General features: G+C 64.9%; 51 protein-coding genes (2 of these 51 only partly in view). 30 read left to right on the top strand and 21 right to left on the bottom strand.

Annotation, left to right across the window (positions count from 1 at the left end):
• The 5 genes from EG850_RS04585 to EG850_RS04565 form a co-directional block, all read left to right on the top strand.
• Nucleotides 1-274 carry the 3' end of a GNAT family N-acetyltransferase gene (locus tag EG850_RS04585; protein WP_124970646.1) on the top strand. 1,895 nt of this gene lie to the left of the window's left edge, so 274 of the gene's 2,169 nt are visible here — the last part of the coding sequence; the start codon falls outside the window, past its left edge; the stop codon is at nt 272-274.
• A complete protein-coding gene (locus EG850_RS04580; protein WP_124970643.1) occupies nt 271-1,551 on the top strand; it encodes a DUF6365 family protein in 1,281 nt (426 codons plus the stop codon). The genes EG850_RS04585 and EG850_RS04580 overlap by 4 nt, the downstream gene beginning before the upstream one ends.
• Nucleotides 1,538-2,605 carry an aminomethyltransferase family protein gene (locus tag EG850_RS04575; RefSeq protein WP_124970641.1) on the top strand — a complete coding sequence of 356 codons (1,068 nt, stop codon included), beginning with the start codon at nt 1,538-1,540 and terminating at the stop codon, nt 2,603-2,605. The genes EG850_RS04580 and EG850_RS04575 overlap by 14 nt, the downstream gene beginning before the upstream one ends.
• Nucleotides 2,605-4,980 carry a beta-ketoacyl-[acyl-carrier-protein] synthase family protein gene (locus tag EG850_RS04570; protein ID WP_124970638.1) on the top strand — a complete coding sequence of 792 codons (2,376 nt, stop codon included), beginning with the start codon at nt 2,605-2,607 and terminating at the stop codon, nt 4,978-4,980. Before EG850_RS04575 ends, EG850_RS04570 begins: the two co-directional genes overlap by 1 nt.
• Nucleotides 4,981-5,231: 251 nt before the next feature.
• The gene (locus EG850_RS04565) at nt 5,232-5,540 is read left to right on the top strand and encodes a hypothetical protein (protein WP_124970635.1); all 309 of its coding nucleotides are present in this window, start codon (nt 5,232-5,234) and stop codon (nt 5,538-5,540) included.
• Nucleotides 5,541-5,549: 9 nt separating this feature from the next.
• On the opposite strand, the gene EG850_RS04560 is transcribed toward EG850_RS04565, so the two are convergent.
• Nucleotides 5,550-6,764, bottom strand: a complete 1,215-nt coding sequence (locus tag EG850_RS04560) for a class I SAM-dependent methyltransferase (RefSeq protein WP_124970632.1) — start codon at nt 6,762-6,764, stop codon at nt 5,550-5,552.
• Nucleotides 6,765-6,904: 140 nt separating this feature from the next.
• Here EG850_RS04560 and groES point away from each other — a divergent pair, with 140 nt between their 5' ends.
• From groES to guaB, 3 genes are all read left to right on the top strand, one after another.
• Nucleotides 6,905-7,198: a co-chaperone GroES gene (gene groES / locus EG850_RS04555; RefSeq protein ID WP_124970629.1), complete on the top strand. Its 294-nt coding sequence runs from the start codon at nt 6,905-6,907 to the stop codon at nt 7,196-7,198.
• Between the two features lie 90 nt (nt 7,199-7,288).
• On the top strand, nt 7,289-8,191 hold the full coding sequence (gene rarD, locus EG850_RS04550) for an EamA family transporter RarD (RefSeq protein ID WP_124970626.1): 903 nt from the start codon (nt 7,289-7,291) through the stop codon (nt 8,189-8,191).
• A gap of 200 nt (nt 8,192-8,391) precedes the next feature.
• Entirely contained in the window at nt 8,392-9,897 is a 1,506-nt protein-coding gene (guaB, locus tag EG850_RS04545; RefSeq protein ID WP_124970623.1) for an IMP dehydrogenase, read from the top strand.
• 166 nt (nt 9,898-10,063) lie between these two features.
• Here guaB and EG850_RS04540 read toward each other — a convergent pair whose 3' ends face one another.
• Nucleotides 10,064-10,942, bottom strand: coding sequence for a type IV toxin-antitoxin system AbiEi family antitoxin domain-containing protein (locus tag EG850_RS04540; protein ID WP_124970620.1), 879 nt, complete (start codon nt 10,940-10,942; stop codon nt 10,064-10,066).
• A gap of 250 nt (nt 10,943-11,192) precedes the next feature.
• Between EG850_RS04540 and EG850_RS04535 the strand changes: the two genes are divergently transcribed.
• Entirely contained in the window at nt 11,193-11,534 is a 342-nt protein-coding gene (locus EG850_RS04535; protein WP_124970617.1) for a VOC family protein, read from the top strand.
• Between the two features lie 100 nt (nt 11,535-11,634).
• Here EG850_RS04535 and EG850_RS04530 read toward each other — a convergent pair whose 3' ends face one another.
• The 6 genes from EG850_RS04530 to glpK form a co-directional block, all read right to left on the bottom strand.
• Nucleotides 11,635-13,824: an NADP-dependent isocitrate dehydrogenase gene (locus tag EG850_RS04530; protein ID WP_124970614.1), complete on the bottom strand. Its 2,190-nt coding sequence runs from the start codon at nt 13,822-13,824 to the stop codon at nt 11,635-11,637.
• A gap of 215 nt (nt 13,825-14,039) precedes the next feature.
• Nucleotides 14,040-14,597, bottom strand: coding sequence for a hypothetical protein (locus EG850_RS04525; RefSeq protein WP_124970611.1), 558 nt, complete (start codon nt 14,595-14,597; stop codon nt 14,040-14,042).
• 147 nt (nt 14,598-14,744) lie between these two features.
• Nucleotides 14,745-15,311 carry a hypothetical protein gene (locus tag EG850_RS04520; RefSeq protein ID WP_124970608.1) on the bottom strand — a complete coding sequence of 189 codons (567 nt, stop codon included), beginning with the start codon at nt 15,309-15,311 and terminating at the stop codon, nt 14,745-14,747.
• 156 nt (nt 15,312-15,467) lie between these two features.
• Entirely contained in the window at nt 15,468-16,703 is a 1,236-nt protein-coding gene (locus EG850_RS04515) for an exonuclease domain-containing protein (RefSeq protein ID WP_124970605.1), read from the bottom strand.
• Nucleotides 16,704-16,852: 149 nt separating this feature from the next.
• A complete protein-coding gene (locus EG850_RS04510; protein ID WP_124970602.1) occupies nt 16,853-17,443 on the bottom strand; it encodes a hypothetical protein in 591 nt (196 codons plus the stop codon).
• Between the two features lie 114 nt (nt 17,444-17,557).
• Nucleotides 17,558-19,054, bottom strand: coding sequence for a glycerol kinase GlpK (glpK, locus tag EG850_RS04505; RefSeq protein ID WP_124970599.1), 1,497 nt, complete (start codon nt 19,052-19,054; stop codon nt 17,558-17,560).
• A gap of 69 nt (nt 19,055-19,123) precedes the next feature.
• Here glpK and EG850_RS04500 point away from each other — a divergent pair, with 69 nt between their 5' ends.
• From EG850_RS04500 to EG850_RS04490, 3 genes are read left to right on the top strand one after another with little or no spacing between them, the layout of a single operon-like run.
• Entirely contained in the window at nt 19,124-20,236 is a 1,113-nt protein-coding gene (locus tag EG850_RS04500) for a GuaB3 family IMP dehydrogenase-related protein (protein WP_124970596.1), read from the top strand.
• 29 nt (nt 20,237-20,265) lie between these two features.
• The gene (locus EG850_RS04495) at nt 20,266-21,240 is read left to right on the top strand and encodes an SURF1 family cytochrome oxidase biogenesis protein (RefSeq protein WP_185714941.1); all 975 of its coding nucleotides are present in this window, start codon (nt 20,266-20,268) and stop codon (nt 21,238-21,240) included.
• Entirely contained in the window at nt 21,237-21,788 is a 552-nt protein-coding gene (locus EG850_RS04490; RefSeq protein WP_124970590.1) for a DUF3817 domain-containing protein, read from the top strand. The genes EG850_RS04495 and EG850_RS04490 overlap by 4 nt, the downstream gene beginning before the upstream one ends.
• A gap of 56 nt (nt 21,789-21,844) precedes the next feature.
• Here the strand turns inward: EG850_RS04490 and EG850_RS04485 are convergent, their stop codons facing one another.
• Nucleotides 21,845-22,564, bottom strand: coding sequence for an SDR family NAD(P)-dependent oxidoreductase (locus tag EG850_RS04485; RefSeq protein WP_124970587.1), 720 nt, complete (start codon nt 22,562-22,564; stop codon nt 21,845-21,847).
• A gap of 156 nt (nt 22,565-22,720) precedes the next feature.
• Here EG850_RS04485 and guaA point away from each other — a divergent pair, with 156 nt between their 5' ends.
• Nucleotides 22,721-24,316, top strand: coding sequence for a glutamine-hydrolyzing GMP synthase (gene guaA, locus EG850_RS04480; protein ID WP_124970584.1), 1,596 nt, complete (start codon nt 22,721-22,723; stop codon nt 24,314-24,316).
• A gap of 51 nt (nt 24,317-24,367) precedes the next feature.
• On the opposite strand, the gene EG850_RS04475 is transcribed toward guaA, so the two are convergent.
• Nucleotides 24,368-25,090 (bottom strand): SIR2 family NAD-dependent protein deacylase, encoded by a 723-nt coding sequence (locus EG850_RS04475; protein WP_124970581.1) that lies wholly within the window; start codon nt 25,088-25,090, stop codon nt 24,368-24,370.
• 107 nt (nt 25,091-25,197) lie between these two features.
• Here EG850_RS04475 and EG850_RS04470 point away from each other — a divergent pair, with 107 nt between their 5' ends.
• From EG850_RS04470 to EG850_RS04460, 3 genes are all read left to right on the top strand, one after another.
• Nucleotides 25,198-25,590 carry a DUF3054 domain-containing protein gene (locus EG850_RS04470; protein ID WP_124970578.1) on the top strand — a complete coding sequence of 131 codons (393 nt, stop codon included), beginning with the start codon at nt 25,198-25,200 and terminating at the stop codon, nt 25,588-25,590.
• Nucleotides 25,591-25,728: 138 nt separating this feature from the next.
• Nucleotides 25,729-26,700, top strand: a complete 972-nt coding sequence (locus tag EG850_RS04465; RefSeq protein WP_124970575.1) for a Bax inhibitor-1/YccA family protein — start codon at nt 25,729-25,731, stop codon at nt 26,698-26,700.
• Between the two features lie 120 nt (nt 26,701-26,820).
• Entirely contained in the window at nt 26,821-27,732 is a 912-nt protein-coding gene (locus tag EG850_RS04460; protein ID WP_185714940.1) for a glycerophosphodiester phosphodiesterase family protein, read from the top strand.
• 180 nt (nt 27,733-27,912) lie between these two features.
• Here EG850_RS04460 and EG850_RS04455 read toward each other — a convergent pair whose 3' ends face one another.
• From EG850_RS04455 to EG850_RS04440, 4 genes are read right to left on the bottom strand one after another with little or no spacing between them, the layout of a single operon-like run.
• Nucleotides 27,913-29,064, bottom strand: a complete 1,152-nt coding sequence (locus tag EG850_RS04455; RefSeq protein WP_235829211.1) for a Wadjet anti-phage system protein JetD domain-containing protein — start codon at nt 29,062-29,064, stop codon at nt 27,913-27,915.
• Nucleotides 29,064-32,381, bottom strand: a complete 3,318-nt coding sequence (locus EG850_RS04450; protein WP_124970566.1) for an ATP-binding protein — start codon at nt 32,379-32,381, stop codon at nt 29,064-29,066. The genes EG850_RS04455 and EG850_RS04450 overlap by 1 nt, the downstream gene beginning before the upstream one ends.
• Complete coding sequence (locus EG850_RS04445; RefSeq protein ID WP_124970563.1) at nt 32,378-33,004, bottom strand: DUF4194 domain-containing protein; 627 nt, start codon at nt 33,002-33,004, stop codon at nt 32,378-32,380. The genes EG850_RS04450 and EG850_RS04445 overlap by 4 nt, the downstream gene beginning before the upstream one ends.
• Nucleotides 33,001-34,458: a DUF3375 domain-containing protein gene (locus EG850_RS04440; protein WP_124970560.1), complete on the bottom strand. Its 1,458-nt coding sequence runs from the start codon at nt 34,456-34,458 to the stop codon at nt 33,001-33,003. Before EG850_RS04440 ends, EG850_RS04445 begins: the two co-directional genes overlap by 4 nt.
• Before the next feature lie 173 nt (nt 34,459-34,631).
• On the opposite strand from EG850_RS04440, the gene EG850_RS04435 reads away from it, so the two are divergent.
• The 4 genes from EG850_RS04435 to EG850_RS04420 all read left to right on the top strand — a co-directional run bounded on the left by EG850_RS04435 (nt 34,632) and on the right by EG850_RS04420 (nt 39,697).
• Nucleotides 34,632-37,019 (top strand): ATP-dependent helicase, encoded by a 2,388-nt coding sequence (locus EG850_RS04435; protein ID WP_124970557.1) that lies wholly within the window; start codon nt 34,632-34,634, stop codon nt 37,017-37,019.
• Nucleotides 37,020-37,132: 113 nt separating this feature from the next.
• Nucleotides 37,133-38,224, top strand: a complete 1,092-nt coding sequence (locus EG850_RS04430; RefSeq protein ID WP_124970554.1) for a DMT family transporter — start codon at nt 37,133-37,135, stop codon at nt 38,222-38,224.
• 325 nt (nt 38,225-38,549) lie between these two features.
• Nucleotides 38,550-39,116, top strand: a complete 567-nt coding sequence (locus tag EG850_RS04425; RefSeq protein ID WP_124970551.1) for a hypothetical protein — start codon at nt 38,550-38,552, stop codon at nt 39,114-39,116.
• Nucleotides 39,113-39,697, top strand: a complete 585-nt coding sequence (locus EG850_RS04420) for a hypothetical protein (protein ID WP_124970548.1) — start codon at nt 39,113-39,115, stop codon at nt 39,695-39,697. The genes EG850_RS04425 and EG850_RS04420 overlap by 4 nt, the downstream gene beginning before the upstream one ends.
• 185 nt (nt 39,698-39,882) lie before the next feature.
• Here the strand turns inward: EG850_RS04420 and EG850_RS04415 are convergent, their stop codons facing one another.
• The 3 genes from EG850_RS04415 to EG850_RS04405 are packed head-to-tail and all read right to left on the bottom strand — an operon-like array spanning nt 39,883 to nt 43,063.
• Nucleotides 39,883-41,121 carry an ABC transporter permease gene (locus EG850_RS04415; RefSeq protein WP_124970545.1) on the bottom strand — a complete coding sequence of 413 codons (1,239 nt, stop codon included), beginning with the start codon at nt 41,119-41,121 and terminating at the stop codon, nt 39,883-39,885.
• On the bottom strand, nt 41,118-41,915 hold the full coding sequence (locus EG850_RS04410; RefSeq protein WP_124970542.1) for an ABC transporter ATP-binding protein: 798 nt from the start codon (nt 41,913-41,915) through the stop codon (nt 41,118-41,120). The genes EG850_RS04415 and EG850_RS04410 overlap by 4 nt, the downstream gene beginning before the upstream one ends.
• A complete protein-coding gene (locus tag EG850_RS04405) occupies nt 41,912-43,063 on the bottom strand; it encodes an efflux RND transporter periplasmic adaptor subunit (RefSeq protein WP_124970539.1) in 1,152 nt (383 codons plus the stop codon). Before EG850_RS04405 ends, EG850_RS04410 begins: the two co-directional genes overlap by 4 nt.
• A gap of 288 nt (nt 43,064-43,351) precedes the next feature.
• Here EG850_RS04405 and sucC point away from each other — a divergent pair, with 288 nt between their 5' ends.
• The 8 genes from sucC (at nt 43,352) to EG850_RS04365 (ending at nt 51,974) form a co-directional block, all read left to right on the top strand.
• Nucleotides 43,352-44,521, top strand: coding sequence for an ADP-forming succinate--CoA ligase subunit beta (sucC, locus tag EG850_RS04400; protein ID WP_124970536.1), 1,170 nt, complete (start codon nt 43,352-43,354; stop codon nt 44,519-44,521).
• 30 nt (nt 44,522-44,551) lie between these two features.
• Entirely contained in the window at nt 44,552-45,436 is an 885-nt protein-coding gene (gene sucD / locus EG850_RS04395) for a succinate--CoA ligase subunit alpha (protein ID WP_124970533.1), read from the top strand.
• A 130-nt stretch (nt 45,437-45,566) separates the two neighbouring features.
• Nucleotides 45,567-47,108: a cell division protein PerM gene (locus tag EG850_RS04390; protein WP_124970530.1), complete on the top strand. Its 1,542-nt coding sequence runs from the start codon at nt 45,567-45,569 to the stop codon at nt 47,106-47,108.
• A 144-nt stretch (nt 47,109-47,252) separates the two neighbouring features.
• Entirely contained in the window at nt 47,253-47,867 is a 615-nt protein-coding gene (gene purN, locus EG850_RS04385) for a phosphoribosylglycinamide formyltransferase (protein ID WP_124970527.1), read from the top strand.
• Nucleotides 47,864-49,471, top strand: coding sequence for a bifunctional phosphoribosylaminoimidazolecarboxamide formyltransferase/IMP cyclohydrolase (purH, locus tag EG850_RS04380; protein WP_124970525.1), 1,608 nt, complete (start codon nt 47,864-47,866; stop codon nt 49,469-49,471). Before purN ends, purH begins: the two co-directional genes overlap by 4 nt.
• Nucleotides 49,472-49,516: 45 nt before the next feature.
• Nucleotides 49,517-50,755: a hypothetical protein gene (locus EG850_RS04375; protein ID WP_124970522.1), complete on the top strand. Its 1,239-nt coding sequence runs from the start codon at nt 49,517-49,519 to the stop codon at nt 50,753-50,755.
• A gap of 103 nt (nt 50,756-50,858) precedes the next feature.
• Nucleotides 50,859-51,065 (top strand): hypothetical protein, encoded by a 207-nt coding sequence (locus EG850_RS04370; protein ID WP_124970519.1) that lies wholly within the window; start codon nt 50,859-50,861, stop codon nt 51,063-51,065.
• 33 nt (nt 51,066-51,098) lie between these two features.
• Nucleotides 51,099-51,974, top strand: a complete 876-nt coding sequence (locus EG850_RS04365) for a hypothetical protein (protein ID WP_124970516.1) — start codon at nt 51,099-51,101, stop codon at nt 51,972-51,974.
• A 21-nt stretch (nt 51,975-51,995) separates the two neighbouring features.
• On the opposite strand, the gene EG850_RS04360 is transcribed toward EG850_RS04365, so the two are convergent.
• From EG850_RS04360 to EG850_RS04345, 4 genes are all read right to left on the bottom strand, one after another.
• Nucleotides 51,996-52,982, bottom strand: a complete 987-nt coding sequence (locus EG850_RS04360; protein ID WP_124970512.1) for an IS481 family transposase — start codon at nt 52,980-52,982, stop codon at nt 51,996-51,998.
• 51 nt (nt 52,983-53,033) lie between these two features.
• Nucleotides 53,034-53,801, bottom strand: coding sequence for a MerR family transcriptional regulator (locus EG850_RS04355; RefSeq protein ID WP_124970509.1), 768 nt, complete (start codon nt 53,799-53,801; stop codon nt 53,034-53,036).
• A 13-nt stretch (nt 53,802-53,814) separates the two neighbouring features.
• Nucleotides 53,815-54,720 carry a DUF2268 domain-containing protein gene (locus EG850_RS04350; RefSeq protein ID WP_214609505.1) on the bottom strand — a complete coding sequence of 302 codons (906 nt, stop codon included), beginning with the start codon at nt 54,718-54,720 and terminating at the stop codon, nt 53,815-53,817.
• Between the two features lie 73 nt (nt 54,721-54,793).
• Nucleotides 54,794-55,246 carry a GNAT family N-acetyltransferase gene (locus tag EG850_RS04345; RefSeq protein ID WP_124970503.1) on the bottom strand — a complete coding sequence of 151 codons (453 nt, stop codon included), beginning with the start codon at nt 55,244-55,246 and terminating at the stop codon, nt 54,794-54,796.
• Nucleotides 55,247-55,407: 161 nt separating this feature from the next.
• Between EG850_RS04345 and EG850_RS04340 the strand changes: the two genes are divergently transcribed.
• Entirely contained in the window at nt 55,408-57,273 is a 1,866-nt protein-coding gene (locus tag EG850_RS04340; RefSeq protein ID WP_124970500.1) for a MinD/ParA family ATP-binding protein, read from the top strand.
• 83 nt (nt 57,274-57,356) lie between these two features.
• Nucleotides 57,357-57,671 carry the beginning of an anthranilate synthase component I gene (locus EG850_RS04335; RefSeq protein WP_124970497.1) on the top strand. The gene runs 1,803 nt beyond the window's last position, so the window shows 315 of its 2,118 coding nt (coding positions 1-315); it begins with the start codon at nt 57,357-57,359; its stop codon lies off the right edge, out of view.

The raw sequence follows: 57,671 nt of genomic DNA, 5'->3' as shown, positions 1-57,671 counted from the left end.
TGTCATCAGCGTGCTTGGGCGCCGCTGGCGGGTTGACCCGGGACATCCTTGGCGAGGGGCAGTGGATGCTGCGGCAATTGTCTTGCGCGACGGCCGCGCGCTCGTTCTGGTTCCCACTGGTGCGCGCGCTGAACTCTTCCTCCGTGCGATGACGACCGGGGTGCTCGTCACCGCGCTCGCGGCTGGTCCACTCGACTTGCGGATGCACGTGGTCGAGTCGCGGGCACAAGCCGAGCGGTTCCTCGCATCCGCAGCGCGTGGAGGCGAGGCATGACCAAGCTGCTGCGCATTCTCGCCCCGAGCGCCTGGTCGATTGGGGAACTCGCCAACGCCATCGAGCTGGCGAAGCGGCTCCCGGAGGGATGGCGCGCAGAGGTGCTCGTGTCGGCAAAGCACCTCGACTACGCGCAGGCCGCGGGCGTCGCTACTCGCGTGTTGCCGCGCGGTCGCGCGGCAGCGGCGGCGGTACGAGAAGCGGTGAGTGATGCCGAGGTGAGCGGCATTTTGCTTGCCGATCACCACCTGCTCGGGCTTGAGCGCGTGGGGTTCGGCTATGACGATCTTGCTTCGCGCACGGCGCCACTGGTGGCGTTCGATTCGCTGGCGTTTGGCGTTGGCCCAACTCGGCTCAAGCTCGCGGTGAGCCGGGGGAGCGAAGATCCCATGCTCCGTCGCTGGTTTCCGCCCGAGGTCGATCTTGACCGGGTGCCTGACGGGGTGCCACTGCTGCGGCCGGTACCCGTTGCCGCGCCAATCAGCGAAACACTCGAGACGAGCCGAACGGCACGCATCCGCAGTCTTGATCTCTACGGAGAGAGCGGCCCATGGGGTGACGCGGCGGTGACTGAGCCCGAGCGCATCCGCTCGCGCTTGGGCGTCGAACCGCACCGCAAGCTCGTCGTCGTCGCGATGTCGAATTGGGCGAGCATGGCGATGACGAAGCCGGGGCTCGGTGGGCCGAATCGCGAGCGGGATGCGTACCTGCAATTGCGCTTCACCTGGTTGCACGAGCTCATGCGTCGTCTCGACGAACCGATCGCGCTCGTCGGCGTGAGCGCTGAGGGCTTCGATGCCGAAGGCGCTGATGTGCAGACGATTGCCACCGGCTTCCTGCCGCTCGCCGAGTTCACCGAACTGCTCGCCGCCGCCGATCTCTATCTCACCGACAACCTCACCTCGGGTGCGATGGCGCGCGCGGTGCTGCTCGGTACTCCCGCAGTCACGCTCACCCGCGAAGCCGAATGGCACACCGAGGATGCGTTTGTCACTGCTTGGCTCGCGCAGATGCGGGCGGGTTTCCCCGCGAGCGATTTCGACTACCTCGTGAATCCCTTCGGCTGGATCGACGAACTGCAACCGCTCCTCGCAAACAATGCGTACCTGGCGGCGCTCCCGCGCATCCACGCCCACGATCTTGACGGACAGGTACGCGCCTGCCGCACCGCACTCGACAGCACTGCACAACTAGCGCGAGCCGCACTCAACGCTGCCCGCGGCGCGTTGCCAAGTGGCAGCGAAGCGCTGCTGGCCGCGCTCGATGCGGCCAGCTGACAGTTCACCAAACCTTGTCTTTATCTCCCACCACACCACTCCCGAACCCACGCAGTACCCGAGAAATGGAAACACCATGCTTGAACTCTCCACCAGCTACGACGCGCTTCGCCAGACCGCGGGGGTCTACTGTCGCGGCACCGCCACGGTGCGCATCCACGGCACCGATCGAGTGGCCTTGGCCACGCGCCTGCTCGCGAAGTCGATCGAGTTCGCACCCATCGACAGCTGCGTCGACTCGCTGCTGCTTGACGAGCATGGTGCCCCACTCGGACTTGCGCTCGCGCTCCTGCGCGACGACGCCATCGTGCTCATTACCGAAGCCGACGACGCCTGGTTCGCATTGGCACAGCGTGAAGCGAGTGCCTTCGACGTGACCATCGAGCAAGTCGCCGAGGTGTGCGTTGCCGTCGAGGGCCCGCTTTCGTGGCAGGTCGTGGAGCCGATCGTCACCGACCGCGGGATTGCCGATGTGCTCTTGGGCGAAGTGCTTGAGGCTGAGCTCGCTGGCGAGTCAGTGCTCGTTGCCCGCACCGGTACGACCGCCGAATTCGGCTATGTCGTGGTCGGCAGCGAATCGATCGTGGCGCCGCTCATCGCTGCTGCAGCAGCGGCCGGCGGCGGCGAAATTGACCCGGCCGTGCTCGACCGCGTGCGCGTTGAAACGAACTACCCGGTGTTGCCGCAGCAGCTTGCCGACGCCACCGTGCTCGAAGCGGGACTCGGCTGGTTCGCGACGCTCGGCCGCGAAGACGAGTTCGTGAGTGCCGCCATCGCCGAGCTCGCCGCTCCCGAGCGTCGTGCCATCGCCGCTGAATTCGACGGTGACAGCCCCGCCGCAGGCACCGAGGTGCGCGACGGTGAGCGCGTCATTGGCCGCGTGCTTGTCGCCACTGAGCGCGCGGGCCGCGACACCGGCCTGGCGCTCTTGCTCGTTGACGACCCCTTCGGTGTTCCCGGCCTCGAACTCGATGTCGACGGCGCACCCGCACGCACCCTGGCTCGTCCGACCATCGCCCCGGCCTCGTGGGACGCTCAGATTGGTGTCCGCTAATGCGCATCGCAATTACCGGCTACGGCCTCACCACAGCCGCGGGTGCCGACGCTGACGCGTGCTGGGATGCATTCTGCGAAGCGCGCACCGGCATCGGTGAAAACACCATCGTGCCCCGCGAGGGCGTCATGAGTGATCGTGCCGGCCAGGTGCGCACGCTCGAAGAATCGGATGCACCGCGGCACGACCGTGCGATCCGTCTCGGTGAGCGCGCCCTCGCCGAAGCACTCGAGCGCGCCGGTCTCGAGGGAGACAAGGGCCCGGCGCCCGAACGACGTGGTTTCAGCCTCGGCACTTCGCTTGGCGGCGCTCGCGCGGGGGAGCGCTTTCACCGCGATTGGCTGCAACAGGGCTATGCGGCAACGAACCGCTTTGACCTCGTGGAGTATCCGCTGCATGCCACGGCCGACGCGCTGGCGAGCAAGTTCGGCCTGCACGGGCCCCGCACGGTGCATTCGAATGCCTGCGCCGCCGGGGCAGTGGCCGTGGCCAATGGCTACGAATATCTCGTGGACAATCACGCTGACGTCGTGATCGCCGGCGGCGTTGACCCGCTCGCTTGGCTGTCATTCGGTGGCTTCTCATCGCTCGGCGTGCTCTCGCTCATGAACTGCGCTCCTTACACCCGAAGTGAAGGCATCACCCTGGGTGAGGGTGCCGGCTTCGTGGTGCTCGAACCGCTCGAGCGCGCCATTGCCCGCAGTGCCACGGTCTACGCGGAGCTCCTCGGTTACGGGCTCACCGCCGATGCGTACCACCCGACCGCACCTGACCCGCGCGGTCGCGGCGCACTCAAGGCCATGGATCTCGCACTCGGCATGGCCGGTATCGATCGTGCCGATGTCGACTATGTCAACGGGCACGGCACGGGCACCCCGGCCAATGACACCGGTGAGCTCAAGACCGTTCGCACCCTCGGTGACGGTGGAGTGCCCATGAGCTCGACCAAGTCGATGACCGGTCACACACTTGGCGCTGCCGGCGCAGTGGAGGCGGTCGTCTCGGTGATGACGCTGGAACACCAGAAACTGCATCCGACATATGTGCCCGAGGACGCGGCCGCGCAAGAGGCACTCGCGGCCCTGAAGGCAGCCGCAGAAGTCGATATCGTCGCCGAAACAGCCCGCGACACCAACGTCGACACGGTGCTCTCGAACTCCTTCGCCTTCGGTGGCAACAACGCCTCACTCCTCTTCGGCGCTGCCGGTAAGGAACGCAATGACGATGCCGTATCGCGTCGCGCAGAAATTGGTGTCGAGGTTGTCGGCGTCGCGGGCTTGGCTGGTGCTGCGAGTGATGCATCCGAGTTGCGTGCGGCGTTCGAACGCGGCGAGTCACTCGTGCGTGATGAGGTGGAGTTCGCGCCCGGACGGCGACACCCGATCGGTCGCAGCGATGACAAGGGACTTAGTCGCGGGCTCAACCCGCGCACCCTGCGTCGCTTTGACCGGCTGAGCCTGCTTGCGGTGCAGGCGGTGCACCAGGTCATCGCTGAACAGGGCATTTCGCAGACCGAGCTGGCCGACACCGGGCTCGTGTTCGCGACGTCGACCGGACCGCTCTCAACTGTGGAATCGTTCCAACGCGGACTCATCGTCGATGGTGAGGGCGATAGCAAGCTCTTCCCGAACACCGTGATGAATGCGGCGGGTGGGCACATTGCCATGACGTTCGGCATGCGCGGGCCAACGGCGACCATCTGCGCCGGCGGCACGAGCGGCGTTTCGGCGCTCCATCTCGGTCAGCAGCTCATTCGAAATGGCAGTTGCTCGCGCGTCATTGTGGTGGCTGCCGATGAAGCGAATGAGGCGTTGCTCGCGGGCTATGGCGGGTTCCCCGGCTACCTCACCACTGACACGCTGCGCCCGAACCAGGGCAGTGGCGTCGCCTTCGCTGAGGCCGCGGTTGCGGTAATGCTGGCCGCCCGCACTGATTCGGCGCCCGAGCTTGAGATTGCCGGTATGGGGCTCACCGGTGACGGGCCGGGTGCTGGCCGAATCGGCCGTAACACTGCCGCCTGGCGCCGCTCGTTTGAACTCGCGCTCGAGCGCGCCGGTATCGGCGTCGACGACCTGGATGCAGTGGTCTCGGCCGCCTGCGGACACGAGCCGATCGACCGACAGGAACGCGCGGCGCTCGCTGAACTTGGAGTGGCGGAGGCGGTTCCGGTCGTCCCTGCAAAGGCAATCACTGGCGATTTGCAATCGGTAAGCCCCGTGCTCGGGATGCTTGTGGCGCAGTGGCTTGCCGACGGCGCTGAACTCAAGGTGGATGGTGCGGTCGTGTCACTCGAGCGCAAGGAACAGCCGCGCCACGTGCTCGTCTCGGGCTATGGCATCGGCGGTAGCTTCCAAAGCTACGTCGTGCGCCGATAGGGGTGGTGGTCGCGCAGCTTCCGGCCGTTGCCCGCATCCACATTGAAACTCGCCGCGGCCACTGGCCAAGCGATGCCGGCACTCGGGGACTGCGTCACTGGTTGGCGCAGTCCCCGTGCTGTACCGCGGCGGATCTTGCGGTGCACGCCGACGGACGGCGGGGATGTCGCACCTGTGGCGAATGGACGAGCGCGAGTCACAGTGACGGGGTACTCGCGCTCGCGCGCTCGGCGCATCCGGTGGGAATTGATGTGCAACTGCCGAGACATCGTGCCGCCGCGTTGCGGGTGCTCGCGGCGGCGAGCGGGGTGTCGTCGCCGGGCATAGGCCACTGGGCGCTCGCTGAGGCGACGCTCAAGGCACTCGGGCAGGCCGGTCACCGGCCGAGTCGGCTGCCATTGCCTTCGGAGTTGGCGGGCGAGTTGCGGTGGGAAGCGGAAAGCGGGGAGGCGCTGGCGGGGTGTGTTGTTGATCTCGCCGACCGGCTCGACGTGCCGGTGGGCACCATGCTTGCGGTGGCCTGGGTGGTCGAGCGACGCAGCGTAGCGGAGGCGTGGTGAGGCCAGCGCCTACGCCCGCTCCGCGAGGAGCGCCACCCGACGCTCACCCACGCGCGTGCAGATGAGCGTCGCCGACGCATCCCCGCGCAGCGACAGCCGCTTGCGAAACTCGGCCGGATCAATGTCGACCCCGCGCTTCTTGATTTCAAGCGTGCCAATCTCGCGACGGCGCAGTTCCTTCTTCAGCGTCGATGCATCCAGTGCGAAACGCTCGACCACCCGGAACGATTGCGCGAACGGTGTCGTCACCGCCTCGTCAGTTGTGATCCAGGCGATGCTGGGCGACACCAACCGGCCGTCGAGCCGCCGGGCGAGGTCACCGACGAAGCGCCCGCGAATGAGCGCCGCATCCGGTTCGTGCAGCCACGCACCAAGCTCACCAACTTCGGCATCGCGCGCCTCGGTAGCCGACTCTGCCGCTGCCAACTCGTGCGCGCCGCCATCGCGCAAGACGAGCGCCGAGCGGCGCACGCCTGCCCGTGCCGCGCCGCCGAGCCAAACCGAACACTCGACGAGCTCGCCGCCCACCGACACCCACTGCGCCTCGCCCTCGGGCGGTAGTAACTCGTGCTCGATCGCTGGCCCGAGCTTCACGCCGACCGCCCGGCCGTTCTCGGCTGCCCCGAACGCGAACCCGAGCGACGGTTGCCAATCATTCGGATCAGCCAGCCGCCGAGACTCACCGCGCTCAGTCGCCCCACGCCGCTGCGCGCGCCGCGCCGGATCAAGAAACACCCCGTCAAACTCCGCGAGATCAACGTCTTCGGCCCGCGCCTGATGCACGAGTGCGTTCGGGAACGGCGCGAGATTGTGGGTCGCAATCGCCGCGGTCACCTCGTCAATGTCGACCGCGACGAGTTCAAAGCCCATCGCGGCGAAGGCGAGGGCGTCCGCGCCGATTCCGCATCCCAGATCAACGAGGCGACGCACCTCGGCCGCGCGAAAACGCTGGGCGTGATGCGCGGCGACCTGCAGGCGCGAGGCCTGGGCGAGCCCGTCTTCGGTGAACAGCATCCGGTTCGCAAAGTCGCCGAGCTTGGCCCGCGCGCGGCGACGCAGTTTGAGTTGGGTGAGCACGGCTGCAGACGTGCGCGCGTCGGCACCCGCGCGACGCAGCGCCGTGACCGCCGAGAGCGCATCCTTTGTCGTATCGAGCTCGGCAAACTCGTCGAGCAGCCGCATGGCTTCGGGGGTGAGTAGCGCCTGCAGATCCTCGCGTTCCATCCCCCTACGCTATCGGCGTACAGCGTCGCGGTGGCTCAGGTGGCACGCACGGCCCGGCCGCCCTACACTCGAGTTAGCACCCACAGGGTGGGAGTGCTAACTTTTTCACACCAGCGTTCATGCCAAGAAAGAGGTCAACCGTGTCGGTGAACATTCAGCCGCTCGAAGATCGCATCGTCATCCAGCAGGTCCAGGCCGAGCAGACCACTGCTTCGGGTCTGGTCATCCCGGACACCGCGAAGGAAAAGCCCCAGGAGGGCGAGGTTGTGGCTGTGGGCCCCGGCCGTTTCGACGACGAGGGCGAGCGCATCCCCATGGATGTCGCAGTCGGTGACAAGGTCATCTACTCGAAGTACGGCGGCACCGAGGTCAAGTACGGCGGCGCGGAGTACCTCATCCTCTCGGCGCGCGACGTGCTCGCCAAGCTCGTCTAGTTTCTAGCGCGACTCTTTAGTGGGGCCCGACCAGCAATGGTCGGGCCCCACTGTCGTTCGTAGGTTCGCTGGCGGGCCTAGGATGCGGGAATGACCACCACTCGCGACCCGCATTCTGTGGGGATTGCGCAAGCGCTTCTTGCCTACCTCATCTGGGGTTTCTTCCCCGTGTATTTCTGGCTCGTGCGTCCTTCGGGAACGCTCGAAGTCATTGGTTGGCGCGTCGTGCTCTCGGTGGTGTTCAGTGTCGTGCTCATCGTGGTGATGCGGCAGTGGTCGAAGTTCATCGCTGTGTGGCGGCAACCGCGGCTCGTTGGGGTGCTCGCAGTGGCGGGCTTCTTTGTCATGGTGAACTGGACCCTTTATGTCTGGGCCGTTGAACTCGGCCGCCCGATCGAAGCGGCGCTCGGCTACTACCTCAATCCGCTCATCTCGATCCTGCTCGGCATGATGTTCCTGCGTGAGCGGCTGCGGCCGCTGCAGTGGGTGGCGGTTGGTCTCGCGCTCGCGGCCGTGCTCGTGATGATCCTCGGCTACGGCGAGGTGCCGTGGCTCGCACTCGCGCTCGCCGTCACCTTCGGTATCTACGGCCTCGTGAAAAAGCAGGTGCGCGTGGATGCGGTCGTCGGGTTCACCGTCGAAACCATCACCATGGCACCGGTTGCGGTGCTCTTCTTTGTGCTCGCGATCGCCGGGCCTGGGCTCACGATGGGGCAGATCTCGGGCTGGCACACGACCGTGCTGCTGTTTGCGGGGGTGATCACGAGTCTGCCGCTCCTCCTCTTTGCTGCATCCTCAAAGAAATTGCAGCTCGCAGAGATCGGCATTTTGCAGTACATCACCCCGACCATGCACTTCGTCGTCGGGCTACTGCTGTTCCGCGAGGCGATGCCGCTCGAGCGCTGGGCCGGGTTCGCGCTCGTGTGGCTCGCGCTCATCCTCTTCACCATTGACCTCGTGCGTCACAGCCGTCGCAGGCCCCTCGAAAAGTAAATGCACGCGCATGGATTTATTCCCGCATCCTGTTCGCGGCAAGCGACTTTCGTTGCGCGCCGAACCGCCTAAGATGGGGAACCACCCCGTCCTTCGCCGGTGAATGCGGTCGCGGACGAAGTGCCGCGCACGTGACCAGGCGAGGATGCATCCTGACTTATGCAGTCGCCCAAACTCGTCGAACTGGAGACACGTCCGCAATGACCGAGCACGACCCCTTCGCTTTCACCGGACTCACGTATGACGACGTCCTCCTTCTGCCGGAAGAGACCGACGTCATCCCCAGCGAGGTCGACACGACCACGCAGCTGACCCGCAACATCTCGGTGAAGGTGCCGCTCATCTCGGCCGCAATGGACACCGTGACCGAGTCGCGCATGGCGATCGCCATGGCGCGTCAGGGCGGCCTCGGCATCCTGCACCGCAATATGTCGATCGAAGATCAGGCCGAAATGGTCGACCGCGTGAAGCGCTCAGAATCGGGCATGATCACGAACCCCGTCACCGCGACCCCCGAAATGTCGGTGGCCGAGGTTGACGCGATCTGCGGCGAGTACCGCATCTCGGGTCTGCCCGTCGTGGAAGAAGACTCAGGCAAGCTCGTCGGCATCATCTCGAACCGCGATATGCGCTTCGTACCCGAGAGCGAAATGCACACCACCAAGGTGCACGAGGTCATGACCTCGATGCCGCTCATCACCGCGCCCGTGGGTATTTCGGGGGATGAGGCCTTCCGCCTGCTCGGTCAGCACCGCATCGAAAAGCTCCCTCTCGTCGACGAGGCAGGCGTGCTCAAGGGCCTCATGACGGTGAAGGACTTTGACAAGCGCGATAAGTACCCGGATGCGTCGAAGGACGACCAGGGTCGCCTGCGCGTCGGTGCCGCCATCGGCTTCTTCGGCGACGCGTTTGACCGCGCCGGCGCGCTGCTCGAATCGGGAGTTGACGTGCTTGTCGTGGACACGGCCAACGGCCAGTCGCGCGGCGAGATCGAGATGATCAAGCGGTTGAAGGGTGACCCCGCGTTCGCTGGCATCGATGTCATTGGTGGCAACATCGCAACCTTCGGTGGCGCCAAGGCGCTCATCGATGCTGGTGCCGATGCAGTGAAGGTGGGCGTTGGCCCCGGCTCGATCTGCACCACGCGCGTGGTGGCCGGAGTTGGTGTGCCCCAGATCACCGCGATCTACGAGGCGGCGAAGGCCGCGCGCGGCACCGGTGTGCCGATCATCGCGGATGGTGGCCTGCAGTTCTCGGGTGACATCGCGAAGGCGCTCGTCGCTGGCGCGAACTCAGTGATGCTCGGCTCGCTGCTCGCGGGCACTGATGAGGCGCCTGGCGATCTGATCTTCGTGAACGGCAAGCAGTTCAAGTCGTACCGCGGCATGGGTTCGCTTGGCGCGTTGCAGACTCGCGGCAAGAAGACCTCGTACTCGCGCGACCGTTACTTCCAGGCGGATGTGCCGGCCGACGATGACCTGATTGCTGAGGGCATTGAGGGCAAGGTGCAGTACCGCGGTACCGTGCGTCAGAACGTGTTCCAGCTCACGGGTGGCCTGCACCAGTCGATGTTCTACGTCGGCGCGCGCACCGTGCCCGAGCTGCAATCGCGCGGCCGCTTTGTGCGCATCACGCCGGCTGGCCTGAAGGAATCGCACCCGCACGATGTGCAGATGGTTGTCGAGGCGCCGAATTACAAGCGCTAATCGGCTTCTTGCTTGCGAAAGGGCCCCAGCATCGCGCTGGGGCCCTTTCCAGTGCTTGCTGCAGGTTCAGAAGTGCATGAATGTGCGAATCTGTGCCTGTGGCGGCGCTATCTCCCCTGTGAGAGGAGGTAGCTCTCTGTGAGGCACAGATTCGTACATGCCTTCGCTATGCCGCACCCGAACGCGGCCGGATGTGCCAGTCGGCTCGAATTGCGGCGACGATCTGTCTCTCGCAGTACTCCCATCGATGCATCACGTCGGTGTAGGTGAAGCGCAGCACCGTGTAACCCGCGATGGTGAGTTGACGATCCTTCCAGTGATCCTTGTCGATGCTTTCGCGCGTGCGGTGGAAGTCCAATCCGTCAAGCTCGATGACGAGCCATTCGCCAACGACTAGATCGCATTGCCAGCCCAATAGATTCACTTGCGATCGCACTCTCACTCGAAGCTTTCGTAACCGCATGCGAATCAATGACTCGATGCCGGAATCCGATTCGGAATCAACCAGGTCAAGGGCTTTGACGAGGGTGGCACTCGCGAATGGCCTGAGCTGTTCGAGCTCGGAACGTTCCATACCGAGCCGCAATGCGGAGTCAAGCGCGGCCACCAATTCATCGCGGGGCTGGCAGAGTCCCGCCGTGAGGAGCGCGCGCAGTGGAGTATCCACTGGATCGGTAACTCGATTTCGCCACGGGGAAGGCAGGAGGTGGGGGATGTCGAGTGGTGCAAGCCGACGCCGAATGGGGTCGGTCGGCCAAGTGGACGCTGTCCGACGATTGACACGGATATGCCGTGGATGTGCGCCGTGCGGTACCCACATTCCGTGAATCTCAAGCGCTGAAATGCAACTCAGCGCTCCACCAAGTGCGCGTGCCACCCCAATATCGGTTGGGTTGCCAGGACTCTTATAAAGACCTTGGCGCAAGCGCTCCAATTGACCGTTCTTCACGGCTTCGCTTAACCCTCGCTGTGTCATTCCCGCGGCGAGTAGCTCGGCAGTGTTGGCAACTCCGCCCTGCTGGCGAAGGAGTTCGAGTGGCAACATGCGCGCAGACTTACATTGCTGCCTGTCCCAGTTGTGTCGAGAAGCTTGCCCCTGTGGATCAACCAGTTTCCACAGGGGTGCCGATCAATGTATGAATCTGTGCCTGTGGCGGCGCTATCTCCTCTGTGGAAGGAGATAACGCGCTGTGAGGCACAGATTCGTACAGCACAGACGACGCACAACAAACTATCGTCGCGCGGTGCCACGATTTTTGCCTCAGCACTTGAGCGAATCGATGGAAAGGATGCTCATGGCTAGCTTCAGCGAAATCATCGTGCCAGTGACCGATCTCGCAAGGGCACGCGATTTCTATCGCGTGCTCACCGAAGTCGATCCCTTCGTTGACAGTGAGCACTATGTGGGCTTCATGGTCGGCGAGATGCAGATCGGCCTCGCCAAGGGCAACCCGGGACCGGGTGGCCCGGCAATCTATTGGAAGACCGACGACATTGAAGCCTCGCAGCGCGCGCTCGTCGCTGCCGGTGGCGCGCTCGGCACGGGTCCCAACGAAGTTGGCGGTGGACTCCAGGTGGCGACGGTCACTGACCCGGATGGCAACACGGTGGGCCTCTCGCAGCCGCCGCAGGGGTAGTGTTCGGCGACAACTGCGAGCCAAACGCACAAGTGGGAGCCCCTAGGGGCTCCCACTTGGTGTTTTCGCTCGTAGTTGTGCGAGTTGTCGAACCGACTACCTACGCGAGTTTCGCGAGAATCTCGTTGAACGCAGCCGACGGGCGCATCACAGCCGACGCCTTGTCTGCATCCGGGCGGTAGTAGCCGCCGAGCTCGACGGGCGAGCCCTGCAGCTCGATCAGCTCGGCAGCGATCGCGTCGCCCGACTCGGCGAATGCCTCCGCCACCGGCTTGAAGGCCTCGGCGAGGGCAGCATCCTCGGTCTGCGCAGCGAGCTCTTCAGCCCAGAAGCGTGCGATTGCGAGGTGCGAGCCACGGTTGTCGATCTCACCCACGCGACGCGAGGGCGAGAGGTCCTCATCGAGGAGCTTCTCGGTCGCCTTGTCGAGGGCGTCGGCGAGCACTGCCGCGCTCGGGGCGCCGCGCTCAGCCTCGTGGCGGAACGACTCGGCGAGGGCGAGGAACTCACCGAGCGAGTCCCAACGCAGGTGGTTCTCTTCGACGAGCTGCTGCACGTGCTTCGGGGCCGAACCACCGGCACCGGTCTCGAACAGACCGCCGCCGTTCATGAGCGGCACGACCGAGAGCATTTTGGCCGAGGTGCCGACCTCGAGAATCGGGAAGAGGTCGGTGAGGTAGTCGCGCAGCACGTTGCCGGTCACCGAGATGGTGTCTTCGCCGCGGCGGATGCGGTCGACCGAGAGCTGCGTGGCGTCCTCGGGCGAAAGGATGCGGATGTCGAGGCCCTCGGTGTCGTGGTCGTTCAGGTACTCGTTCACCTTGGCGATGAGGTTGCGGTCGTGCGCGCGGGTCTCATCGAGCCAGAACACTGCGGGGGTGTTCGAGGCGCGAGCGCGCGTGACGGCGAGCTTCACCCAGTCGCGGATGGGCGCATCCTTCGTCTGGCAGGCGCGCCAGATGTCACCGGCGGCGACATCGTGCGACATGAGCACCTCGCCCGCAGCGTTGACCACCTCAACGCGGCCAGCTTCGGCGATCTGGAAGGTCTTGTCGTGCGAGCCGTATTCTTCAGCCTTCTGTGCCATGAGGCCGACGTTCGGTACCGAGCCCATGGTGGTCGGGTCGTAGGCGCCGTTGGCCTTGCAGTCGTCGATGACGACCTGGTAGATGCCGGCGTACGACGAGTCGGGGAGCACCGCGATGGTGTCTGACTCTTCGCCCTGCGGGCCCCACATCTTGCCGCCGATGCGGATCATTGCGGGCATCGAGGCGTCGACGATGACGTCGGAAGGCACGTGGAGGTTCGTGATGCCCTTGTCGCTGTTCACCATCGCGAGGCGCGGTCCGTCAGCGTAGCCCTGCTCGATCGCGGCGAGGATGCCGTCGCGCTCGGGGAGGTCCTGCACGCCGTTGATGATGCCGGCGAGGCCGTTGTTCGGTGAGAGACCGGCAGCGGCGAGCACCTCGCCGTACTGCTCGAACAGTGCGGGGAAGAAGGCGCGCACGACGTGGCCGAACAGGATGGGGTCGGAGACCTTCATCATGGTCGCCTTGAGGTGCGTCGAGAAGAGCACGCACTCATCCTTCGCGCGAGCGATCTGCTCGGCGAGGAACTTGTCGAGTTCGGCGACGCGCATGACGGTCGAGTCGACGACCTCGCCCTCAAGCACCTTCAGGCCTTCCTTGAGAGCGGTGGTGCCGTTCTCGGTGACGAGCTGGATGGTGAGGCTGTCGTCGGCGGGGAGCACGACCGACTGCTCGTTGTGACGGAAGTCGTTGTCGCTCATGGTGGCGACGGTGGTCTTCGAGTCGGCCGACCAGGCACCCATCGAGTGTGGGTGCTTGCGGGCGTAGTTCTTCACGGCCGAGGGAGCGCGGCGGTCGGAGTTACCTTCGCGGAGCACCGGGTTGACGGCCGAACCCTTGATCTTGTCGTAGCGCGCGGTGACCTCGGGCGAGGCGTCGTAGTCGGGCACGTCGAAGCCCTGCGCCTGGAGTTCGGCGATGGCGCCCTCAAGCTGCGGCACCGATGCCGAAATGTTCGGCAGCTTGATGATGTTGGCCTCGGGGGTCTTGGCGAGTTCGCCGAGTTCGGCAAGCGCGTCTCCGATGCGCTGCGCTTCGGTGAGGTTCTCGGGGAAGGTGGCGAGGATGCGGCCTGCGAGCGAGATATCGCGGGTTTCGACCTCGACGCCAGCCTTCGCGGCGTAGGCCTGCACGATCGGCAGGAAAGAGTAGGTTGCGAGGAGCGGAGCCTCGTCAGTGTGCGTGTAGATGATCTTCGCCATGGGCGGCACTCCCTAGTCTGGGCGGACGGTGCGAGAAGAACGCTCGGTGTCGAGATATCTCGACGTCAAGATTTCTTTGCCAGTGTATCGGACGGGGCAGTGGCTCGTCTGTAGTAGGTCGCGAGATGCACCGAGGCTCTCGAAGTGATGGCCGCAGGCTGCTTTGGTCGAGCGAGCGCCACTAGAACGCAATCGGGATGAGCGGAGCACACGATCTATGCGCAGAAATTGGGCTCGCTACTCGGATCAGATTTCGACACTTTGAACGTGCCGCCGGCGTTGGTCACGGTGAACTTCGCTGATTGTCGATCTGGTTCGAGCATGCCGCCACCATCGGCGGCGGTGATCGAAATACCGAAGTTATCGGCGCATCCACCCGCTTCGATGGTGACGGTCGTGCCCTCGACGACGTGTGAAAACAGCGTTGCGTTAGTCACGTTCATATTGCCGGTGACGGTTATTGGTGGCCCCGGGGTGCCGTCGAAGAGAAACGCAAATCGCTCGCTGAGTTCGCCGGTGACCTGCGCTTCAAGGGAACCATCGAGATCGCTCTTGTTGAGCGACGCAGTGACCAGTGCGGTGAGCATCTGTTCGTAGGTGTCGACGGCCAAGGTGAGCGCTTCGTCGTCGGTCATTGTGGTCGGCGTTGCCGCTACTTCGCTTGTCTGCTCGTTCGTGGTGGTGGTCGTGCCTTGCTGGTTAGCATCGGCAGCGCATCCGGCGAGCGCAAAGAGCGCAACGGCAGGGATGAGCAGGGCGCGGGCAGTCTTCACAGTGGTCTCCTCGGGATGCGTGGGCTCAGACTAAGGAATCTTCCGGAAGCCTCGAATCAACCCCCGAGACGACTTGGCAGCTGGTTGATTAGGGTCGCTGGCGCCCGCGCATCCTTTCGGAGGCCTCCGACACCAGTGCGTTCAGCGTCACTCACTGTCCGATTCACAAATGCTGTGGCTGCGCGACTCGATGGAGTAGAGCTGGTCGTAGCCGTCGTCGACAAGGCGCACCGTCAAGATGAATGTGGCCGGTTCTTCGGTCACGAGTGTCATCGTTTCGCCCGACACCGCGTCCACCCAATTCACCTCACTCGTGTCAAAGCAGGTATGAACACTCACTACTTGTGAGCCATCGGCTTCATCGCGGACCGACCAAATCGACGGGTTCGTGAAGCGCGTGAATCCGGACGTGCTCCACTCGCCGCTCCCCGCAACTTCAATGAGTTGCATCCCGACCGAAGTGACTGCCGTGCCCGATCGAGCACCGACTTCGCGAACTGCGGCCTCGAATGCCTCGAGGTCTTCGATGTCGGTGGCGAACATGGTCGCAACGGCCGCTTCGTAGTCGCGATAGGCCTCGAGTACCTCGTGCGTGAGCGTGGCCGCTTCGGCATTCGAAAGCGTACCGGCCCGAGCGGCACCGGCGACAAATGAGCAACCACTGAGGATCAGGATGGTGAGCAATGCTGTTGCGGCGAGCAGGGTTTTGCGCAAGGTCGTGTCCCTTCAGAGTGCAATTGAGCTGGATGACTCATTGACGCGAGCACCATAGGTGCGCTCGCCGACTGGCCCTCAAATGCATCCACAGTCGAACACCTGTGCATAACTCATGCAGTCGTGCACTGAATCGAGCCCAAGACGCCGCTCAAACTAGACGAGCGCGATGGCCCCGAGCTGCTCCTCGAGCCAGTCTTCCGAGACGATAGGGATGCCGTACTGCCGGGCCTTTTTCGCTTTACCCGAGAGCGAGTCGGGGTCGGCAGCGACCAACACGTCGGTCTTTTTGGTGAGCCCGCTTGGCGCGAGGAACCCGGCCGCTTCGAGCGCCTGTTGCCAGTCTTCACGGGGCCGGCGCATGCTGCCGGTGAGCACGATGATGTGGCCAGGATGCAGTGCTACCGGAGCTTCGGTCGCTGCAGTCTTCGTCGCGGCTCGGGTCAGCTTGGCGGCGGCGATCTGGGCCTCATTAAGCGACAGGATGTGGCCCAGCGCATCGAGCTGGGCAACTTCTTCGTTCGTGAGCACGCCATCGGCCCAGGCCGCATCGGCGACCTGCTCAAAGTAGTGCGAATGCAGCTGACGGCAACGTTCAGCTGTGATGCCGTGGGCTGCGGCGAGACGCTCGAGTTCGCCAGCTTCAGCGAGGGTGAGCAGGGCATCTTCGAGGCTGCGGTCGAGTAGCGCGAGGTAGTCAGCTTCTCCGTCGGTTTCGGCCTCGTCTGCGGGGAGTTGCGCGACGACGCGCGCAAGGGGAGCAGTTTCCATAATGGCGTTGGAGCTTCGCGCAATGGCCAGGCCGCGTCGCCCAAGTGGGCGCAGTGAGTGCGCGGCGAATGGTGCGTCGAGCACGCGGTTCCAGAACCGCTGTCCTCGAGAGGCATCGAGGTAGGCGGCGAGAAGGAGCGCGGTGGCCTCAGCGTCGCCGAGCGCGGTGTGGGCATTGACGACGTCGATGTCGTAGGCGGCGCAGCAATCGGCGAGCTTGCGGCTGGCTCCGTGCAAGAAGCGGGATGCCAAGCGCATTGTGTCGAGCCACGCACCCGGGAACTCCTCGACATCGAGCGCACCCGCACGCATCCACTCGGCGGTGAGGAAGCGGCTTTCGAATGTGGCGTTATGCGCAACGATGACGCGCTGGTCGAGCAAGTCGCGCAGTTCGTCGGAGATTTCAGCGAACTTCGGCGCGTTTCGCATATCGGCCCCGGTGAGCCCGTGAATGTGGGTCGGTCCGAGGTCGCGATCTGGATGCACGACCGTCTCCCACCGGTTCGTCACCTGGCCATCAAGGTCGACGTGCACGACGCCGACCTCGATGATGCGGTGATTCTGGGCGGGGTGGAGACCGGTCGTTTCCAGGTCGACAACTGCGAAGCCGCGTGTTTTCATCTCGTAATCCGTTCGGAGCGCTCGTCAATATCGTTCGGTAGGCACAGTGTGCCGCAAGCCTCCGACATGGGGGGATTTCGATACGCGGCTGCGCCGCTACTCAATCCACCAAGGGGGGGGCGGCGGTGCCGCTATTCATCAGGGGCGGGCTACGCGCAGAGATCCTGATCGGTGTAGGTCTGCACGTTGGACACCTTGAAGGCACCATCCGCGTCGGTCACGGTGACGTGCGAAGTCGTGAGCGGACCCGGTTCGGAGGCGCCGTCACTGCCGCTGAGCGTCATGCCGGTCGCATCGACACAGACCGCGAAGTCGATGGTTGAGGCAGTGCCGTCATGCGTGTTCGAGATCAATTGCGGATTGCGCATATCGGCGCTGCCTTCGACCTTGACGTCGACGTTCTCAAATGAGGCAATGAGCTCAGGCAACTTCTCGAGTTGCTCGCCGGTAATGAGCGCTGCCAGCTTGCCGTCGTTGTCGTGACCGTTTTCGGCGACCACGAACATGGCGTCGTACATGTCGGTGTACGTATCCATGCCGACCTGCAGCGCTTCCTCGTCGCTGAGTGCGCCGGCAGCATCCTTGGGTTCGGCGGTGGTTTCGGCAGTCGTCTCGATCGGCGCCTCGGATGCGGGGGCTGCGACAGACTCAGTGGGTTCAGTGGTTGCGGTGCCACCAGCGCAACCGGTGAGTGCGAGCAACAGCGCGGCGGGAGCGATGAGTGCGCGTGCGAGTTTCATGGGGGCCTCCTTGCCTTTGGTGCTTCCTATGAATGTAGGCGGTGTTGTGGGGCGCGTGGGTCTCGATTCGGCCTACGGCCTACTCGACCAGCCAGGTTGGCGACGGTGGGCGAGCTACGCGAGGTTGAACGAGTGCTCGACGGCCCGCAGCCAGCCGGCACGCAGCCGCTCCCGCTCACCCGCATCCATCGACGGTGCAAACCTCCGCTCCTCCTGCCAGAGCGCGCGCAATGCATCCAAGTCGTCCCAGAAGCCAACGGCGAGCCCCGCGGCAAACGCCGCCCCGAGCGCCGTCGTCTCGAGCACCGCGGGTCGCACCACCTCAACGTCGAGCAGATCCGCCTGAAACTGCATCAGCGTGTCATTCGCGGCCATCCCGCCATCGACGCGGAGCTCGCGCAGCGGCACCTCCGCATCCTTATTCGCAGCGGCCACCACATCGGCCACCTGATACGCCGTCGACTCAAGCGCCGCGCGGGCAATATGACCGCGATGGATGAACCCGGTGAGCCCCACAATCACGCCACGGGCATCTGGCCGCCACCACGGCGCGAACAAGCCTGAGAATGCCGGCACGATGTAGCAGCCACCGTTGGAGTCGACCGTACGTGCGAGCGTTTCGACCTCGGGCGCGGTCGAAATGATCCCGAGGTTGTCGCGCAGCCACTGCACAAGCGAACCGGTCACCGCCACCGAACCTTCGAGCGCGTACACCGGCGGCGCATCGCCGAGCCGATAAGCCACGGTCGAGAGCAAACCCTCCTCAGACCGCACCACCTCTTCACCGGTGTTCACGATCAAAAACGCCCCGGTGCCGTATGTATTCTTTGCCTCGCCAGCCGCAAACGCCGCCTGCCCGAAGGTCGCGGCCTGCTGGTCGCCGAGCATCCCGGCCACCGGCGTGTGCCGCAGCAACGAATTGCTCGCCGCCTTGCCGTACACCTCGCTCGACGAGCGAATTTCGGGCAAGAGCGCGGCCGGAATACCAAACGACTCAAGCAGTGACGCATCCCACTCACACGTCTGAAGCGACATAAGCATGGTGCGCGAGGCATTCGTCACATCGGTCGCGTGCACACCGCCATCGGGGCCGCCAGTGAGGTTCCAAAGCACCCACGAGTCGATCGTGCCAAAGGCGAGCTCCCCGGCTTCCGCGCGCGCACGCATCCCCTCGACATTCTCGAGCAGCCACACGAGCTTCGGCGCCGAAAAATAAGTGCTCAGCGGCAGTCCGCAGCGCTCGCGGAAGCGGTTCACATCGCCGTCGGCAAGCCGATCGACGACCTCCTGGGTGCGCGTGTCCTGCCAGACAATGGCCGGATGCACCGGGTCACCGGTCGCTCGATCCCACACCACCGTCGTCTCGCGCTGGTTCGTGATGCCGACCGCCGCGAGGTCGTGGCGGGTGATCTCAGCATCCGCCAGGGCAATACCCACGACCTCACGCACATTGCGCCAGATCTCGGCCGCATCGTGCTCGACCCAGCCCGGTTGCGGAAAATGCTGCGCGTGCTCTTTCTGGCCGGTACCTCGGATGCGGCCGGTGCGGTCGAAAATAATCGCGCGTGACGAGGTGGTGCCCTGGTCGATGGCGCAGATGAACTCGCTCATTGCGGTAGTCAACCAGCACCTGCCGGGGCAGAAGGTTAGTGCGCAGTCAGTGACCGATAGGCTAGAGGGGTGACTGAGATTGAGATCGGCCGCGCCAAGCGCGCCCGCCGCGTGTATTCGTTCGACGACCTCGCGATCATCCCGTCGCGCCGCACGCGCGACCCCGAGGATGTCTCGACGACGTGGAAGATCGACGCGTTCGAGTTCGGGGTGCCGTTCGTCGCCGCCCCCATGGACTCGGTGATGAGCCCGGGGACCGCAATCAAGTTCGGTGAGCTCGGTGGCCTCGGTGTGCTCGACCTCGAAGGTCTCTGGACCCGCTACGACGACCCGGAGCCGCTCCTCGCCGAGATCGCTGATCTTCCCGCGAAGCAGGCGACGAGCCGCATCCAAGAGATCTACCGCGAGCCGATCAAGGGCGAACTCATCAAGGCACGCCTGCAGCAGATGCGCGACGCCGGTGTCGTGGTCGCCGGCGCGCTCTCGCCGCAGCGCACGCAGGAGCACTACGCCGATGTGCTCGAAGCCGGTGCCGACGTCTTCGTGATTCGCGGCGCAACGGTCTCGGCCGAGCACGTCTCGACCAAGCAGGAACCGCTCAACCTCAAGAAGTTCATTTACGAGCTCGACACCCCTGTCATCGTTGGTGGTGCGGCGAGCTACACCTCAGCCCTGCACCTCATGCGCACCGGCGCCGCGGGGGTGCTCGTCGGCTTTGGTGGCGGCGCCTCGTCGACCACCCGCCGTGTGCTCGGCGTCCAGGCGCCGATGGCCACGGCCGTTGCCGATGTCGCTGGCGCTCGCCGCGACTACATGGATGAATCGGGAGGCCGCTACGTCCACGTGATCGCTGACGGCGGGCTCGGCACTTCGGGCGACATCGTGAAGGCGCTCGCCTGCGGTGCCGACGCCGTGATGCTTGGCGCCACCCTCGCGCGCTCGACTGAGGCTCCCGGCCGCGGCTGGCACTGGGGCGCCGAAGCGCGCCACCACCGCTTGCCGCGCGGCAACCGCGTCGAGGTGGGTCAGGTTGGCACGCTCGACCAGATCATCAACGGCCCGGCCGAGCAGGCGAATGGTGAGTCGAACCTCGTCGGTGCCCTGCGCTATGCCATGGCCAACACCGGCTACACCGACCTCAAGTCGTTCCAGCGCGCTGACGTCGCCGTGTCGACCTCGTAAGGGGTTTGACCGTCAGCATGTTCGCCACAATGCGCAAGCCGAAATGGCTTGCCCTGCTCGCCGGAGTGTTGCTCGTCGTCATTGGCTTTGGCTGGCTCGGCTGGTGGCAGCTCACCTCGGCGTTCACTTCCGCGCTTCCGCCGGAAGACGCTGAGGCATACGTCACTGCTGTTCCGATGGGCGAGCTCATCCACCCGGGTGAGGGGCTGATTGAGTCCTCGGCCGGGCGTCCCGTTGAAGCGACCGGCTGGGTGGATGCGCGCGATCTCGTCACCGTGTCTGGTCGCCTGCAAGACGGTGAAACCGGTTGGTGGGTTGTGGGTCGCCTCGTGGTCGCCGAAGCGGGCACCGGCGATCTCGCCGCACCGAACACCGAGGATGCTCAGGGCGCGACGGTCGCAGCCGCGCTCCCGAGCATCCCGGTCGCCATCGGCTGGGCCGCGAGCGAAGAAGCGGCCGCCGCCGCAATCGCCGACCTCAGCGACCGCATCCCTGACCTGCCGGCGGCTGCCGAGCATCGCGACACGACCGGTGCGCACGAATTGCGCGGCCAATTGCAGCCCGGGCAAGACCCGGTCGTGAGCCGCGATCGCGTCGATCCGCAGGCGATCGACTCAATGGCCCCGGGCCAGCTCATCAATATGTGGCAGGAGCCCTCACCGAGTTACTACTCGGCCTACCTCGTGCTCGATGGTGGCCTGCCGTCGAGTGAAGGAGGGATGCCCGAGGGGCTCGAGATCATCAACATCGTGCCGGTCGACCAGAGCTTCCAACTCAACCTGCTCAACATCTTCTACGCCATTGAGTGGGCCATCTTTATCGTCATGGCGTTCTACATCTGGTGGCGGCTCGTGCGCGACGACTACCTCGCCACACAGGCGGCGGATGCCGGTGCCTCCGAGCGCCTCGCCGCCGAGATTCGCCGCGAGAAACTGCGCGAGATTGCCGCCCGCCGCGGCCCGAACGTCGCTGCCGAAACCAGCGCATCCGAGGAAAAGAAATGACCAAGAACATCGACCCGACCGCGATTCCGGCGCCGAGCGAATTCCCGCGCATCAAGCGCTATCTGCGCTTCTACCAGTGGACCGCCTACATCACCGGTGTGCTGCTGCTCTTGCTCGTGATCGAGATGGTTTACAAGTACGCCTTCCACCTCGAGATTGAGCTGGGCGGGCCGTTCGGCTTCCTCGCGCTCGTGCAGGATGGCACGGTCACGGCGATCAACCTGTCGCGCTGGATCCTCATCGTGCACGGCTGGTTCTACGTCATCTACCTCATCGCCTGCTACCTCGTGTGGCAGAAGATGAAGTGGGAACTCGGGTGGCTACTCGCGATGGCCGGCGGTGGCGTCGTGCCGTTCCTCTCGTTCATTACCGAGTGGCTGATGACCCGACGCACGAAGCGCCAGCTCGCTGAATACCAGGCGTATTGGGATGCGCAGGGTCGCGAGGCGGAGGAGCTTTCGGCGGTCGAGGAGTCGCTCTCGGCGCAGGAGCGCGCGGCGCTGGATGCCGAGGTTGCGGCCGAAGTCGAGCGGCGTTCGCAGGAGTAGCGGAAACGAAGGAGGCGCCCGAAGTGAGTACTTCGGGCGCCTCCTTTGCGTTCTGGCTAGACCGCCGTGTAGCCACCGTCGATCGGAATGATCGCGCCGGTGATGAACTTCGACTTGTCGCTCGCGAGGAACGTGATGAGGTCAGCAACTTCCTGCGGCTGGCCAACGCGACCCATGGGGTGCAGGGCCGAGTACTGCTTGAGCGCCTCTTCGGGGATGAGCGGGGTCTCGATGACACCCGGAGCCACGGCGTTGACGCGCACGCCATCCTTCGCGTACATGGTGCCGGCGGCGCGGGTCATGTTCACGACGCCGCCCTTCGATGCCGAGTAGGCGATATTGTTCGACACGGCCACCATGCCGAACATCGAGGCGAGATTGATGACCGAGCCGCCCTCGCCCTGCTCGAGCATCTGCGCGATGGCGTACTTGTTGGTGTAGAAGACGCCGTCGTAGTCGATGCCGTTGGTCTTGGTCCAGTTGTCGACGGTTGAGGTGACGACGTCGCCCTCGCCGCCGACGCCGGCCGAAGCCACGGCGATGTCGATGCGGCCGAACGCTTCCACGGTTGCCTTGACGGCTGCCTCAACCGACTCAGCCTTTGAGACGTCGCCGGCGAAGAACTTCGCGCCGATCTCGTCGGCCACGGCCTCCGAAGCCGGGTTGTAGTCGAGGATCATGACCTTGGCGCCTTCGGCGATAAAGGTCTTGGCGGTGGCGAGGCCGAGGCCCGAGCCGCCACCGGTGATGAGGGCGACCTTGTTTTCGAGAAGCATGGATGCGTTCCTTTCGCGTTTCGCGGAGTCAGATCGTTGGTGGTCTAACTGTTCCGTTAGGGCTAACTGATGAATCTGCATAGGTATTCCGCGCAGTGCGGATAGCGCTCTCGTGCACGTCGGCGCCGAGTGCCTTGGTCACCATAGAATGGGCAGGTGACTGTTCCTGCATCCACTGACGCACGTCCGGTGCTCGTCGTCGATTTCGGCGCCCAGTACGCCCAGCTCATTGCCCGCCGCGTGCGCGAGGCCAATGTTTACTCCGAGGTCGTGCCGCACACGATCACCGCTGACGAGGTGCGCGCGAAGAACCCGCAGGCCATCGTCCTCTCGGGCGGCCCGGCAAGCGTCTACGCCGAGGATGCACCGAGCTTCGACGCCGAGATCTTCAGCCTGGGCTTGCCCATGTTCGGCATTTGCTACGGCTTCCAGACCATGGCCGTCGCGCTCGGCGGCGAGGTAGCACGCACCGGCCGCCGCGAATACGGCTCGACCCAGGTGCAGCTCACCGATGAGGCACAGGCCTCAAGTCTGCTCGTCGGCCAGCCCGCTGACCAGATCGTCTGGATGAGCCACGGCGACTCGGTCGCCCGCGCGCCCGAAGGTTTCACTGTGCTCGCGTCGACCGCCGACACCCCGGTGGCCGCCTTCGCCAATGAAGAGCGCAAGCTCTACGGCGTGCAGTGGCACCCCGAGGTGCTCCACTCCGAGCACGGCCAGCGCGTCATCGAAGCGTTCCTCCTCAATTCCGCGGGCCTCGCGGCCGACTGGAGCCCTGCATCCATCATCGACGAACAGGTCGCCCGCATTCGCGAGCAGATCGGTGAGGATGAGGTTATCTGCGGCCTCTCGGGTGGTGTCGACTCGGCCGTTGCCGCCGCGCTTGTGCAGCGCGCCGTTGGCGAGCGCCTCACCTGCGTGTTCGTCGACCACGGCCTGCTGCGCCAAGACGAGCGCCGCCAGGTCGAGGAGGACTACGTCAAGGCGACCGGTGTGCGCCTCGTGACGGTGGATGCTCGCGAGCAGTTCCTCTCAGAGCTCGCCGGCGTCACCGACCCCGAAACGAAGCGAAAGATCATCGGCCGCGAGTTCATCCGGGTCTTTGAGTCGACCGCAGCTTCGCTCGTTGAAGAGTCGAAGCACGACTCGGTGCCGGGTGAGATCAAGTTCCTCGTGCAGGGCACGCTCTACCCCGACGTTGTGGAGTCGGGCGGTGGCTCGGGCACGGCAAACATTAAGTCGCACCACAATGTGGGTGGGCTGCCGGAGGACATGACCTTCGAACTCGTGGAGCCGCTACGCGCCCTATTCAAGGATGAGGTGCGCGCGATCGGTCGCGAACTCGGCGTTCCCGAGGTGATCGTCGCTCGTCAGCCGTTCCCGGGGCCGGGTCTCGGTATTCGCATCATTGGTGAGGTAACGCAGGACCGTCTCGACCTGCTGCGTGAGGCGGATGCGATTGTGCGCGAGGAGCTCACGGCTGCCGGTCTCGACGCGCAGATTTGGCAGTGCCCGGTGGTGCTGCTCGCTGATGTGCGTTCGGTGGGTGTGCAGGGCGATGGCCGCACGTACGGGCATCCGATTGTGCTGCGTCCGGTGTCGAGCGAGGATGCGATGACCGCTGACTGGACGCGCCTGCCGTACGACGTGGTCGCGCGCATTTCGAACCGCATCACGAACGAGGTTGAGGGTGTCAACCGAGTTGTGCTCGACGTGACGTCGAAGCCGCCGGGGACCATCGAGTGGGAGTAGGACACCCCTCCTGGTTGGTCGAGTAAGCGAAGCGCATCGAGACCCCGCCCGCTAGCCAAACAATTCCGGCAGCGTCTCGCCGATCCCAGCATTAATCTCGACGACCCCCGCGTAATCGGCATAGGGCGTCGCTTCGCGATTCACGATGACCACGGGCTTGCCCTGCCGCAGCAACAGCTGCGGCAATCCCGCCACCGGATGCACGAGCAACGACGTGCCGAGCACGAGCATCGCGTCCGCCTCGGCCACCAGGTCAATGGCGTCATCAAGCGCATCCAAGCCCTCGCCGTACAGCACGACCTCGGGGCGAATCAGCCCACCGCATTCGCAGCGAATCGCGGTGCCCGGCGTCATCATCGTCGCGGTGTCGGCAGCTCGTCCGCAACGCGCGCAACTAAAGCGCGCCAGCGTCCCGTGCGCCTCAACCACACTCTGCGACCCGGCCTCGTGATGCAGGCCATCGATGTTCTGCGTGACGACCCCGATCACGCGACCGGCTCGTTCAAGCTCCGCGAGCATCCGATAGGACGCGTCGGGCTTCGCCGAGAACGCGAGCCGCGTGCGCAGGTACTCGTAGAAGAGCTCGGGTTGATTGCGCAGGGTGTCGACGTGAAGTAGATCTTCGGGATGCATCCCGTGAAAGTCGCTTGAGTAGAGGCCGCCGGGGGAGCGGAAGTCGGGCACACCGGCCTCGGTCGACATGCCGGCGCCGGTGAGCACGACGATGCGGGTCGGGTCAGCGAGGATGCGGCGAGTTTCAGCGAGAGTGGGCATGGTGGCAGGGTAACCATTCAGGTTGCGGGGCCTCGCTACGGCTCCGCTTCGCTCCGCCTACTCGACCACCCAACGTGGGGCCGTCGCTCGCTCGATACCCTGGAGCCATGCAATTCCTTCGTGCCGCGTACACCCACAAGTCCTGGATCCCGTTCGTCACCGACTTCATCCTGGTGATCGTGTTCGCGGCGCTTGGCCGGGCGGCACACGAAGGCGGACTCGGGCCACTCGAAATCCTCGGCACGGCTGCGCCCTTCCTCGGCGCGCTCGTGCTCGCCTGGGTCATCGTGCTCGTCACCCGGTTGCAGCCGTCGAAGTTTTGGCCCGCCGGCGTGATCGTCTGGGTGGTGACCGTGACGAGCGGCCTGGCGCTGCGCATCCTGTTCGGCGACACCGCGGCGCTCCCGTTCGTGCTCGTCGCGACGGGCGTGCTCGCGGTCTTTCTTCTCCTCCCGCGACTCTTGTTGCACCGGCGGGATGCGAACGAACCGCGGGATTGAACCGCATCCAATGTCACACCAGCGGGTGAAATACGTCCGCTGAGCGTGAAATTTCCGGGAATCCCCGGGGTGTGCGCGATGTTGACTCCGTAGACTGACCGAAGTTCCGCCGAATATGACAGAACACGGAGTGATCCCATGGCGAATCCCGCGCTCGAGCGCAACCCCTACTTCAACGGCAACGCCGACCAGGCTGCCGCTCAGGCGCGCGCCGCGTACGCCTACCAGCAGGGCCAGCAAGGTGCGCCGCAGTATGGGCAGCCCCAGACTGGTCAGCAGTACGGCGGTCAGCAGCCCTACGGCCAGCAGCCGGGCCAGGCCTATGGCCAGCAGCCCGGCCAGCCGCAGTGGCAGTCGATGCCCACTCCGGGTGCTGACGCGCTGAACCACCAGTTCGACCTTCCTTCACCGAGCGCCGACCAGATGGAGCGCATGACCGTGGAAGACACGGTCGCCAAGGGTGCGCTGCTCATGGGTGTGCTGCTCGTGGCCGCGGCGATCACCTGGTTCATTCCGTCGCCGCTCAACCTCATGCTCGCGATCGGCGGCTCGTTCGTCGCGCTCATCCTCGGCTTCGTCATCGCCTTCAAGAAGGAGGTGAGCGTTCCGCTCATCATGACCTTTGCGGTGGCAGAGGGCCTGCTCGTGGGTGGCTTCTCGAGCTTCCTTGAGCAGATGTACTCGGGCATCGTCGTGCAGGCCGTGCTCGCGACGCTCGTCGTCGTGGGTGTGACCCTGGCGCTGTTCTCGTCGGGCCGCGTGCGCACCTCGCCGAAGATCACGAAGTTCTTCATGATCGCCGGTATCGCCTACCTCGTCTTCTCGCTCATCAACTTCGGTCTGGTGATGACCGGCATCAACAGCGACCCGTGGGGCCTGCGCACCAGCGTTGAGATCTTCGGCATCCCGCTTGGTGTCATCCTCGGCATCTTCGCGGTGCTCATGGGTGCCTACATGCTCATCGCCGACTTCGAGTTCATCCAGAACGGTGCTCGTGCGGGTGCCCCGCGCAAGTACGGCTGGCTTGGTGCCTACGCGGTCATCTCGACCGTCGTGTTCATCTACCTCGAGCTGCTCCGTCTCATCGCGATTCTGCGCGGTAACGACTAAGTAGTTCTGCCAGGGCCGCTCTCCTTCGGGGGAGCGGCCCTTTGGTTTTCCGGTTTCGTGTCGCCGCGACCACCACTCGTTGGTCACCCGGGCGTAACTGACAGCGCGCACAATGGGCCGGTGAATAATCGTCCGCGCATCATTGGCCACCGGGGTGCCCCGGCAGTCTTCCCCGAGCACACACCCGCGAGCTACCGTGCAGCCTTCGCAGCCGGAGTCGATTTCGTTGAACCCGATGTCGTGCCGACTCGCGACGGTGTGCTCGCGGTGATTCACGAACCGCGTCTCGATGACACGACCGACATCGCGTCGCGACCGGAGTTTGCGAGCCGCTTCACCCGCAAGCGCGCGGGCCGCATCGCCGCCTCGGGTTGGTTCGTGGAGGAATTCAACTGGGATGAACTGCGCACGCTGCGTGGCATCGAGCGATGGCCCGAGCTGCGCCCCGCCTCGGCCGCGCATGACGGTGAAGAGGGGATGCTGCGCCTGCGCGAGCTCGTCGAACTCACCTCGGCCGAAGCGCCCGGAGTTGGGCTCGTAATTGAGCTCAAGCACGATGCCCGCACACTGAGGCTCGGCTTCGACTACGTGGAGTTGCTTCGTGCGGAGCTCGATGGACTCTGGGATGCACCAGCCCTCGCGGAGTTGCGCTGGGAGAGTTTCGAAGTGCCGGTGCTGCAGCGGCTGCGGGATGCGGGGCTGCCGGGCAAGCGCATCCAGCTTGTTGAAGATGGCCGCGGCCGACTTGACGAGGAAGAGGGCCCGGCTCGATTGACCGCCGAGGGGCTCGCCGAGGTCGGGGAGTGGGCCAACGGGATTTCGGTGCGGTGTGAGGTGCTCACCCGCGACCTGGTTGACCAGGCGCATGCGCTTGGGCTTGAGGTGTTCGCCTATACCTTGCGGCTCGAAGAGCGATTCTTGCCGACGGCGTTTGCTGGCGATGCGGCTGGGTGGGTGCGCTACCTCGCCGACACTGGCGTGGATGTGCTCTTCGCTGACGACCCTGCGGCGGTGCGGGTATTGCTCGGCTAGTGGTCGTCTGCGGGGATGCGTCAAGCGAAGGGCGGATTTGGCGTCGATGACGTCGCTGGGAGCATGATCGGCCCAGAATCCGCCCCTCCGTTGACGCGGCCACCTGCGGGGCGGTGCCATGTCGCCGCCGCCGCCGCTCACAGCGCCATCATCGAGCCCGAATCGGCGATTCCCTGCAGATCAGTTGCCAGTAACCTCGGCCCAAACCCGCTGTAACGCAGCCAGCGAGTACGCCCAAGGAATCCGCTCCTGCTCAAGCCGAGCATCACCCTCATCCCGCAGCACCGCGAGCGCCTCGGCCTCGACCGGAGTCAATGTGTCAAGCCTCCCGCGTGGCGGCTTCGTCTCAACCACCCAGAGGTCGCGGTGCATGAGCAACGTCGACGCATCCATGAGCGCTGACGTCACCGCTGCGTGCGACTTTCGCAAGCGATGCAGAATAGCGAATCCATTTGCGTCGAGGTCGCCCCAATAAATCACCGGCCGCTCGAGCACCCAAGGAATCTGCGTGAGCACGTCCACCGCATAGCCCGAGCCATGCACTGCGACCGCTCCAGGCCATTGCGGCATCGCGAGCACCGATTCAAGGTTCTCGAATACGAATACGGCCGCAGGCGTGAGGGGCAGTGCCGCCAGTTGCTCCACTGGTGCCGCGAATTCGGCAACTCCGCCGGGCGCGAGAGCAGAGTCAAGCACGCGCACGCGAATGAGTGGATCGCTATCGATGATGCCGAGCCCGGCGCGTCCGGTCACGGCGAGACACAGTTCCGAAGCGACGGAGCGGTGGTCGCGAAACCACTTCGAATCGACGCCTCGTACCGGAATTTGTCGCGGCCGCAGGCCATCAACCGGATGCTCCACAAGCCACTGCACGGCCGCCAAGAACTGCGTGAATCGTTCCGGCGAGTACCCCTCGAACGTTCGCGCATTTCGGCGCAGAACCGGGGTGAGTGCGGCTGAGTCACCTAGTTCGTCACGGATGAGCTGGGCTCGATCACGAAGCTCTGACCAGCGCCGCTGCAGCGAGCCGCCAACAAACTTGGCGACCGTCGCCACCTCGGTGATCGTGATCCGCACCGGAACCTGTTGCGACCCCAAGGCCGACCACTTGCGCGGCTGCCACTCAAGCACAGCACCGTCGAGCGAGAAAGCGGCCCACTCGCGTACCCATGCTTCTGTTGCGCGCACATCGGCGAGTGCCTGCGACTGTGTCGGTGGATGCAGCGCCGCTGCGAACGCGGGCAAGGACGCGTTCGTAGGGTCAACCGCCCAGCTGCCAAGGTTGCGTTCGAGTCGGGCGCTCGCGGTTGCGCGTGCGTCGTTCACGCTCATCATGCGACTGGCTCCGACACTTCGCCCCGTTGCTCCCAGACCACCGTTGCCGGTACCGACTTGCGCCGACTCGGGTTCTCGACCGAAGTGGCAGCGCCAATGTAGGGCTCAATCGTTTGCAGCAGCTTCTGCGGTGTCGCGAGCACGAGATGAAATCCAAACTCGCGAAACACGTCGAGCACCATGCGGGTGTAGCGAGCATCCGCCTTATCGAAGGCTTCATCGAGCAGCACGGTGCCGTATTTCGGTACCGCGTCGTCGGTGTCGGCCAGCTGAAACCGAAGTGCGGCGGCGAGGCAGAAGAACGCAAGCTTCTGTTGTTGACCACCCGACATCGCCGCACCTGAGTCGTAAGTGGCGTGCACCCGCCCATCCGCATCGATTTCTTCGGCGAGAAAGGTCACGTGCATCCGAGTGTCGAGGCACTGTTCCCGCCAGCGACGGTCGACGGCGTCGCTGGAACCGAAGCGTCGCATGACTTCAGCGAGCGTCGTGAACCGCCGCTGTGCAGATTCGAGATCATCGTCGAGCCAACTGCCCTCAGAAACCGACCGCAGATCGCTGATGAATTGCGCCACGGTGGCATTGCGGCTCACCTTGACGCGCAGTCTGAGGAACCGTTCGGCATCGAACTCGGAACGAAGGAGCGATGAGTTGACCGGTGCTACCCGTTCTTCGATCTCTCTCGGAGCGGCCAAGATTTCGTTGACAAGGTTGCCGACGAGATCGGTGGAGCGTTCCCGAAGCAGCCGTTGAAAATTCTCTACGTGTTCGGGCAAGCCCTGGTTGAGGATGCTCGTGAGCAGTTCGAGAAATCCGTGACGATCGTCGATCGTCGGCGTGAGATCGGCCATGGCCGCGGGCCAGGCATTGCCGAATTCTCCGGCGAGCACGACGAATTCATTACTCAGCCGGAACGACCGGCCTTGAGCGGCATCTCGCTCGTCGTGGAGCAGAGTAATGACCCGTTGCCCGACATCGGCGAGCTGTTGCCGAGTGATGCGCCGCTGTTCGGCGGCAAATCGGGCGTCTAGGGTGGCGGTGACCTGCGCATCCACCTCGGGGATTTCGCCGCGCTCCAGGGCCGCTTGTACGGATGCGATCTCGTCAGCGAGCTCCTCGGCGGCGGTGCTGTGCTGACGTTGCGCGATCCGTGCCTCGTCGTAGTCGTTGCGCGCGGCCTCGAGGAGCCGCCGCGATTCCTGTTCCTGTTCGACCGCGTCGCGGAGCTCGGCGTCATTGCGAGTGAGTGCCACGAGTTGCGTTTCGATCTCGGTGACGAGCAGTTCGGCGTGGTCACGGTCAACTTCGGCCCACTCCTGTTGGCGGAGCGCCGCAAGTGCACCGCGTCGCCGCTGGTCGCGATCGCGGGTCATTTCGGCGCGCTTGACTTCAGCCTCAGCGGCCGCAAGCTCGGTCTGTGCAGTTCGGCGGCGCTCGATGAGGGTCTCGAGCTTGGCGTCTTTGTCGCCGAGAATCCAGTGCTGACGATCATCGATGTCGATGCGGTCGTCTTTCTCGTAGCGAGTGCGTGACGATTTGATCTGGCCGCTGATGGTGACAGCCCGCACGTGATGATCGAGTTCATCCACGTGGTCGACGCAGGCCATATCGAATCGTTCCGAGAGTTGCCCCTCAACCCAGCGTGCGAATGGCCCCGGAGCGACCGCCACCCGATGCACGAGTGACTTGGCGGCGCGCGCGGGTCGCGGTGTGGGGGCATCGGTCCGCACCTCTTCAAACACCAATCGGGCATGGATGCGGTGAGTCTCGACCCAGCGTCGCGCAGCCGCGAGCTGCTCGGTGCGCACGAGCAGGGTGAGCGCGAACGAGCGGAGGACACGCTCGATGGCGCCGGTCCAATCCCGATACTCGGGTCGCACCTCGATGAGTTCTGCGGCGAACAGCAGCACGTTTTCGGGGAGGTGGAGCGCAGTTGCGAGCTCGTGTCGAATGCGCAGGAGCGCATCAGGCACGGTCACACCGCTGTGGCGCAATGCCTTGATATCGCGGTCGAGTCGTTCGATTTCGGTGCGGGCGGTGAAGTAGCGGGCTGATTGTTCGTGGCTTGGGCCGGGGGTTCCGGGGCTGGCGAGTTCGTGCTCGATTTGCGAGCGCAGTTCGGCATGCTCGGCGGCCGTCGTTGGGGGTTCGTTGATGCCGACTTCGGCGAGCTGATCTCGCAAGCGTCGCCACCTTGTCGCGGTCGCTTCGGCCTCGACTTGCGCAGAGCGGAGCTTGTCGTGGAGCTGTTCGGCAAGTCCGCCACCGAGTTCGAGCGCCCGGCGGCTGGTGAGCCGGTAGTGGTCGTCGGCTTGTCGCATCGCGGATTGGGTGCGCTGCACATCAATCTGAAGGGTGTGGGCGCGCTCGATGCGTTGACGCTGTTCATCACGCATGAGTCCAAAGGCGCGACGCAATTGGTAGGGACGAACATGCTGAATGAGTGCGCTCAATGAAGCGGCAGTGTCGGCGGCCTCATCAAATTTGCGCGACACTGCCTGCATCTTGAGGAGGTGATCGCGTTGCTGTTGCAACATCACCACGTGGTCGTGTGCGTCGCGTAACTCGCCGAATTGTTCGACGGCATTGTCGGCAAAGGCGAATGTTTCGGGCCGCTCGAGCATGTACTCGCGAAAGAGATGGTCGAGATTATCGAGGTGCTTGGCCGACTGCGTCTTATGGAGGAGACGTAGCGACGTTTCATCTTTGATGCCGAGCTGGCTGCGCATCCGACTAATGAACTGCTGATGCTTGCCTGAGGTCGTGACGATCGCGTCTGGTCGGTCCTGTTGTAAGGGGCGGGTCTTCAACCCGGTGCGGGCGTATGGCTCCAAATCCAGCAGTGTGGCGTCTCCGCGCTCAAGGAATCTCAGATCGCGCAGGTCTGCACGGGCGGACTTGCTCCCCTGTAAGAAGAACAGTCGGGCGAGCACGAGCGGCGCGGCATCCGCATCCTGTTCAAATCGCAACAGCACACCACTCCAGGTGGTGCCCGATCGCAAGAATGCGCTCTCGATGCGATCTTCAAGTTCATTTGCCGTGCGCGACCATGCCCCGCGCACGTAGCTCACGAGGTCGCGGTCATCGCCGCGGATGCGCGGACCCTGCGCTGCCTGATTGAAGCGCAACCATTTGTCGGGAATGAGCACGGCGGCGATGCCATCGAGCAATGATGACTTACCCGACCCCGAAGGCCCGGTAATAAGGTGGCCCTCGCGAGAAACGGGGATGTGGTGAATCTCGCCGTCAAAGGTGCCCCAATTAGCGACTTCGACTGCAGCAAGTCGCCACTGTGACGCCGTGGTCGTGATCATGCAGATGCATCCTGCTCTTCAGAGACGGCGAGTGCCGCGTAAGTCTCGGTGAGCGCGCGCACTTGTCGTTCATCAATGACGAATTTCACCACTGGTGAGATCTCGGAACGCTCGTCATCTACCTTGTGCAGCACCCGGAATTTCTCGTGCATGCGGCTCCAGGCACCGTTGAGATTCTTCAAGAACGTTGCCTCATCGCCGGTTCTATACACCGCCAGGCGTTCATTGATTTCTTCGCGGCCAATGATGACTCGTTGTTCGGTTCGCGCAGTCAACAATATTTGCCGCAGCACGAGCAGCATTGACGTGTCGATAAATGTGAGCGATTCGCGGCGCAATGCGCTCGGGGCTGAGAACTCTCCCGTTTCGGCCTTTTTCGTGAATGCGAACTCGTCAATTGGATCGATGACGAGATCGAGGAAGAGCTCGTGCAAGCGCGCTCGAATTGCCCGCTCATCGACCATGAGTGCCGCCCAAAGTTGTGGCCGTTGCACACCCGAAAGATACGGTCCTTTGAGTAATTCCAGGAGCGCCCGTCGCGAATTTTCGCGAAGTGTGCCGGTATCGCCTGGCCAGAGTGCCGTCGACCCAGCATCGTCGGGCAGCGGCTGCGGGTCACTCATGAGTCAATTGTCGTCGTGAACACCTGAGTGGTGATCTCAGCGCTGCGGGTGATGCCGTCGACACCCTGCCATTCGACCAGCTCGACCTCATCCGGGCACTGCAAACCGTGTTGGGTGGCGAGGGAAAGCAGTCCAATGAGACTCGCGAGCCCCTGAGTGGCTGGATATTCGGCAAGAACTTCGCCGACGCTAACCGGTCCGCGGGCGGCGAACGTCGCGTTCACATTGGACGTGAGTTCGTCGAAATCAATCTCACTTTCGCGCGCGAGCGCGGCGATGATCGACATGTCGATGCTCACCGGTGCAGCGACCGTGAGCGGCGCGCCAGTATCAAATTCAACAGGGTCGTGTGGATCGATGACCCCGACGCTGCGGAACTGCATCGCCGACAGTTCAAGCTCCAGGCCAATGTCGGTAAAGGGACGCACGACCTTGCTCGCGTCAACGGCGCTGGCAAGCGCAGTTTGCAGTGCATCCCGGAGCACTCGGTCGCGCTGAAACTCTTGCGAGTGCACGTAGCGGCGCAAGCCACGCGCGAACTCAGTGAGCACACCGTGTACATCGCGGCTGCCGTCTTTTAGCTCGCGTATGAGCGACCGAAAGGCGCGGCGGGATGCGGGAGGAAGCGCTGCTGAGAACTCGCGCGAGAGTACTGCCGCGACATCGCTGTCGAGTCGGGCTGATTGCTCGGGATTTCGGAGCAGTGCCGAGAACGCCGTGAACGTGCGGCCCTCATCCGAGGCTTCGATGAGGTCAACACCGCGAAATATCTCGTCAAGCACGGCGCTCTGCTGCTCGTCAGAGTCGAGGATGCTCGTGCGCAGCTCTTGATTGAGTTGTTCAAAACGGGCGCGCACTCTTGCGAAATCGGCGGGGAGATTCTGCGCCTGGAGCAAGACATCGACGACTCTTTCCATCGCAACGCGGTCGTCGAGCGTCGTGGATTCACCGGCGTTGATTTTCGCAATTTCGGCGTCAATGCGTTCGCGTTCTTGCAGGAGTGATTCGAGCTTGCGGGTGTGATCGGGATCGGTGTCGATGGCGATCTGGTGAATCGCGGCCGAAAGGTTGGCGAGCCGCGATTCGGTGAGCGTGGTGGTGGGCTCATCAAACTGCCGGAGGGTGTTGATGGCCGTGATGGCGGAAGCCGAAAGCTCATAGGTCTCAGCGCGAGAGGTTGAGGCCGCCCGTCGAATGAGAAAGCCAGCATTTCGCCAGTCATCGCAATAGGCCTTGGCCGTCTTGTTGCCGAGATCGAAATGGGGGCGCAGGTCTTCGAGGTCGAGTTCGATGAGTTCGTGCAACTCATCGGTGGCGATGCGGGTGCCTGGAGTGCCGAGGTGAGTTGCGAGGGTGCCGGCGATGAGGGCGACTCGGTCGGCGCGCAACATGCGCAGTGCGGCGCTTTCACCGAGCAGTCGCTGGAGTGCGAGGGCGGTGGCGAGCGCAGACATTGCTCCATCTTGCCTTGGCGAGGTGAGCGCGTCACGCGAAGGGCGGATTTGGCGTCGATGACGTCGCTGGGAGCATCATCGGCCCGGAATCCGCCCTTCTGTTGACGAGGTCGTATGCGGGAAGTGCTACTGCGCCCCAGCTGTCGGTGGCCCCGCCTAGAATCGGTCGGGTCATGACATTCCTCTTTGCTGATGATTTCGCCGCTCCCATCCCGGCCGACTTGGTCGACGGCCTCAACGCGCCGCAGCGCGAGGCCGTTGAATACCGTGGCGAGGCGCTGCTCATCATCGCGGGCGCGGGTTCCGGCAAGACGCGCGTGCTCACGCACCGCATCGCCGGACTCATCGCCACCCGTGAGGCCTGGCCGAGTCAGATTCTCGCGATCACCTTCACGAACAAGGCCGCCGCCGAGATGCGCGAGCGCGTGGGCCACCTCCTCGGCGAAGCCGTCGAGGGCATGTGGATCTCGACGTTCCACTCCGCCTGCGTCCGCATCCTGCGCCGCGAGGCTGAGCGCTTCGGCTACCCGCAGGGCTTCACCATCTACGACAGTGCTGACTCGAAGGCGCTCTGCAAGCGCATCGTCAAGGCGCTTGAGGCCGAGTCACTCGGCGTGAGCGTCTCGCACGCCCTCAACCGCATCTCGGCGCTCAAGAACGAACTCATCGACCCCGACGGCTTTGCCCGCCAGGCCGACCTGTCGAACCCGCGCGACGCCCTCGTGCTTGAGATCTACCGGCAGTATCAGCGCGAACTGCACCGCAATCGCGCCTTCGACTTCGACGACCTCATCGCGCAAACCGTCTGGCTTTTCCGCGCGCATCCTGAAATCGCGGCGCTGTACCAGCGCCGGTTCCGTCATGTGCTCGTTGACGAGTACCAGGACACCAACCACGCGCAGTACGCGCTCATTCGCGAGCTCACCCGTCGTGCCGAACCGCAGCATGTGCCCGCCGATACCCGCATCAAGCTCGATGACGATGGCTCGATTCCGCCCGCATCCCTCACCGTCGTCGGTGATAGCGACCAGTCGATCTATGCGTTCCGCGGCGCAGATATCCGCAATATCACCGAGTTTGAGCGCGACTTCCCGGGCGCAAAGGTGGTGCTGCTCGAGCAGAACTACCGATCGACGCAGAACATCCTCGATGCCGCGAATGCGGTGATCAGTCAGAACTTCGACCGCCGGGAGAAGAACCTGTTCACCACCGCCGGTACCGGCGCGAAGATCGTCGGCTACACCGGGTATTCCGCGCACGATGAGGCGCAATTCGTCGCCGATGAGATTCACAAGCTGCACGACTCGGGCACGAGCTTCAACGACATCGCGGTGTTCTACCGCACGAACGCCCAGACCCGTGCGCTCGAAGAAATCCTCATCCGCGCGGCCGTGCCCTACCGCCTGATTGGCGGCACGAAGTTCTATGAGCGCGCCGAAGTGAAAGACATGATCGCCTACCTCATGTCGATCGCGAACCCGGCCGATGAGCTGTCGGTGCGGCGCATCATCAATTCGCCGAAGCGCGGCATTGGCCCCGCCACCGAGACGGCAATCTCGAACTTCGCTGAGGCGAACGACCTCACCTTCCGCGAGGCGATGGCACGGGCGGATGAACTCGGTCTCGGTCCGAAGGTCCGTGGCGCAATTGCCGACCTCGTCGCGGCACTCGATCGCGCTGAGGCCTCGATTGATCCGCAACGCAACACTGGCGCGGCTTCGGTCTCGCAGATGCTCGCCCGGCTCGTGAGTGATGTGCGCTACCTCGAAACGCTGCGCGCCACGGGCAACCCGCAAGACGATGCGCGCGCCGAGAACGTCGAAGAACTCATCAGCGTCGCGAAGGAGTTCGACAAGCAGCACCCCGAGGGCAATCTCGTCGACTTCCTCACCGAAGTGGCACTCGTGGCCGCGGCCGATGAGCTGGACTACGAAGCCGGTGCCGTGTCGCTCATGACCCTGCACACCGCAAAGGGCCTCGAGTATCAGGCCGTGTTCCTCACCGGCGTTGAAGAGGCGCTCCTCCCGCACAAGATGAGCGCGGATGAACCGGGCGGGCTCGCCGAGGAACGTCGCCTGTTCTACGTGGGCATTACGCGCGCACGGCAGGTGCTGCACCTGTCGCTCGCAATGAGCCGCACGACGTTTGGTGAGTCGTCGGTGGCGATGCCGAGTCGCTTCCTCAACGATATTCCCGACGGTCTCATCGAGTGGCGGCAGTCGCCCGGAATGCCCGGGGCCATCGGCGGCGCGCGACCAGGGGCCGTGAGTTTCGGCCGCCGCGAGCCGGTCGAACGCGGGTTGCCGGCTGGCCGCGGTCTCACCCGCGAGTTCAAGCCGACCCGCGACAACCAGCGCTTCGCGAACCGCGTCACCGGGGCGGTGCGCGACAACTCGGAGCTCGAACTCGCCACCGGCGACCGCGTCAAGCACACCGACTTCGGTGAAGGCACCGTGCGTGCCGTGCTCGGCGCTGGGCCCAAGCGCATCGCCGAAATCGATTTCGACGAGGTTGGCCGCAAGAAGCTCCTCATCAAGATCGCCCCGCTCGAGAAGCTCTAGCGTCTCGCTAACGCCAGCACAAGCAACCCGTGCCCTCACAGGGCGAGCGCACAGTGCCGAGTGACCCCGCGCATCCCTAACATTGGCTCATCGAACGAGTTGAAGAAGGGGCCATGACACGCAATCGCAACACCGGCATGATCGTCGCAATTCTGACTGCCATCGCGTTTGCAGGCTCTGGTCCGTTCGTCAAACCGCTGCTCCTTGATGGCTGGACCTCGGGTGCCGCGGTCATCGTGCGAATGATCGGTGCCGCGCTCGTGATCATGCCGATCGCGCTGTGGCACACCCGCCACGACATGAGTGTCTGGATGCGCCGCTGGAAGTGGCTGCTCGGCTACGGCGTCATCGCCGTCGCGGCCACCCAGTACTTCTACTATTCGGCGATCGGGCTCATGCCCGTGAGTATTGCGCTCCTCATCCAGTACCTCGCGCCAGTACTCCTGCTCCTTGCCGCGTGGGTGCGCACGAAGCATCGGCCCGCCGCGATGTCACTCGGGGGAGCGGCGCTCTCAATCATCGGGCTCGTGCTCGCACTTGACCTCGGAAGCGCGACGGGTGCGTTGCATCCGCTCGGCATCCTGTTCGCGGCGCTCGCGGCAGTGTCGGTCTGCGGCTACTACCTGCTCTCGGCGGGCATCCCGGATGATCTGCCACCGACCGCGCTCATCGGCGGCGGCCTCGTGATCGGCGCGCTCACGCTGCTGCCACTCGGGCTCATCGGCATCGTGCCGCTCGAAGCGAACTGGGGCATGGTGGAACTGTTCGGCACGCAGGTGCCGTGGTGGGTGACGATGGCGATCGTCGTGCTCGTCGGCACGGTCGCGGGCTACCTCGGCGGCGTCTTCGCGGCGAAGGTGCTCGGCTCGCGGCTCGCGTCGTTCCTGGGCCTGCTCGAAGTGCTCGCAACAATGGCCGTGTCGGCGATCCTCCTCAGCGAAATTCCGAGCTGGATGCAGGGCATCGGCGCCGCGCTCGTCATCTCAGGCGTCGTCTTCGTGCGTCTCGCGCCCGACACCGTCACGGTGGAGGCACCGCTTGGTCCGGTTACGGCGCCGATCACGCTGCCGGTCGACCTCGAGGCAGTGCGGGCGGCCCGCGAGGAGTTTGGCGAAGATCTCTTCACCTCGAGCATCTCGGTGGTGCGGGATGCGGATGACTACACCGGGCCGATTGCGATCGTGGGGCGTGACGGCGAGCGGTAGGTCGTGGTTTCGATACGCTGCGCTACTCAACCACCCACAGATATTTTGGTTGATCGAGCGGTGCACTGAGGTTCTCGAAGTGTAGGCCGCAGGCCGTATCGAGGCCACTTCGCGCCGCGCCCCCAGTTGCGTGGTTTCGATACGCTGCGCTACTCAACCAACTAAGGCGAAGCGGAGTCGTATTGAGGCCACCCCGCGCCGCGCCCAGAAAAGTGCCCCGGCCACTGGAAAGCACGCTGAAGTCGCATCCGCACTACACCGGTGGCTACCGCACTTCAGCATCCTGACCGACGCCCCCGCAACTGCCGCCACCTAAACTGTCGGCATGACCGAGGAACACACCCCGAGGCTGAGCGATCTGCGCAGCCTGACGTTGGCGTTCCCGAAGGATGCGCTCGAACGCGCCACCTGGATCAGCGTCGCAATTGCGCTCGCACTTCAGTGGTGGGTCGCCTCGATCCCCGGCCGCGGCGGCGTGCTCTTCAGCGTCGTCGCGGGCCTACCGCTGTTCGTCGCCGCGACGATTCTCCTCGTGCTCGGCATTCGATCGCTTATCCGCAAGAAGCTGCCACGAACCCTCCTGCAGGCTGGCGTAACGCTCATCTTTGGCCTGCTCATGACCTCGAGCGGACTCCCGCTCAAGCTGCACTGGCCGCTCATCCAAGCGAGCCTCGCGGCCGCCGAGCGCGACGGCAGCTGCCCGGCGTTCGCGGGGCTCGCGCCAGTGCAGGGATGCACTGAGCTGCTCGACAAGCGCGGCTACGACTTCGGCGGTGGGTTCTTCATCAACTCGTTCGTCGTCATGCACGTTGGTGAGGCGTCTGGCGTTCCGGGTGGTGGCGTCATCTCCGAGCGACTTGGCGACGGCTGGGCGATCGTGAGGCTGCCGTGACCGTGCTCGACGCGCGCCGCAAGGGGCAGCGCATCCCCGGCATCGTGGTGACCGTCATCCTCGGCGTGCTCGTGGCGAGCTATCTCGGGCTCGGCTGGTATCTCACCTCGATTCCGGGCGGTGGCGATATCTTCCTCACCCTGTTGGCGGGACTGGCGTTCCTCGCCACGGTGGTGCCGCTGGTCACCCTGCTCATCATGGCGATTCGCGAACGGCGGATGCGTTGGGCGCTCGTGATTGCGCCGGTGCTCCTCGCGACCGGGTTTGCGCTCTTCAGCGCGCGAGTGCCAATGCAGCTGAGTTGGCCGAGCATCCGGGCAGATCTCGAGGCCGCGGAGGCCGCTGGCGTCTGCCCGGAGCGGGTGGGATTCGTCGAAGTGAAGCAGTGCGTGCTGGTGGAGGGATACCAGGGATACGACTTCGGCAACGGCTTCCTCAACCAGGATGTGTTGATGCACCTCGGCGAGCGAGAGGCAGCGGAAGCGGCGTTTCCACTCGCATCTGAAAACCCCGGGACGGAGGGGTGGGTGCTGCGGGAGGAAATCTCCGACGGGTGGTGGCGGGTGACGTTCGTGTGGTGAGTGGGCATCTCGATACGGCCTTCGGCCTACTCGATGAGCCAGGGGTGGCCTGCGGCCTACTCGATGAGCCAAGGGGTGGCCTTCGGCCTACACTTCGAGAACCTCAGTGCACCGCTCGATGGACCAACATCGCTGGGTGGTCGAGTAGGAGCGCAGCGACGGATCGAGACCGCCGCCGCTCTGCCCTAGAACCGGATCGCCTCGATGATCTGCACGCGCGTGGCCTTCAGTGCAGGCAACGCACCCGCCAATGCACCAACCACCGTCGAGGCCGCGAGTCCAATCAACGCCGCCTCAATCGGGAAGGCGCTGTGGTCATACACGCCCATCGATTCCAGCCACGTCTCCATGAACGAGTTCTGCAGCAGCGCAATCGCAATCATCACGCCGACGAGCCCCGCCACAAACGTGGCCACTACCGATTCGAGCAACACACCAAAGAAGATGCGTCCGCTCGTCGCACCGTAACTACGCCGAATACCTATTTCGCGCACGCGATGCTGCATCGTCACGAGGTTGATGTTCACGAGTCCGAGCGCACCGAGCAAGAACATGCCGACGGCCGCCGCGATCACACCGGTCTGCAGACTCGCGAGCTGATCGGCACCAAACTTCGCCCAGTCTTCACGAGAAGCGGTTACATCCAGCGATTTGCCGAGTTGGTGGTTGAGCTGTTGCGCAAACTGGTCGGCGATGTCTTCCGGCACCCACATGGCGATCTTGCCGCCACTGTCGCTCGTCTCGTTCTTGACGACCTTGTCCATGCCCGAATAGAGCATGAAGGCCGTCGGTGTATCCCACTCACTCATCGCCGATGACACACCAACTATCACTGCCTGCTGGCTGCGGTCACCTGAAACGAGCGTCATACCCGGGTTGGTGGCGATATCGGGCGAACCCAATTGCATCCATAGGGCGTGGTTGACGACGACTGCGGGCGCGAGTCGCTGCGCATCGTCCGCCACCAAGAACCGGCCCTGCTCGAGATGCACGCGATAGAGCGTCTCGTAGCTCGGGTCGACGGCATTGATCGAGAAGTCGATCTGCGCCACCGGTGTCCACGCGCGCGAGTTGTACTGGGCGACATGCGTCCACGAGGTCACCCCGAAGTCGTTCGGGAGCCGCTCGAGTCGATCGCGTTTCGCCTGCTCATCGCCGCTCGGCAGCGTCACGGTGACCGTTGCGGTGCGCCCTGATTGCCGCTCGCCGGTCTGAATCATCATGTCGCGCATGATCGTGCCGAGTCCGAGAGCACCGGTCAGGCCGACGACGGCCACCGTGATGCCAACGAGCGCGAGCAGAATGCGCAAGCGATTGACGCGCAACTCATTCCACGCATCCACGATCATTGCTGCGATTGCGGTGCTGCGGCCGCCCGATTCCGAGGCGCGCGCGAGCACGCGACGTTCCTTCACCGTGCTCATGCGTGTACCTCCCGGCGGGAAGCTCCGCGCACCGCATCCGATCGCAGTGCGGCCTCGGCTTCGTCGAGCGTGCACTCACGAAGCACGCCGTCTTGCAGCATGACGATGCGTTCGGCGGTCGCAGCCACCTGCAGGTCGTGCGTGATGGTGACGAGGGCGGCGCCGGTCTCGCGGCTCATGCGCGCGAGGAGATCCATCACGGCGTTGCCGGTACCAACATCGAGCGCGCCGGTCGGCTCATCGGCGAGGATGAGCGCGGGCCTGCGCACGAGCGCGCGGGCGGTGGCAACACGTTGCTGTTCGCCACCCGAGAGCTGGCGTGGCAATTGGTCACCGCGATCACCGAGTCCGACCTCGGCGAGCATCTCGCGAGCAAGCTTGTCGCGTGACCAAAACTGGCCGGGGGAGCCGTAGAGGAGCGGCATCACCACGTTCTCGTGGGCAGTGCGGCCCTCCAGCAGATTGAACTGCTGAAACACGAAACCAACCGAGCGCCCGCGCAAGCGTGCGAGCGACGCCTGCGACAGGCCAGCTGAGTCGCGGCCGCGAAAGCGGATCGATCCGCTCGTCGGGCGATCGATGAGGCCGAGCAGGTTGAGCAGCGTCGTCTTGCCGGCACCCGAGCGTCCCAGCACTGCGATGCGTTCGCCAGCGCCGACGCGCAGGTCGACACCGCGCAGGATGCGCAGGGTCTCGCCATCGGGCAGCGTCACCTCGCGCGTCACCCCGGAAACTTCGAGCACCGCATCCGAGCTGACGAGGCGACCGTCAATGAGTGTGGCGCGATGGCTCATCCTTCGCCGCCCTGTTCTTCGACGCCCTGACCCTCTTCGGGGGCCGCCGGTTCCGAACCGTTCTCTTCGATGACGACCTCCGGGCCGAAACCGCCCATGCCGTCGGGCTTCGCCACTGGCACCTCGCTCGGCACGTACTGCAGGATGGTCTGGCCCTGTTCGAGGCCTGACTTCACCTCAATGAAGGTGCCGTCAGTGAGGCCGAGTTCCACGCGCACCTCGAGCGGCGGACCGCCGGCGGGGTTCGGGGTGTAGACAATGCCGGTCGCGTAGTCGCCCTTCACCGCAGTGACGGGCACGACGAGCACATCGGATGCGGTGCCGGCGACGACCTCGATCGAGGCGTTGAGCCCGGCGAACACCGACTGGTCAGCGGGCACGGCGCAACGCACCTGGCCGGTCACCTTCGAAGCATCGGGATTCGTGCTGCCGGCAGAAGGGTCGGCAGGCTGGTCCGACGCAGCAGGCTTCTTCGGATCGGCGCTCGGCGGCGCCCCAATCTGCACATTGCTGCACTCAAACGGAGCCGGGCCACCCGAGATAGTGACCTTCGCGGTCGACGGCTGGTTGAGCATCCGGTACTGCATCGCGGCGGTGAGGTCGGCGACGACGGTAAACGTGCCCGGGCCGATCTGGCCGACTTCTTCGCCGATCGTCACGTTCTGCTTGATGAGCACATTGAAGCCCGAAATCACGCCATCGGCCGGGGCAGTGATCGAGTGATACTGATAGATCGGCTCGGGACTCGGGGCCGGAGGTGCAGGCTTATCGGGGTCGTCCGAGACCGGGGCCTCGGGATTCGTTTGGCCGATTTGCTCGCGCACGTCGAAGAGCACTTGGCCGCGATTCACCTTGTCGCCGTTCTTCACGAACACATCAGTGATCGTGCCCTGCTCGGTCGCGCGAATCGGTACGCCAGCATCGGCTGAAACTGAGCCCTGAATCGTGAAGGAGTTCACGACCGTCGAGCGATCAACCGTCACGGTCGGCGTTTCGAGCGTGCCGGTCGGCACCATTGCATCCGCTTCGGAGGTACCGGAGAAGAAAGCAAGCTTCACCAGCGTCGCCGCCACTATCGAGCCGATAACGACCCAGACAATCGAAAAAATGAGCTTGCGGCGGGCTGCGCGTGGTGGAGCGGTAGTCATACTTCGACCCTGGCACGGGGCGGTAATTGACGTACGGGGGATATCCCCACTGTGCCCGGTAGATAACTCCCGAGTTCATCCCCGCGAAAGCGAACCAGATTCATTTCTGAACGGTCGTTCAGGAGGGGTAGGCTGGCAGACGGTGCGCACGGAGACGACGGCACAGCAGCACGAAGCGATGACAGCCCAGTGCGAATGCGTTCGCCATGCGTGTGAGTGCGCTCCGCTTTCTCAAACCATGCTCTCCAGAGCGAAGCAAACGCGGCATGGCCGCGGATGGGATGCAACGTGGATCTTTTCGAGTATCAGGCGCGTGACCTGTTCGAAGCGCACGGTGTGCCGGTGCTGGCCGGTATCGTCGCCGAAACCCCCGAAGAAGTGAAGGCCGCAGCTGAGAAGCTCGGCGGCGTGACCGTCGTCAAGGCGCAGGTCAAGGTTGGCGGCCGCGGTAAGGCCGGCGGCGTCAAGGTCGCGAAGAACCCGGATGAGGCCTACGAGGCCGCGCAGAAGATCCTCGGTCTCGACATCAAGGGTCACATCGTCGAGCGCGTTATGGTCGCTGCTGGCGCCGACATCGCTGAGGAGTACTACTTCTCGGTGCTGCTAGACCGCGCGAACCGCAACTACCTCGCCATGTGCTCGGTTGAGGGTGGCATGGAGATCGAGCAGCTCGCTGAAGAGCGCCCCGAGGCCCTCGCGAAGGTCGCCATCGACCCGATCGTCGGCATCGACGACGCTAAGGCCCGCGAGATCGCCGAGCAGGCTGGCTTCTCGGCCGAGCTCGTCGAGAAGGTCGCCCCCGTGCTCGTGAAGCTCTACGAGGTTTACCGCGACGAAGACGCGACCCTCGTTGAGGTCAACCCGCTCGTGCTCACCGGCGGCGGCGACATCGTTGCCCTCGACGGCAAGGTCACCCTCGACGACAACGCCGAGTTCCGTCACCCCGAGCACACTGCGCTCGCCGAGGTCGCTGGTACCACTGACCCGCTCGAGCTCAAGGCGAAGGAAAACGACCTCAACTACGTCAAGCTCGACGGCCAGGTCGGCATCATCGGTAACGGTGCTGGTCTCGTCATGTCGACCCTCGACGTCGTTGCCGGTGCTGGCAAGAACCACGGCGGCGTGACCCCCGCGAACTTCCTTGACATCGGTGGTGGCGCCTCGGCTGAGGTCATGGCTGCCGGCCTCGACGTCATCCTCGGCGACGAGCAGGTCAAGAGCGTGTTCGTTAACGTCTTCGGTGGCATCACCGCTTGTGACGCGGTCGCCAACGGCATCGTCGGCGCCCTCAAGTCGCTCGGTGACTCGGCTTCGAAGCCGCTCGTCGTTCGCCTCGACGGCAACAACGTGGTCGAGGGTCGCCAGATCCTCGCCGACTTCAACCACCCGCTCGTCACCGTCGTCGAGACCATGGACGAGGCTGCCGACAAGGCTGCCGAACTCGCGAACGCCGCCTAGGCCCGAAGCACTGAGAAGGATTCAGACAACATGGCAATTTTTCTTGACGAGAACTCCGTCATCATCGTCCAGGGCATCACGGGCTCGGAAGGCACCAAGCACGCGACTCGCATGCTCGAAGCCGGCGCCAACGTCGTAGGTGGCACCAACCCCCGCAAGGCGGGCCAGACCATCGAACTCGTCGGCAAGGAACTGCCGATCTTCGGCACCGTGAAGGAAGCCATGGAGGCGACCGGTGCGAACGTCACCGTCATCTTCGTGCCGCCGGCCTTCGCCAAGGATGCAATCATCGAGGCCGTCGAGGCCGAGATTCCGCTCGCCGTTGCCATCACCGAGGGCATCCCGGTGAAGGACTCGGCTGAGGCCTGGACCCGTGCCAAGGAGGTCGGCAAGACCCGACTCATCGGCCCGAACTGCCCCGGCATCATCTCGCCCGAGGTCTCGCTCGCGGGCATCACCCCGGCGAACATCACCGGCAAGGGCCCGATCGGTCTCGTGTCGAAGTCGGGCACCCTGACTTACCAGATGATGTACGAGTTGCGCGACATCGGCATCTCGACCGCCATCGGTATTGGTGGCGACCCGGTCATCGGCACCACCCACATCGACGCACTTGCGGCGTTCGAGGCTGACCCCGACACGAAGGCCATCGTCATGATCGGTGAGATCGGTGGCGACGCTGAAGAGCGCGCAGCCGAGTTCATCAAGGGGAACGTCACCAAGCCCGTCGTGGGCTACGTGGCCGGCTTCACCGCACCCGAGGGCAAGACCATGGGTCACGCCGGTGCAATCGTGACCGGTTCGGCCGGTACCGCGCAGGCGAAGAAGGAGGCCCTCGAGGCCGCCGGCGTGCGCGTGGGCACCACCCCGACCGAAACCGCGAACATCATGAAGGAAATCTTCGCTTCGCTCTAGGTTGTAGCTCACTTGTAGCTCAAGAGGCGGGTCAGACTTCGGTCTGGCCCGCCTTTTCGTGCGGGCCGGGCACTGAAGCGCGGCGCGGAACCCAGTTGCATGAATCACTCTCGACTACCCTCATAACGCCATGACTCGCCCCGCCACGCTGATCGCTCTGCTCGCCGACGCCGTACTCTGCGCGCTCGCGGGCATCGGCGTGCCGCTACTCATCGCCACCATTGGCTGGCTGTCAACGGCTGGTTGGAACGAGATCGGTTGGTCGACGCTCGTCGACATCGCCTCAGCCCTCTGGGCGCTCGGCCTCGGCGGGGGAGTGGGCATCACGATCGCGCCCGAATTCCTGCCGCAGCTTCAGCTCGCCGAACCCTTCGCGTTCGTCATCTCGCTCGCACCCCTCGCCTTCGCCATCCTCATCGCCTGGGTCGGCTGGCATGCCGGTGCTCGCACGAGCGACGATGATTCGCCCTGGCTGGGACTCGGCGTTGGCACCTTCGCGTTTGCCATCGCATCCTGGCTCTCGCTGCAATTCGCCTCACCCGGCATGGTGCGCATCGATACCGCCGGGGCCGTCATCACCGGCACTCTGCTCTGGCTCGCCGCCATGCTCATCGGCGTGCGCGTGTGGGAGTTTGTGCCCTGGCAACAGTGGCTCGGTAAGCGCACCGATGCGGTGATGACGCGACTCGGCGCGGCCCTGCGCACTGGTGCGGGCCTACTCGCCGGCGCGGTGGCGCTCGCATCGTTGCTGTTGCTCGTATCCGTCTTCACCGGCATGGGCCGCGTGATCGGACTCATGCAGGCCCTGCACCTCGATGTGTGGGGCGTGATCGCGCTCTCGCTCGTGCAGCTCGCCTATGTGCCGACGCTCATCAGCTGGGCAATTTCGTGGATGCTCGGCCCGGGGTTCGCGCTCGGCTCTGGTTCGCTCGCTGGTCCCGGCGGCACCGAGGCAGGACCGCTGCCGATTGCACCGCTCATGGGATTGATTCCGGATGCGTTGCCGCCCGTGTGGTGGGCAGTCGTCGTGCTCCCGCTCGCGATGGCAGTGGGCATCACGATGCTCGCCCGGATGCGCACACCCGACCCCGAGGTGGCGCCCTGGTGGGATCGCTTCGTCGCTCCCGTCGGTGGCGCGCTCGTCGCTGCGCTCGTGCTTGGCGTACTCGCACATCTCTCGCGCGGGGCACTCGGCCCCGGCCGCCTCATTGACTTTGGTCCGGCGCCGGGCTGGGTCATGCTCGCGGCGTTCGGCATCTTCGCCGCTGGTGGTGTGATTGGCGCCTACCTGCCGCTCACGACAGTCGACTCGGATGCATCGGAGCAGGGCCCGGGTCTCGGCGCGCGGCTGCGTGGTTTCGTGTTCGCCGAAGGTGACGATGAACCTGAGTCGGCGGAGCCCGAGGTCAAGGCTGCTGACAAGCCGACTGCACGGGTGGAGGGGACGTCGAACACGATCGACCTCAGCGAGGTGCGGGCTGAGCGGGCGAAGCGTGAGCGGGAGGAAGCTCGGACCACCATGCCGAAGGTGCAGCCCCGCGAGCCAGTTGCGAAGCCTGCCCCGAAGGAAGCCCCGCGCCGTTCGAAATCGGCGCCCGATGGTGACCTATCCGACGTGTTGCGTCGCCCCGACGAGCCAGACATTTACGCCGACCTCGACGACGAGTTGTAGCGGGGCGTCTCGATACGGCCTTCGGCCTACTCGACGAACCAAGTTTGGTTGGTCGAGTAAGCGAAGCGCATCGAGACCACGGCGGCGGGGCCTCGCGAGCCGCAGCACACGCGGGGGCACGAGCCCGCGCGGTAGACTCGGCTAGTGCTCAAGCTTGTCGTTCTCATTTCTGGCACCGGTTCTAACCTCCGGGCGCTCCTCGAGTCTCTCGACCAGCACAGCGCGCTTGACCAGCACAGCACCCCGATCAACGCCCGCGTCGTCGCGATTGGCGCTGACACCGAGCAGGCGAACCTCGCGCTCGCCGACGAGTTCGGCATCCCGAGCTTCGTGATCAAGCCCCGCGACTACGAGAACCGCGCCGAGTGGGGCGATGCGCTCCTCGACCGCATCCAGAGCTACGAACCCGACCTCACCGTACTCAGCGGCTTCATGCGCCTCGTGCCCCCGCGAGTGGTCGACGTACTCTCGCCCGAGCTCCTCAACACGCATCCGGCCTTCCTGCCCGAGTTTCCGGGTGCCCACGCCGTGCGCGACGCGCTCGCGGCCGGCGCCACCGAAACCGGCGCGACCATGATGATCGTCGACAACGGCGTCGACACCGGCCCGATCATCGAGCAGCACCGCATCCCAATTCACCCTGACGACACCGAGGCGACGCTCCACGAGCGCATCAAGGTCGTCGAACGCCAACTTCTCATCGACACGGTCCGCCGCATCGCCGACGGCACCATCAACCTCAAGGAGATTGCCGCATGAGCGCACCGAAGATCACCGAAGCTCGCCGCGAGCGTGACCGCATCGAGGTGCGCCGCGCGCTCATTTCGGTGAGTGACAAGACGGGCGTACTCGAACTTGCGCAGGCGCTCGCCGAGGCAGGCGTCGAGATCGTATCGACCGGTTCAACCGCGCAGAAGATCCGCGACACCGGCATCGACGTCACGGATGCTTCGGCAGTGACCGGCTTTCCCGAGATCCTCGACGGCCGCGTCAAGACGCTCCACCCGCACGTGCACGGGGGCCTACTCGCTGACCTCCGCCTCGACTCGCACGAGCGCCAGCTCGACGAGCTCGGTATTGCGCCGTTCGAACTCGTCGTTGTGAACCTCTACCCGTTCGCCGAGACGGTCGCTTCGGGCGCCGAATACGAGGATGCGGTCGAGCAGATCGACATCGGCGGACCGGCCATGGTGCGTGCGAGCGCGAAGAACCACGCGAACGTGGCGATTGTCGTCGATCCGGCCGGATACGACGAGATCATCGCCGCAATCAAGGCTGGCGGCACGACTGCCGCGCAGCGTCGACAACTGGCCGCGGCCGCGTTCAAGCACACTGCCGAGTACGACGCGACGGTGTCGGGGTGGTTTGCGCAGGTGCTGGATGCGCAGGGCGCGAGCTTCCCTGCAGAACTCACCGTGAGCGCATCCCGCGAAGCGACCCTGCGCTATGGCGAAAACTCGCACCAGCAGGCCGCGCTCTACCGCAGCGCAGGCGGCGCCGGCATTGCTCAGGCGACGCAACTGCACGGCAAGGAGATGTCGTACAACAACTACGTCGACGCCGATGCCGCGCTGCGCGCCGCCTACGACTTCGCCGACCCGGCCGTCGCGATCATCAAGCACGCGAACCCCTGTGGCATTGCGGTCGCCCCGACCGACGCCGCCAACGAGGCTGAGGCCATCGCCGAAGCTCACCGTCGCGCCCACGCCTGCGATCCGCTCTCAGCATTCGGTGGCGTGGTCGCCGCGAACCGCTCGGTCTCGGTCGAGATGGCCACCACCCTCGCCGATATCTTCACCGAGGTTGTGGTTGCCCCCGGCTTCGATGAGGGCGCCGCTGAGATCCTCATGGCGAAGAAGAACATTCGCCTGCTCACGCTGCCAGCCGACTACGCCCGCGAAGACATTGAGCTGCGACAGATTTCGGGCGGTTTCCTCGCCCAGAGCGCCGATGTGTTCCCCGCCGAGGGCCTCTCGAGCAGCTGGGAGCTCGTCACCGGCGACGCCGCCGACGACGCCACCCTGCGCGACCTCGAATTCGCCTGGCGCGCCTGCCGCGCGGTGAAGTCGAACGCGATCCTGCTCGCAAACGATGGCGCCTCGGTCGGCGTCGGCATGGGCCAGGTCAACCGCGTCGACTCCTGCCACCTCGCCGTCAACCGGGCGGGCGAACGCGCAGCGGGTTCGGTCGCCGCATCCGATGCTTTCTTCCCCTTTGCTGACGGCCCGCAGGTGCTTATCGACGCCGGTGTGCGTGCGATCGTGCAGCCCGGCGGTTCGATTCGCGATGACGAGGTCAAGGCGGCGGCTGAAGCGGCTGGCGTCACCATGTACTTCACCGGCGAGCGCCACTTCTTCCACTAGGCCGCGCGCAGCGCACCACGACCGAGCCCCACTGAAACGGACAACGTGACCACTCCCGCCTCCCGCCCGACGAACGCAATTTTCGGCGCCGCCCTTGCGGCAGCCGCCGTCACCCTCGCCGGCACGCTCTACCAGACGAACCAGCGCGACCTCACCTTCGTGCTCACTCCCGGCCAGACCTTCGGTACCGCCTTTGGCCTCGCCGCACTGCCGGTGCTCGTCTATCTGCTCGTGCTCGTTGGCTTCGGCTATCTCGGGATGCTGCGCACCTGGTGGGGCGGGCTCGTCGCGGGTGCGGTCGGCGTACTCCTCGGTGGCACGATCGGTTACATCGTGCAGATCCTCACCAACGGTCTGCCGCTTGACGGCTCGGCCTGGGGTGCGATTTTCAGCGAGTTCATCGGCCTCAACTTCCCGTTCACCGTCGCGGGCCTCCTCGCCGGCGCGCTCATTGCGCCGCCCGCGTTTCGCGCGCTCGCAGGCATTGAGCAGGATGCACCGGCTCGCCAAAGCGCGGCCGTAGCGGCCTCGACGAGCGCACCCGGCTCGGCCTTCCTCCGCATCCCTTCCGATGCCTTTCTCGAGAACGCGAGCGATGAGTCGAAGGATGCGGCAAACGACCAGTGGGAAGCGCTTGTCTCGACGTTCGAAGACCACGGCTGGGGCACGCAAGCCGTGCCCACGGCCGCGCACGAGGCCGACTCGGTGTTCGTTGGCGACACCGCGCTCGTGCTCGGTGAGCAGGTCGTGCTGGCGCGCCCGAAGGGCGATGCCCGCCGGGCTGAACTCGCGGCCGTGAAAGAAACGCTCATTGACGCTGGCGCCGTGCTCGACGAGCTCGAAGCACCCGCAGTGCTCGACCCGGCCGATGTGGTCGCCGGTGACGGCGTGCTCTTCGTCGGTATCGGTGGTGCGACGAATGCCTCGGCGCTGCGAGGCCTGCGTCGTCTCGTCGAACCGCGCGGCTACCGCGTGGTCGGTGTGCAGGTGACCCAGGGCATCCGCCTCAGCGAAGTGCTTTCGGTGCTGCCCGACGGCACGTTGCTTGCTTGGCCCGGCGCCATCGAAACCCCGAGCGTGCTCGGTCGCTACCTCGCGGTTGACGAGCCGCGTGGCGCGGCGGTCGTGGCACTCGATGAGCGCACGATTGCGATTTCGAATTCGGCCGGCGGTACGGCCCGGATGCTCGGCAACCTTGGCTATGAAGTAGTCACGCTCGACATTTCGGAGTTTGAGCGCGCAGGTGGTTCGCTGCCGCGTCTCTCGCTGCGCTCGCGCGATTAGGCGTTTAGCGACTGCTCATGCCTTGTTGAGAACCCTGTTCACTTTCGCCTGACATGTTGCTCCGGTGCACTAGCAAGTGCATCGCAACGAAAGGCGCATCCGCGTGGGACTCTTCGACCGATTCCGTTCATCCGGCCTGGACCAGCCCGAAGCGCAGCCGCAGGCGCCGCGGGTGCAGAGCCCCGAGTTCATTGCGCGCCTCGCGCAAGAGCCCGAACCACAGCTCGTACCAAGCGCGCAGTTCTGGGTCACCGACGAACTTGAGCGTGCGCGCAACGAGGTCGACGTCGACGGCATGCTCAAGCTCTAGGACGCGGTGCCAGTGGGCCTTCGCTCCTGGCTCATGCAGGAATTTGAAGACGAACCGTTCGAGGTGAGTGACGAGATCATTACGCAGCGTCGGGCGCTCAGCCGCGCGTGGCTCGAGAAGCTCCGCTCGCGCAACGAACCGCAGGCGACGCTGTTCAAAGCCGAGATGCTCATGTCGCTTGCCTGGACGCACCGGGGCTACACGACCCTTGAGAACGTCGACCAAGACGATCGCGACAGCTACCGCGACCTCAATGAAGCGGCCTCCCACGCCTATCTCGACGCTGCCGAGCGGATGGGCAGCGAGGATGTGACTGCGCTCATTCGTGCGCAGGTGGCGACGGCGAATTGGTCGACGCAGTCGATTTGGGAGTTCGCGAGCGAGTGGCGGAAGCACGACCCGTGGAACCGTATTGGCATCTTGCTGCTCATTCGCTTCCTCGACGAACGTTGGGGCGGTGGACCGGAGGCGTGGCTGGGATTCGCGGCCGAGATCGCGGAACACGCGCCGGCTGGCTCAACCGCCTTGGGGCTCGTGCCCTTTGCGATCACCGAGCGCTGGGAATACCTCACGAGCTTCGAGGAAATGACGTTCAGCGACGCCGATCAGCTCGTGTACCAGCTACCGGCGGTCAAGCAGGTGTTGCGGCTCGCCTACGACCGCTATCTGCGCTCGGGTGCAGCGCCCGAGATCGACGAGTTTGTGACCTACGACCTCAATAACTTCATGTGGGCTTGTTACTGGGCCGATCTCGATGATCTCGCGTATGACGCGATGCGTCGACTCGGCGGCAACGTGCGCGCGGAAGTCTGGCAGGGACACCGACTCAACGAACCGCTTGGCGAGTTCACCTACGCGCGCAACTACCTCATCAGCGAGATCGAATACGGCGGCCGCGAGCCGGTGTAGCTCCGCAATACGCGGGGTGCGCTAGATGTACTGACCGGGAACGTTGATCAATCGTGAGAACGGCGGTTGGTTCCCACAGGCCGTGTGGGGCCGATGGTGGTTGTAGTAGTGCAGCCAGCCCTCGAGCTCACCGCGCCGCTCAGCCTCGGAGGTGTAGCAGCGAGCGTAGGCCCAGCCATCGGCCAGGGTGCGGTGGAAACGCTCGACCTTCCCGTTGGTCTGCGGCCGATACGGCCTCGTGCGCTTGTGCCGGATGCCCAGCTCGGCGCAGGTGTCTCGCCACAGGTGTGAACGGTAGGCGCCGCCGTTGTCGGACAGGATCTGCTCGACCGTGACACCGCGGGCGTTGAACCACTCGACAGCCCGAACGAGCACGGCGGCGGCGGTGAGGGAGGTCTCGTCGTCGTGGATCTCGGCATAGGCGACGCGGGAGTGGTCGTCGATGACGGTGTGGACGTAGGCCTTGCCCATGAGCGGATCCCGCCACTTGTTGCGGGGCTTGTCGGGTGTGGCGGCTCGGTTGCGGTCGCCTTGTTGTCGGCCGACGTAGCGCCAGCCGCCGCCGTCGGGGATGTTGCCGAGCTTCTTCACGTCGACGTGCAGCATTGCCCCGGGGTGGTCGTGCTCGTAGCGGCGCACTGGCTCCCCGGTGGCGCGATCGACGTGCGACAGCCGGTTCAGGTGCGCGTCGACCAGGATCCGGTGGACCGTGGACGGTGCGATCCCCAGCCGGCAGGCGAGTTGGACTGGGCCTTCGCGCAGTCGGAGGCGGAGCTGGATGCAGCGCTTCGCGGTGGCGTGGTTGGTCTTGTTCGGTGACCGGTGCGGCCGCGAGGTCCGGTCCTGCATGGACTGGCCTGTGCGGTAGCGGTCGGCCCAGCGCTTCACGGTGGGCCAGGAGACCTGAAACCTGGCGGCGACCTCGCTAATCGGCCAGTCTTGGTCGACCACGAGCTGGGCGACGATCAAGCGGTGGCGCGGCGTGAGGGCAGCGTTCGGATGTGACATGAGGACCTTTCGTGCTACGCCGGGCGGCGCGCAGTGGGACCTGGATGAGTGTCAGGTTGGGCTGACGTGGATCCGTAGTGCTTGGGCCGCGAAGTCGGCGGCTTCGGAGCTTCCGAAGGCGGGATGGAAGTCGGGATTGGTGACGTAGAGGTTGGCCATGCCGAGCACCATGGCGGTCGCGTTGGCCGGGTCGTTGGCATGGGTGGGGGTGCCGGGGATCTGGGCGAACCAGGCGACATGCGCAGCTGCATGGGCCTGTGCCTCGGGGCTCGATGGCCCATGGCCGGCGGCGTGCAGCTCGCCCCAGCGGGCAAGTAGCTGCTCGGCATCGGCCTGGAACTGCTGCTGTTGTGCCAACGTCTTGGCGTGCCACCACTGGTTGGAGGCGTCGAAAGCTTCTTGCCCCCAGCGGGAGACCACCTCGGTCTTGTAGCGGTCGTTGAAGCCCTCGAGCATCATGTCCATGCGGGGCAGACGCCCCTGGCGGCGCATGGCGATGGTGTGCTCGACAGAGGCTATGCGCCGGTCCAGAGCTTCACGGTCACGACGGAGTCTGACGAGGTGCTTCTCCAGGGCAGCTACCTCGTCGGCCTGATCGTGTTCGGAGTCGAGGACTGTGGCGATCTCGTCGAGCGACACCCCGGCGTCGCGCAGCAGCAGGATGCGTTGGAGGCGGGCCACGGAGGTTGGGCCGTAGTAGCGATAGCCGTTGGCGCCGATCCGGTCAGGGGTCAGCAGGCCGATCTGGTGGTAGTGCCGCAGGGCTCGGCCACTGATCCCGGCACGTTGCGCCAGTTGCTGGACGGTCCACTCCACCACGACCCACCCTCCTTCACTGTCCAGTCGTTGCCAGACCCAACTGTGGCAGGGCCACGGCCAGGATGTCGGCTGCGGGGACCGTCACGCAGTCGGCTGCACTGCGACCGGTCGCGGACAGGTAGGCGTTGGCGATTCGGGCACCCGCTGCATAACCCGCCCCGGTGGGCAGGCCCACCGGGGTCCCGCCGAACAGGCGCGCGCTGGCATCGCCCAGAACCCAGGCACTGAAGTCCCGCATCCCGGTCACCCCCAGCCCCTCGACGACCCGCGCCAGCACCGGGTCACTGGTTCGGGTCTGATCGCTGACGAAGTGGGTGAATCCCCGCGCACCGTAGGTCTCGGCAGCGAACAGGTCCGCCAGGCCCTCAGCCACGACGTGCTCACCGACGGTGACGGTCCTGGGGTCCCACACCACGCCGCCGGGCGAGTAGCGCACGTTGTGGTGGAGCTCATGCAGTGCGATGGCCTCCAAACGGTCCAGTACCTGCGAGGTGGGCCAGACGGTGATTGCGATGAAGCCGCTGATCCCGCCGAAGGCCGACAGTCCACGGATCTCGTCCATGAAGTGCTTGTTGTCGGGGTCGCCCAGGACGAGTAGCACGCGAAGGTCAGGCATGGACATGCTCGGGTTGGCTGCTGCCAACCGCTCCAAGCCGTCCTGCACGGCGCGCTCGACCCGACCCCACGCATCGGCTGCTTCCATGGCCTCCAGGCCTTCGAGGACCAGGTCGCGTGGGGCTTCAGGTCCGAAACCGAAGTTCTGGGCATGTACCTGGGCCAGGTCCGGGCCGCCCGGGATGAAGAAGTACATGCCGGCCATCGGCGCCCACAGGGCACGGGCCGCCTCATCCCATTCGCCCGGCTGTGCTTGAGCCAAGCGCCGCATGCCAGCGAGGCTGTCGATCATCGAGACTGTCATGCCCACGACCGTACACATTGACGTTACGGCAAGGTCAATCTCCCGCTTCGATCAACGTCTCCGGTCAGTACAGCTAGAGCACACGCTGGCCAACGACCTCGCCGTAGGGGGTCTCGCCGATGATCTCGAACCCCATGGCGGTGAAGAACTTGCCGGGGCCGAGGTCACCGTCGTCCCACATGGCAGTCACGACCTGGAAGCCGCGTTCCCGCGCCTCGTCGAACACCGCGTTCACGGCGAACGCACCAATGCCCTGACGCTGGTGGTCGGCATCCACGTTCATCCGCAAGATCGTCGAGCGGAAGTGCTCGTCGTCAGCCTCGGCGTTGAACGTCGCCATGATGAAGCCCGCGACCTCGCCGTCGGCAGTCACCACGCGCGGCCACATCGTGTCGGGGTTGACGTACGCCTCGGCGATCGAATGTGACACCGGCGCAACAAAGGCTTCCTGGCCGGGCTTCAGCGTGAGCGTGTTCGCGGCGACAACGTTGTCTGCGGTGAGGGGGCCAATGCGGAGGTCAGTCATAGGGGCAGGCTAACCCGAATCGCCTGACAACTCGCCCCGCCACGGCCTGGCATCCGCTGTGCCCCAGGCCAGCGCCCCTAAACTTGGGCGATACCAGCGGCGTGTCGTTGCTGCCTGGCATCCTGTTTTTCCGCATCCCGCTCACCTGGAGGACGTGACCCATGGCACAGGAATCGACCGACTTCGCCCGCGAACTCGTCGCCCTCATCCGCGCCGATGGCCAGGGTGAATTGCGCGATGGCGACCACGTCACTCGGATGCGCGCGGCCGACGCCGATGAACTGCGCGGCATGGTGATGGAACGCGCCATGGCCGTAGCCGCCGATGAGGGGCGCACGGTGCACGTGCGCACGATTGACGTTGATGGGGTGTACCCGCTCGTGCTCTCGCCCGAGGGCGGGATTGACCAGAACGGTGACATCGAGCCGCTTGCCCCCGGTGACATTGACCTCACGCCCGAAGCTGAGGAACCGGCCGAGGGGTACTCCGACCTGTTCCGCTCGCACGAAGACGGCGAAGACGAGCCACCGACCAATAATGACTCGGTGCACGAAACGATTAGCCTGCCGCGTCCGGGCATGATGGCGCCCCTTCCCGAGGGACCGATGCGCTTCGCGGGCGAGGATGCCGACGGCAACGAGCTCGAGGATGTGGATGACGACGCCGATCTCGACGAGTTCCACGATGAGGCGCTCGATCACGATTTCGACGACCTCGAGTCGGTGGCCGATGAGGTGAATGACGACGCCGAGCGCGCCGATGATGTCGACCCGGATGCTGAACTGGCGTTCGAAGACGAGGATGCGGCAGCTGAGGGTGCTGAGTCAGATAGCGATGATGAGTCAGGCGACGAATCCGCTGACGAGTCGGTCACGGAAGACGCATCGGAGTGGAGCCCCGCCTTCGCGCGCGATGGCCGCCGCGCCCACACACGCGTCTCGCTCGGTGCGGCGCCCGAGCCTCAGCCCGGCTATCCCGAAGTACCGCTTTTCGACGAAGAGCCCCTCGACAAGGTGGCACCACCGCCCGCCCAGACCCCCACGCCGACCCGTCAGTCGGCCCCCGCAGTGACGGCGCGCAACGCATCCGGCGAAGCCCCGACGCTCGATGACTTCTTTGCGGCAAGCGATAAGTCGCGCAAGTCGGTGGCCGAGCAGGGCTGGCGCGCGAGCCTCCGTCGCGCCAGTGGCGGGCTCATTTCACTCGGCCCCGGTGCCCGCGAGCGTGCTGAGCGCGACGAGATCGCAGCGATTCAGCGCCCCTTCGCTGGGCCGCGCACCATCGTGGTCGTGAATCCGAAGGGTGGCGCCCACAAGACGACCGCGACGCTCATGATCGCGGCGACCTTCGGCACCTTCCGCGGCGGCTACACGCTCGCCTGGGACAACAACGAAACGCGTGGCACGCTCGGTTGGCGCTCGCGCCCGGGTGCGACCAAGAACACCGCGGTTGACCTCCTGCGCGAGCTGCCGAAGTTCGAGATTTCGGGCGGCGCGACGATTTCCGATGTCGACCGCTATGTGCGCAACCAGGGCAATGCCAAGTTCGACGTGCTTGCGAGTGATGATGACGCAGCTTCGGCCGCGATCATCGACGACGATGCGTTCAGCCGCCTGCACCGCACGCTGAGCCGCTTCTACCGCATCATGGTCGTCGACACCGGCAACAATATGCGTGCCTCGAACTGGGAGGCAGCGCTTGATGTCGCTGACCAGCTTGTCGTCGTCTCGACGGCCCGCGAAGACACGGCAGCGTCAGCGGCCTGGCTTGCCGATGGTCTGCGCGAGCGCGGCTACGGTGAGCTACTCGCGAACGCAGTGACGATTATTTCCTCGCCGTCGGAGAAGGATGACGAGGATCTGCACCGCAAGCTCGAGGCGCACTTCGCGAAGCTCACGCGAGCGGTGGTGTCGGTGCCCTACGACCAGGAGTTCGTCGGCGGTGGCGAGCTCGACATCCCGCGCCTCCAGCCCGCCACCCGCGAAGCCTGGCGCCGCGCGGCGGCAGTCATCGCGCAGGGCTTGTAGCGGGGCGCGGTCTCAGTGTCGCCGCGGCGAGTACGGTAGAGCCAGCGCGCGGGCAGGCCGCGCGCGTGCATCCGAGGAACCGCATGTTCACCGCAACCACCATTACCCGTGCTGCCGACCCCGCCGAGATGGATGACATCATCTCGGGCCTTGACCACCGCGCTGGCGTGGTGCTCTCGAGCGGGGTGGAGTTTCCGGGACGGTACACGCAGTGGGATATCGGCTTCATCGACCCGCCGCTCGTGATCGAGGGCCGCGGCTTTGAACTGCGGATGCGTGCCCTCAACGATCGCGGACTCGTGCCGCTCAAGGCCTTCCGTGCCGCGCTCGAACCGCTCACCGGTATCGAGGTGCGTGAACTCTCCGCCACCGAAGTCGCCATCGACGTCACCCCGCAG

This window comes from Gulosibacter macacae (genome assembly GCF_003865375.1).
Taxonomy (GTDB): Bacteria; Actinomycetota; Actinomycetes; order Actinomycetales; family Microbacteriaceae; genus Gulosibacter; species Gulosibacter macacae.
Note: the sequence above shows the minus strand (reverse complement) of the source record. Positions and strands in the feature narration are given on the sequence as shown.

Bases quoted from the DNA above. Each gene is read 5' to 3' on its own strand.
- EG850_RS04340 (WP_124970500.1), top strand. From the start codon at position 55,408: ATGGCACAGGAATCGACCGACTTCGCCCGCGAACTCGTCGCCCTCATC.
- EG850_RS04415 (WP_124970545.1), bottom strand. From the start codon at position 41,121: ATGAGCACGGTGAAGGAACGTCGCGTGCTCGCGCGCGCCTCGGAATCG.
- EG850_RS04515 (WP_124970605.1), bottom strand. From the start codon at position 16,703: ATGAAAACACGCGGCTTCGCAGTTGTCGACCTGGAAACGACCGGTCTC.
- EG850_RS04445 (WP_124970563.1), bottom strand. From the start codon at position 33,004: ATGAGTGACCCGCAGCCGCTGCCCGACGATGCTGGGTCGACGGCACTC.
- EG850_RS04560 (WP_124970632.1), bottom strand. From the start codon at position 6,764: ATGGAACGCGAGGATCTGCAGGCGCTACTCACCCCCGAAGCCATGCGG.
- EG850_RS04540 (WP_124970620.1), bottom strand. From the start codon at position 10,942: ATGTTGCCACTCGAACTCCTTCGCCAGCAGGGCGGAGTTGCCAACACT.
- EG850_RS04495 (WP_185714941.1), top strand. From the start codon at position 20,266: ATGCGCAAGCCGAAATGGCTTGCCCTGCTCGCCGGAGTGTTGCTCGTC.
- EG850_RS04575 (WP_124970641.1), top strand. From the start codon at position 1,538: ATGCGGCCAGCTGACAGTTCACCAAACCTTGTCTTTATCTCCCACCAC.
- EG850_RS04580 (WP_124970643.1), top strand. From the start codon at position 271: ATGACCAAGCTGCTGCGCATTCTCGCCCCGAGCGCCTGGTCGATTGGG.
- EG850_RS04440 (WP_124970560.1), bottom strand. From the start codon at position 34,458: ATGTCTGCGCTCGCCACCGCCCTCGCACTCCAGCGACTGCTCGGTGAA.
- EG850_RS04465 (WP_124970575.1), top strand. From the start codon at position 25,729: ATGGCGAATCCCGCGCTCGAGCGCAACCCCTACTTCAACGGCAACGCC.
- glpK (WP_124970599.1), bottom strand. From the start codon at position 19,054: ATGAGCGAGTTCATCTGCGCCATCGACCAGGGCACCACCTCGTCACGC.
- EG850_RS04475 (WP_124970581.1), bottom strand. From the start codon at position 25,090: ATGCCCACTCTCGCTGAAACTCGCCGCATCCTCGCTGACCCGACCCGC.
- guaB (WP_124970623.1), top strand. From the start codon at position 8,392: ATGACCGAGCACGACCCCTTCGCTTTCACCGGACTCACGTATGACGAC.
- sucD (WP_124970533.1), top strand. From the start codon at position 44,552: ATGGCAATTTTTCTTGACGAGAACTCCGTCATCATCGTCCAGGGCATC.
- EG850_RS04455 (WP_235829211.1), bottom strand. From the start codon at position 29,064: ATGAGCGTGAACGACGCACGCGCAACCGCGAGCGCCCGACTCGAACGC.
- EG850_RS04485 (WP_124970587.1), bottom strand. From the start codon at position 22,564: ATGCTTCTCGAAAACAAGGTCGCCCTCATCACCGGTGGCGGCTCGGGC.
- EG850_RS04410 (WP_124970542.1), bottom strand. From the start codon at position 41,915: ATGAGCCATCGCGCCACACTCATTGACGGTCGCCTCGTCAGCTCGGAT.
- EG850_RS04450 (WP_124970566.1), bottom strand. From the start codon at position 32,381: ATGATCACGACCACGGCGTCACAGTGGCGACTTGCTGCAGTCGAAGTC.
- EG850_RS04430 (WP_124970554.1), top strand. From the start codon at position 37,133: ATGACACGCAATCGCAACACCGGCATGATCGTCGCAATTCTGACTGCC.
- EG850_RS04530 (WP_124970614.1), bottom strand. From the start codon at position 13,824: ATGGCGAAGATCATCTACACGCACACTGACGAGGCTCCGCTCCTCGCA.
- EG850_RS04535 (WP_124970617.1), top strand. From the start codon at position 11,193: ATGGCTAGCTTCAGCGAAATCATCGTGCCAGTGACCGATCTCGCAAGG.
- EG850_RS04510 (WP_124970602.1), bottom strand. From the start codon at position 17,443: ATGAAACTCGCACGCGCACTCATCGCTCCCGCCGCGCTGTTGCTCGCA.
- EG850_RS04435 (WP_124970557.1), top strand. From the start codon at position 34,632: ATGACATTCCTCTTTGCTGATGATTTCGCCGCTCCCATCCCGGCCGAC.
- EG850_RS04390 (WP_124970530.1), top strand. From the start codon at position 45,567: ATGACTCGCCCCGCCACGCTGATCGCTCTGCTCGCCGACGCCGTACTC.
- EG850_RS04570 (WP_124970638.1), top strand. From the start codon at position 2,605: ATGCGCATCGCAATTACCGGCTACGGCCTCACCACAGCCGCGGGTGCC.
- purH (WP_124970525.1), top strand. From the start codon at position 47,864: ATGAGCGCACCGAAGATCACCGAAGCTCGCCGCGAGCGTGACCGCATC.
- EG850_RS04425 (WP_124970551.1), top strand. From the start codon at position 38,550: ATGACCGAGGAACACACCCCGAGGCTGAGCGATCTGCGCAGCCTGACG.
- EG850_RS04345 (WP_124970503.1), bottom strand. From the start codon at position 55,246: ATGACTGACCTCCGCATTGGCCCCCTCACCGCAGACAACGTTGTCGCC.
- EG850_RS04365 (WP_124970516.1), top strand. From the start codon at position 51,099: ATGCAGGAATTTGAAGACGAACCGTTCGAGGTGAGTGACGAGATCATT.
- EG850_RS04360 (WP_124970512.1), bottom strand. From the start codon at position 52,982: ATGTCACATCCGAACGCTGCCCTCACGCCGCGCCACCGCTTGATCGTC.
- rarD (WP_124970626.1), top strand. From the start codon at position 7,289: ATGACCACCACTCGCGACCCGCATTCTGTGGGGATTGCGCAAGCGCTT.
- EG850_RS04490 (WP_124970590.1), top strand. From the start codon at position 21,237: ATGACCAAGAACATCGACCCGACCGCGATTCCGGCGCCGAGCGAATTC.
- EG850_RS04350 (WP_214609505.1), bottom strand. From the start codon at position 54,720: ATGACAGTCTCGATGATCGACAGCCTCGCTGGCATGCGGCGCTTGGCT.
- EG850_RS04470 (WP_124970578.1), top strand. From the start codon at position 25,198: ATGCAATTCCTTCGTGCCGCGTACACCCACAAGTCCTGGATCCCGTTC.
- EG850_RS04405 (WP_124970539.1), bottom strand. From the start codon at position 43,063: ATGACTACCGCTCCACCACGCGCAGCCCGCCGCAAGCTCATTTTTTCG.